The sequence below is a fragment of the Achromobacter sp. Marseille-Q4962 genome (assembly GCF_943737005.1).
Classification (GTDB): domain Bacteria; phylum Pseudomonadota; class Gammaproteobacteria; order Burkholderiales; family Burkholderiaceae_B; genus Achromobacter.
This window is the reverse complement of sequence record NZ_CALSFU010000006.1, coordinates 1-56020: the sequence shown is the minus strand read 5'-3', so window position 1 is coordinate 56020 and position 56020 is coordinate 1. Positions and strand designations below refer to the sequence as shown.

Below are 56020 nucleotides of genomic sequence, written 5' to 3'. Positions count from 1 at the left end.
TGACGGCCAGCAAGTGTTTCTCGTCCGCGGGCGCGGCGCCCGCCTTCCATGGGAGATTCCGGTATGACAGAAGCCTCTTCTTCCGCCCCGCCCGTCCGGCCATTGCAGATCGACGACATCACCGTCATCGACAACACCAAGCTCAAGAAGGCCGTCACCGCCGCCGCCCTCGGCAACGCCATGGAGTGGTTCGACTTCGGCGTGTACGGCTTCGTCGCCTTCGCGCTGGGCAAGGTGTTCTTTCCCGACGCCGCGCCCGCCGTGCAGACCATCGCGGCGCTGGGCACGTTCTCGGTGCCTTTCCTGGTGCGGCCGCTGGGCGGCGTCTTCTTCGGCGTCATGGGCGACCGCTTCGGGCGGCAGAAGGTGCTGTCGCTCACCATCATCATCATGGCGATCAGCACGTTCTGCATCGGCCTGATCCCCTCGTATGAATCCATCGGCCTTTGGGCGCCCATCCTGCTGCTGGCCTGCAAGCTGGCCCAGGGCTTTTCAGTGGGCGGCGAGTACACGGGCGCCGCCATCTTCGTGGCCGAGTACGCGCCCGACCGGCGGCGCGGCTTCCTGGGAAGCTGGCTGGACTTCGGCTCCATCGCCGGCTTCGTGCTCGGCGCGGGCCTGGTGGTGCTGCTGCAGTCCATCCTCGGCGAACAGACCTTTCTCGACTGGGGCTGGCGCGTGCCCTTCTTCGTGGCCGGACCGCTGGGCCTGCTGGGCCTCTATCTGCGGCACGCCGCCGAGGAAACGCCGGCCTTCGCGCAGCAGCTCGAACTGATGGAACAGGAAGACCGCGACGCCGTGCAGGAACGGCCCAGGATCTCCTTCCGCGAAATCTTTTCCAAGTACCGCAAGGCCTTGCTCATCTGCATCGGCATGGTGCTGGTGACCAACATCACCTACTACATGCTGCTCACCTATATGCCGACCTATCTCTCGGGCAGCCTGGGCTACTCCGAGCAGCACGGCGTGCTCATCATCGTCGTGGTCATGATCGGCATGCTGTTCGTGCAGCCCGTGGTGGGCTTCTTCAGCGACAAGGTGGGCCGCAAGCCGTTCCTGTTCGTGGGCAGCCTGGGCCTGCTGGCGCTGTCCGTGCCGGCCTTCCATTTCATCGGCAGCGACAACACCGGCCTCATCTTCCTGGGGCTGCTCTTTATCGCCGTGCTGCTCAACTGCCTGACCGGCGTCATGGCCTCCACCCTGCCCGCGCTGTTTCCGACGCGCATCCGCTACAGCGCCCTGGCCAGCTCCTTCAACGTGGCCATCATCGTGGCCGGCCTCACGCCCACGGTGGCCGCGTGGCTGGTGGAAGAAACCGAGAACCTGATGATGCCCGCCTTCTACCTGATGGTGGCGGCCGTCATCGGCATCGTCACGTCGTTCTTCCTTCCCGAAACCGCCAACCGCCCCCTGCGCGGCGACACCCCCAACGCCGCCAGCGCGCGCGAGGCCAAGGCGCTGCTGCGCCAGGCCTATGAGCATATCGAGCAGAACGTGCAGGACGTGGACGCCGAGATCGCAAAGCTGGAGGAAGAACTCGAAGCGCTGCGCCAGCGGCGTCAGCGTCTGACGGACCGGCATCCGCATCTGGAGTGAGGGCGCGCGCCCATTGCGGCGGCGCCCTCGGATGATGCGCCGAGGCCGCCCCCGCCCAGGCGGCGCCGGCCAATACGGCTTTTTCGCCGACGGAGGAAGAAGTGGCCTGTGCACGGCGGCCAGTGCAAGCCTGTGACGATGCGCTGACGCGCGGCATCGGCGCGATCGACTTCGAAGGCAAGATAGTGGACGGGCCGTTGCTGAAGCATTCGCAAGCCATTCTCACGGCGGCGCAACAGCCATGATCAGAACCGAGTCTCTGGACAGGCTGGACCTGTCCGGCCAGGCGAATGCCGAGGCCATCGGCTCGCAGCACATCGGCGCGGTGGGAGGCCAGGTGAATACGTGCGTGCGGCCGTGTACTCCGGCGGCGTGTCGATCATCGTCCTGGCCGCAACCGGGCGCCATCGAGAAAGCAATACCGTCTCTCTCCTGTCGGGACCCGTCACGACAGCGCGCAGCGACGTCGATCTCATCGCCACCGAGCATGGCGTGGCGCAACTGCGCGGGCTCAGCCTGCGGCAGCGCATCCGGGCCATGATCGCCATCGCGGCTCCGGAACACCGCGTTACCCTGCTGCGCGCGGCACGCCAGATCTGGAGCGACTTGTGAACCTGACCGACGCAGTGGTCTTCGAAACCGCCGATGACGGCATCGCCATCAGATGAGGCGAAGTCGTGAAATTCTCCGGGGCAAAGGTGGATTGACGTGGTGTCGAGCCGCTGGCGTGCGCGGATGCCGTGTCACGCCAGCAGCGTCTCCACCACCCCGCTCACGGCGTCCGCCAGCGCCAGATGCTGATCCAGGTCGAGGTGCACGCCGTCCACCTTGCTGGAGGTAATCACGCCGCCCGCGTCGAAGAAGTGGCAGCCCGCTTCTTCGCATGCCTGGCGATAGGCTGCGGCCAACCCTGCGCATTTGCGGTCGCCGCCTTCGAACTTGGGCGCGATCGGGCCCTTGGGAGTCTGGATGGCGGGCGGCGCGATCACCAGTATGGGGGGAACCGGCATGCCCGGCTCGATGGGCGCGGTGCGTATCGCGTGCACCAGCGCCAGGATGCCGTGCGAGGCATGCCAGGCGTTGTGCGCGTGCATGGACTGGAAGTCGTTGGTGCCAAGCATGAGAATGACCAGCGCCAGCGGCGAATGGATTTCGATCCGTTGCGCCAGCCCCGCCAGGCCGTTGCGGCCGGGTTTGAACGGATCGTCCCACACCGTGCGCCGGCCGTTGAGGCAGTCTTCGATGACGCGCACCCGCCGGCCGGCGGCGCACAGGGCCGTCTCCATCGCGCCCGGCCACCGCTGCTCGAACGGCAGGCGCCTGCGGGTAGTGGGCACAATGCCCCAGGACAGGGAATCGGAATAGACGAGAATGTGCTGCATGGCGGCTCCGTGGCGCGCGGCCGCCATGCGTCAATCGAAGCGCCTGGCGGCCTGCGCGATGACCTGCAGTTTCTGTTGCGCGATCCGCGCGGAACAGATCGGATTATCCGCGAACGTAGCGAAGCCGCAATCCGGGTGCAGCAGCAGCCGCTCCCGGCCGAACAGCGCGATGCCCCGCTCGATGCGGGCCGCCACCGCATCCTCGCTCTCGATGGCCTGGTCTTTCTGGTTGACCACGCCGATGCCGATGCGCGCATGCCCGGGCAGCGCCTTCAGCATGGCCACGTCGCCCGCGCGCGGCGTGCACATCTCCAGCAGATAGGCGCCCACGCGCACCTGCGCCAGCGTGGGCAGGAGCGGCGCGTAGTCGCCGGACAGCGCCACGCTTTCGTCCGGCGTCCAGTTGCCGCGGCAGACGTGCAGCGCCGTGCGCTCCTGCGGCATGCCTTCCAGCACGGCGTTCAGCAGGTCGCGCGCGAAAGCGAGTTCCTGCTGCGGCGCCAGCGATTCCGACAGCGCGCCGCACATGAAGCTGCGCTTGTTCTTGGGGCCGGAAAACACGACCTCGGACAGGACCGGCTCGTCGAACTGCACCAGCGCGGCGCCGGCGTCGAGCAATTCGGCCAGCTCTTCGCGCAACACGCGCACGATATCGGCCGCCAAGGCCTCGCGGCTATCGTAGGCGCGGTCGGAGATGCATTCCATCCACATGGTCCGCGTGAGCAGATAGGGGCCGGGCAGCGCCACCTTGACTGGCTTGCCGCTGACCGAGCGCGCAAAATCGACTTCGTGCGCCACCAGGGGGCGCGAGCGCGACAGGCGCCCGAAAACCGCCGGATGGCGCACCTGGCCGGCCGGAATGTCGAGCGCGCGCAGTTCCGCCGCGAACGCCTCGGGGTCGTCGACCAGCGGCAGCAGATCGGTCAGCGGAATGAGCTGGCAGTTGTCCAGGCGCGACGCCACGAAGCTGGCGTAGCTGTCGCGCCGCTGCTCGCCGTCGGTAACCATGTGCACGCCGGCCTTCTCCTGCGCGGCGATGGCCAGCCGTACGGCGTCGTCGGCGGTTTCGTGAAAGGCGGCTTCGGACAGGCGGCCTTCCACGTGCGCGTGCATGGCGTCGATCATCCAGCGCGGGCGGGGCCAGCTTCCCATGCCAGTGACGGCCAGGGGCGGCACGGGCGGGGCCGAGACGGCCTCGCGACGCGCACGCGGCGACGGGCCGCCGGACGGCATGGCCGCCGGAGCGGCCGATGCCAAGGCCGCCACCGGCGCGTCCCGCTCGGACAGCTTGCCCTTGCAGACCAGGAAACTGCGCTGGCCATCGCGCCTGGTCCACGAAACCAGTTCGTTGCCGGTGAGGCGGCACCAGGCGGGCAGGTCTTCGTCCACCGAGATCTCGCGCGACTGGATCTCCAGCAACCCGCCGCGCGGCAACGGATCGATGTGCTTGCGGATCAGCAACAGCAGGCCGTTGCCGCAATCGAGGTCGCCGCCGTCGAAACTGACGTCGGGCGCGTGGCTGTGATGGTTAACGGGTTCCATAGGTGCTCCTGTGTCCGGATCAGCGGCGGCGCCTGCCCCATTCGAAACCGACGCCCAGGCACGCCAGGGCGAGGATGGCGATGAAGACGATCGTCGAAGCCGTCCATTGCGCGCGGGCGGACGGCGCGGCGGGCGCGGCTGCCGGCGCGGGCGGGGGTGCGGACGCCGCGGCGGCGCCCGGGTCGGCGCGTTGTGCGGCGGCGTAGGTGCGGGCCAGCATGGCGCGGCCGAGGTCGAACAGAATGGCCTGGCCGGCCACGCGCCCCTGGCCCAGCACGAGGTCGACGTTGCCCACGTCCGGCCCGCCCAGGTTGATCGAACGCGCGCCGCCGCGGTCCTCCACGTGCCAGCCGGTGACCTTGCCGTCCGCCACGGCATCGACCACGATCTTGAAATAGCCTTCGGGGCCGGCATAGGCTTCTCCGGGCCTGAGACGGATTTCTTCCTTGTTGACCAGCATGAAGCCGAACTGGTGTCCTGTGGGGCAGCCGACCGGGTAGCTGGCGTACCGCGTGTCGCGCGCGTAGTCCTGGCCGTAGCGCAGGCTGTAGACCTTGCCGTAGACCTTCAGGTTGGCCTTGCCGCCCTCGAAGGCGGCGGGCCAGGGCGAGAGGAAAGCCGCCATGTCGCCGTCCTCGAACACCAGCGCCTTGCGCGCGCCGGTATCCTCGATCAGACGTTCAGGCTGAATCGGCCCCAGCGTGCGCGCATGGGTCACCTTGCCGTCCTGCAGCACTTCCAGGCGCACCGTGCCCTGCGCCGCGTCCACCGCGGCCACGCGCACGGCGCGCGCGCCGACCTGCCATTGCGCGCCGGCGGCGGCCGGCCCCGCATGCACTTTTTCTTCCGCGTACAGCAGCCGGTCGGTGCGTACGCCGCTCAGCCAGTCGAACACCATCTTCTGCGGCGTGATCTCGCGCGCCTGCCCCTGGTTATACAACTGGCTGAAGCGGTTGCCCCACCAGCCGGTTTCGCTGGCCGACAGAATGGGATTGCCGAATGCCCATTCCCAATCGGTGCCCGAGATGCTGCGCACATGCAGCGCGTGGTTGGCCATGGTTTCGTGCCCGACCGTGGCGTAGTAGTGATAGACCTGGCCGCCCACGGCGACGCTGCCGCCGGCCGGGATCGCGACGTTCTCCTGCACTTCGATCGACATGTCGTAGTCGATGTAGGTCGTCATGCGCCCCAGCACGGGCACCTGCTCGCCGCGCAGCGCCACCTCGCCGCCCCAGGTGTCCTCCACGTAGTACAGCCCGCCCGGCGGGATGACGACCTCGCCGTTCTCCACCCGGCTCTGGCGGATGACCACGCCGTCGTACTTGGGAATCTTGCGGCCGAAATCGTCGGTGACCATGCGGTATTGCGGCAGGCCGGGCAGGCCCGGCACGTAGGCCGGCTTGACCGGCCGCTCGGCCATCAACGACAGCGGCGGCGGGGCGATGGGCCCGGACGCGATGGGATGCGCCAGCGGCAGGCCGGGCCGCGCCGGCGTCAGGACGGCGGCATGGTCCACGGCGGCAAGAACGGATGCCGCGTGCAGGCAGGCCAGCGCCGCCACGGCGGCGTAACGGGTTTTCATGCGCAGTCCTTTTCCGGAGGATCAAGCCCGGGCGGCGGAGCCGGACGAGCCCGGCTTGCGCGGCGGCGCCGCGCAGGCGCCGGCGCGCCGGGACAGGTACAGCACGCCCCACCCCGTCAGCAGCAGGGTGTTCAGGGCAATGAGCGACTTGGGCACGTCGGCCAGGAGGCCGCCCGCGATGCCCAGCCCGACCAGCGACAGGGCGGGCGCCAGACAGCTCACGCACAAGACGGACACGGCCAGCACCCCGCTGCCGGCAGCCACCCCGGCCGAGGCCGCGCCGCCGCGGCGGCCGACGGCCAGCGCGAACGCCATGAAGGCCAATGCCAGGCCCACCGTGATAGCGGTGAAGTACTCCTGCTTGCGCACGAAGCTGATCGCCCAGGCCTGCGGGCGCTCGTAGGCCAGCGTGCCGCCGGCGGCGAACTCGCCGGGCAGGAAACCGCACGCTTCCGCCGCGGCCGGGGTGGCGGGCACCTCGAACACGGCATAGCTGACGGCCGCATAGCCCAGCGCGGCCAGAAGAAAGACAATGCACATCAGGCGACGGGGAATCATGGGAACCCTCCCGGCGGGTGGCGGGGCGGGACGCGCCCCGAGGGATCAATAGCAGATGCTGGGCGCACCGTCGCTCATGAACTCGACCAGCTTGGCGCCGCCCACGATCTTGGCACCGGCGACCAGCTTGTTCTCGTCCAGCCCGCGTTTCTTGAAGCAGGGCGAGCAGACATAGATCTCGCCGCCGGCGGCCGCGAAGCTGTCCATCAGCTCCTTCAAGGGCGCGAAGCCTTCTTCGTGGATATCGTCGGCGTAGCCCTGCTGCGACAGACGAGTGCCTTCGATGGACAGGAACACCACGGTCTGCTTGTCGGATGCGACGGCGGCATTGGCGACGACGAAGGCCACCGTGGCCTTGTCGGTATCGTTCTTGGAGCAACTCAGGGAAACGACGAATTTTCCAGCCATGGCGATTCTCCTTTGGCGACAATGAAAAGAAGGCGGCGAGAGAAGCGCCGCCGTTCCTACCAATCCGGCCGGGACCGTATCCAGAACGTGTGGGTCTCGGGCTCGTAGCGTTCCAGCTCGTTGCGGGTCATGCGGCAGAACGCCGGAATATCGTGTATCGCCCCGGCGTCATGGGCCACGACGCGCATGACCTTGCCGGGCATTTTCTTCAGATGCTTGCGCAGCTTGAGGATGAGCTCGCCGCAGCCCATGTGGCCAGCATCCCAGAAATCGTCGCCTTCGTTGGGCGTCAGTGCAGGCATGGGGCAGGTCCGGACGAATATCGCCACGCGCTCCGGGGCGACGAGGCCCCGAACGCGCAAAGCCGGGTGCGGCCAGCGGGCATTGCTCCGCCGCGCTCAGGGTCGACGACCTTGAGCCGCGCGCGCGGCAGGCGCATGAGGAAAAACGGGCCGGAAGAAAAAACAGGCAGTCATCATGGCAAGGACCTTGCACAGTAACCAGGGGAAGCAGCCGGGCGGCCGCGGGTTTATGCATATTACCTGTCCGGCGGGAAAGACAAAAGACTTTGCGCCGGAACCCGAGTTCTTGCTCATCAACACGGTGGGCGCCGCGGGCATTGGTGCCCGCCGCACAACAGTGCGCTTCCCGCGGCGGGTCTACCGGGCGCAACACGCCAGACCTGCGATGCCTTCGTCATTTCTCCCGACGCAAGGACTTCCATGAACACGCACGACCCGCGGCGCGCTTCGCCGCCATGCCGGCCGGCTGACCTTCGCCGGCGACGCCATGTCCCCGGTGGGATTCGATCACCCCGAATGGCACAACGGCTTCGAGCACGACCCCGAGGAGTCCGCCCGCGTCCGCATCGCCCTCCTGCGCGAACTGGCGGAAAACCGCGGACTGCTCGTCGCCGCCCACCTGCCGTTTCCGTCCGTGGGCCGGGTCGCAAGCCAATGGCGAGGCGTTTCGCTGGGTGCCGGTGATGTGGGACTACTGACTGCGGCGCAGGCGCCTGCGCCGCCCTGCTGGGCCGGACTAGAAGCGCACGGCCAGCGTGAACAGGCCCGACTGCTGCCGGCTGCCGCCGCCGAACTGCGCGTCGTAGGCGATGCCGGCCGTCGTGTTGCGCGCGATCGTCATTTCCGCGCCCAGCCCGAACACCGCGGCGTCACGCGCGATGGGCACGCCTGCCACCGAGAAGGTGCTGCCGCCGTCGAAGGCCAGCTGCTGCTTCGGCTTCACGTCGCCCATTGCATGGCGCCAGCCCAGCGATGCGGTCAGGCGGCCCGGGGCATGGTCCGCGCCGAACGCCCACGCGCCGCGCAGGCCCAGCGTGGTGCTCGTCACATCGTCGGTGCGGCCCGATCCGTGCAGCGCGGCCGAGCCGCCCGATTCGTCGAAGCCGCGCGTGCGCAGGTGGTTCCACGCCATGCCGGCGTATGGCTCCACGGAATAGGCGTCGCCCACCGGCAGCCTGTAGCCCAGCTCGGTGAACACTTGCGTCGATGAGCCGTGATAGGACGACTCGAGCCGCTGGCTCAGGCTCCCGGCCGCCACGTCGCGTTTCATGTCGATATCGTGCCAGGTGTAGGCCGCGCCGGCCATGAAGCGGAACCGGCCCGGACCGGCCCGGAAACTCCGTCCGCCGAACAAGGTCGCCGTATAGCTGTCGACATCCGTGCGCGACGACGTGTTGGCGATCGAACTATGGCTGCCGATGTAGCCCAGCGCGCCGCCCAAACGCCAGCCGCCGCCCACCGCCCCGTCGCCGCCGACGAAGAGGCCGCCGTCCGATTGGCGCACGCGGGAAGCGTTGCCGTCGCCCGCGAAGGTGCGCCAATTGCCGAATACCTGCGCCCAGACCGGATGCGCGCCGCTTTGCGGCAGGGCCTCGGACGACGGCGCACCCAACTGGGCCGTGGGGCTTCCGGCCAGTGCCGGCGCGTCGAGGTTGCCGCGCAAACGGGCCAGCGGCAGCGTGCGCACGGTATCCCCCAGGCTCTGCAATACGCTGGCGGTGCTCGCATAGGCTTCGCCGGAAAGCATGTTCAAGGCCGAGCGCGCCTGTTCCGGCGTCATGGCAAGAACCGCCGTCGCCACCTGGCTGGCGCCGCTGCCTTCGGCCGCGTTCGCGACCGAACCCGTCAGGGTCTGGTTGCCATCGCTCGCCGACGGGGATGTCGCGCCGGTTGTGCTGCCGGCCGGCGCGCCGCCGTTTCCGGCCGAAACCGATGCGCCTGCCCCCAGGGACGCTTCATGACCGACGCTTGCGGAGGCGTTTTCGCTCGAGGACGATCCGGTCCCGGCCGACGACGCAGCGCTTTCGCCGCCGGACGATCCGTTTCCGGCCGATGGCGAAGCGCCTCCCGCCGCGGGTGGCGCTTCGCCATCCAGCGCGCCGCCCACGGCGCTCTGGTTTCCGGTGTCGCCCACGCTGCCGATCGGCACGTCGTTGCGCGTCAGCGTCATGAACGCATTCTTGGCGTCATAGCTCAGCGTGGGAGTGAGGAACGCATATGCGCTCGATGCGCCTGTGAACCGGCCCTGTATGCCGCCATCCGCCGTCAGGATGTTGTAGGTCGTGCGCGGCGCATAGTTGCCGTCGGGCCCCACATGCGCCACCGTGCCGTCGAGGCGGGCAACGCCCGTGACGTGGATGCGGTCGCTCGCGCTGCCCGCGGGGTCGGCATGCACGCGATAGACGGTATCCTGGCCGAAGGCAAGATCGCCGTTGACGGTGAGCGTGCCGATGGGCGAGCCGTCGTTGCCCGGGGAGACGACCGCCGTGGGATAGAGCGTGGTGCTGCCCACCTGGCCCACGCCCGCCAGCACGACTTCGCGGCCGATATCGATGGGGCCGTTCAGTTTGCCGTCGATCTCCAGCGCGCCATCGGCGATCAGAATGGGGCCGGACAGGCCGCTGCTGTCGGCCCTCAGGATCAGCGAGCCCGGACCGGTCTTGACGAAGCCGCTCGTGCCTTGCAGCGGGTTGTCGATGGTGTCGACGAATTGGCCCGAGGCATAGGTGCCGTCGCCGACGACCAGGGCCGGCGGATTGCCGCCGTTGGCCACCAGGGTAATGGGCGCGCCTTGCACACGGTACCGGTCGGTGGCGAACTGGATGCCCGACACGCGCACGGAACCGGCTCCGCCATCGACAGTCACCGTGCCGGCCGCGCCGGTGAAAATCGCGTATCCGCCATCGGGCAAGGCTCCTGCGGCATTGGTCGGGCTATTCCAGTTCGTGCCCGCCGCAGACCACGTACCGTCGCCGCCGCCCGCTCGCGTGGCCGACGCCGCGCCGTTGCCGTTCCACAAGTTCGTCGTGCTCGGCCCCAGGATGAGATTGATCTGTTTGTCGCCGGTCAGCGACTGGATGGCCGCCGCCGGCACGGAGTCGCCGGTCACCGCGCCCAGCGACAGCCCGTTGCCGCTCAGCGTGCCGCCGTACGACAGGATGCGGTAATAGCCGGCGTTGACGCCCAGCGTATTCACCGAAACATTCAGCGTCGTGTTATTGAGGCTGACGTTGCCGCTCACGGTGATGTTGTCGCCCGTGCCGGGTTGCGTAATGGGCAGCCCCGCATAGCCCGTCTCGAAATCGAACACGGCATTGTTCATCGACAGATTGCCGTTGACCACGAGGTTGCCGTTGGAAACCCCGGTGGGCGTGCCGACGGCATACCCGGGCGCGACGCGCGAATTGCCCGTCACGCTCAGATCGCCATTGATCGAACCGAAACCCGCAATCACGCCATTCGACGCGGCGGAGACGTTCCCGCCGATCGCGACGCCCGCCCCGCCGCCATTGCCGCCGACCACCAGCGTGCCGCCGCTGACATCGACCCCGCCGGGGAAGCTGGCCGAACCGTCGAATACCTGGGTATTGCCCGGCGCAACCGTCAGGTCCGCGGCCGTAACGCTACCGCCATAGGACGCGCTCAGCGCGAACGTCGCGGCCAGCCATTTCTTCGTGCCAGATAACAATGTGGTTCCTCCCTGTCTCGATGTCCCGACTCCATACCCGCGCATTACCAGATCGCTATAAACGTATCCTTACGTAATAAACCAATCCGGACGAATGGGATGAGCCTTCGGAAAAAAAGGAGGCAATGTATACCTATTTTTTTGCGGTACCAACAATTAATGGGGAGACAATGCGTAGATTATCGAGATGGCACGAATGGATACCAACCACGGTCGCTGATTAATAAAAACGGATACCATCCTGCTCATTTTGGATGGCGTTCATGGACACCATCCTTCGGTCAAAACGGCACGCAGCGGATACCATCCGTATCTACGCGCCTGCCCGCTCGCCACGCGCTTTTCGGTCGCGACTTGGAAACAAATGGATACGATCAGGCGATGACGATGGGCGCCCGGCCCACTTGGCCTTCACGGGGCGACAGGCTTCGGAATGCCCGGAATGCAGACGGCCCCGGCGCTCCGGAGGCCGATCTTCTTTGCGCATCAGCACATCGCAGGCAGCCGAAACTCCGCGGCCCTGCGCCAGTTCCATGGTTATTCTCTTGGCGTTGGCGGTTTCCGCTTTCCTTGCCTTTCGCCCAGATACCTGTTTGGCAATTACCGGGGCTGCCGGGACGATCGGCTCCTGCTTCGCAGGTGCGCAGCTCGCGCGCTGATGCATAATACCGAGAAATGCCGTATCAAATATCTCGGCAGCGGAAATCCGGTTATATCAGCAGCGCCCGTCCAGCAAAATCCATTATGAGAACTCAGCCAGATCGCAAGGATTCCAGACGCCCGGCGCATTATCCTTGAAAATCAGGAGAATGAGATTTGAATATAAATTTCCACAGATTCCCGGATAACAGAACAACTGATATTGGCGCGCAGCCCCAGCAATCGCGCGTGCGTCGACCGCCGCGTGCGCGGACAGTCCGCCCCGGCTCCAGGCCGCAACCGGCCCTTTCTCCCCGATCTCCGCACCAGAAACAAAACAGGCCGCATCCGCGGCCTGTCCCATTTCTTTCCTGACAACAGGAAGAACGATCAATCCACAACCACCCTCACTCCACCGTCACACTCTTGGCCAGATTGCGCGGCTTGTCGACGTCGGTGCCGCGCGCGCAGGCGGTGTGGTACGACAGCAGCTGCAGCGGAATGGTGTGGAGGATGGGCGAGAGTTTGCCGTAGTGTTCGGGCATGCGGATGACGTGCATGCCTTCGGCGCTCTGGATCTTGCTGTCGGCGTCGGCGAAGACGTAGAGCTCGCCGCCGCGCGCGCGGACTTCCTGCATATTGGATTTCAGTTTTTCCAGCAGGGCGTCCTTGGGCGCGATGGTGACGACGGGCATGTGCTCGGTGACGAGCGCGAGGGGGCCGTGCTTGAGTTCGCCGGCGGGATAGGCTTCGGCGTGGATGTAGCTGATTTCCTTGAGCTTGAGCGCGCCTTCGAGGGCGATGGGGTAGTGCATGCCGCGGCCGAGGAAGAGCGCATTTTCCTTGGAGGCGAAGCGGTCGGCCCAGGCCATGATCTGGGGCTCGAGCGCGAGCACGGAGCCGATGGCGGCGGGCAGATGGCGCAGGGCCTTGAGGTGTTCGGCTTCCTGTTCGGCGGTGAGGCGGCCGCGCGACTGGGCGAGCGCCAGGGTGAGCAGGAACAGCGCGGTGAGCTGGGTGGTGAAGGCCTTGGTGGAGGCCACGCCGATTTCGACGCCGGCGCGGGTGATGTACGAGAGCTTGCACTCGCGCACCATGGCGCTGGTGGCGACGTTGCAGATGGTGAGGGTGTGCTCCATGCCGAGCGAGCGCGCGTGCTTGAGGGCGGCGAGCGTGTCGGCGGTTTCGCCGGACTGCGAAATGGTGACGACGAGCGAGCGCGGGTTGGGCACGCTGTCGCGGTAGCGATATTCGCTGGCGATCTCGACGTTGACCGGGATCTGGGCGATGGATTCGATCCAGTACTTGGCGGTGAGGCCGGCGTAGTAGCTGGTGCCGCAGGCCAGGATGAGGAGCGAGTCGATCTCCTTGAAGATCTTGTAGGCGTCGTCGCCGAAGAGCTCGGGAGTGATGCTTTCGATGTCCTGCAGGGTGTCGCCCACGGCGCGCGGCTGCTCGAAGATTTCCTTCTGCATGTAGTGGCGGTAGGGGCCGAGTTCGGCAGCGCCGGAGTGCACGTGCACGGTGTGGGCCTGGCGCTCGACGGGACGGCCGTCGGCGTCGACGATCCAGACGCGCGAGAGCTGCAGGTCGGCGACGTCGCCGTCTTCGAGGTAGATGATCTGGTCGGTGGTGCCGGCCAACGCCAGCGCGTCGGAAGCGAGGAAGTTCTCGTCCTTGCCCAGGCCCACCACCAGGGGCGAACCCTGGCGCGCGCCGACGACGCGGTGCGGCTCGTCGCGGCAGAAGACGGCGATGGCGTAAGCGCCCTGCAGGCGGCGCACCGCCTGCTGCACGGCTTCGAAGAGGTCGCCGGCGTAGAGGTGGTTGACCAGGTGGGCGATGACTTCGGTGTCGGTCTGGCTTTCGAAGACGAAGCCGGCGGCCTGGAGTTCGGCGCGCAGCTCGTCGTGGTTCTCGATGATGCCGTTGTGCACCAGCGCGATGCGCGGCTCGTCATTGCCCAGGTGCGAGAAATGCGGGTGGGCGTTGTGGGTGGCGGGCACGCCGTGCGTGGCCCAGCGGGTGTGGGCGATGCCGGTAAAGCCGGACAGGTGATCCTGGGCGACCTGCTCGGCCAGCTCGGCCACGCGCTGGGTGCTGCGGGTGCGGCGCAGGTGTCCGTCGAGGTAGACGGCCACGCCGCAGGAATCGTAGCCGCGGTATTCCAGACGCTTGAGGCCTTCGATGAGAATAGGGGTGATGTCGCGCTGGGCGACGGCGCCAACAATGCCGCACATGGGAAACGACTCCGGAAAGTTCAATATGGACCGCATTGTGCGCGTGAAGACAAGAAATTTGATTTCTTTATCTACTATGTAATGACAGATTATTCCCTTACATATTTGTGATTAAATTATATTTCATTGAATCAATATTATTGAACGAATCATGCAAAATCACGAGCCCGCGCTCCCCGATCTGGACGATCTGGACCTGCGCATCCTGGATCAACTGCAGGAAAACTGCGCGCTGACCAACCAGGATCTGGCCCAGCGCGTGCATGCCTCGCCGCCCACCTGCCTGCGCCGGGTGCGCCGGCTGGTGGAGGAAGGCGTGATTTCGCGGCAGGTGGCGATCCTGGCGCCGGAGAAGCTGGGCAGCACGCTGACGGCCATCGTGGAGGTAACGCTGGACGTACAGGCGGCGGAACGGCTGGCGGAGTTCGAGGCCGCGATGCAAGCCGAGCCGGCGGTGCTGCAGTGCTACCGCGTGTCGACAGGGCCGGATTTCGTGGTGATTGCGCAGGTGCGCGACATGCCGGCGTATCACGCGCTGGTGCACCGGGCCTTTACGGCGGCGGCCAATGTGCGCAACGTGCGCACGTTTTTCTCGGTGCACCGCGCCAAATTCGAAACACGCATCAATGTGCGCGGCTGAGGCGCGCGGCCTTCAGCGGCGCGCGAGCAGGGCCTGGAAACGCGCGAGGTAGCGCTCGCCCATTTTCTGCACGTCGTGCTCGTCGCGCACGTAGGCGTAGGCGCGTTCGGTGACTTCCCGGCGGAATGCGGCATCGTCCAGGCAGCGCGCCATACCGGCGGCCAGCGCCTGGAAGTCTCCCACCCTGCACAGCACGCCGCGCCCGTCGGCCAGGCTTTCCTTGAGGCCGCCGGCGTCGGTGGACACCACGGGCACGCGCTGCAGGAAGGCGTCGAGCACGCTGCTGCCCAGGGCCTCCTCCTCGGAGCTCATGACGAACACGTCGAGGATGCTGTAGAAGTCTTCCACGCCCTTGCGAAAGCCGGCGAAGCGGTAGATGTCTTCGATGCCCAGCAGGCGGGCTTCGTCGCGGGCCTGCCGCTCGCGGTCGCCGCCGGCGCCGAAGTGCAGGAAGACGAAATCGCGCCGGGTCTTGGCCAGCTCGCCCACGGCCCGCACCAGCGTGACGGGATCCTTGTCGCGGATGAGAGCCGCCGAGGTGGCCAGCACTTTCTTGCCCTCGAGGCCGAATTCGCGCACCAGGGCCTGCACGTTGGCGGCGTCGATCTGGTGCGGCTCCACGGCGCTGCGGATGATGACGGGCTCGATGCCCAGCCGCCGCGGTTCGCTGGCCGCCATTTCGCTGATGGCGACGAAGAGGTCGGCGTGGCGCCATTTGAAGCCGGTTTTCCACTCCTCGTTCGGCTTGACCACGAAGGAGGTGCGCCGCGAGAACGCCACGGGCCGGCGGTGCAGCCACTTGGTGAGCACGGCCCAGGTGATGGTGTTGGCCGTCTGGGCGTGGAGGATGTCGTAGCGGCCGGCGCCGGCCAGGAAGCGCAACTGCGCGGGCACGTTGCGCAGCGCATGGACGGTGTAGCCTTCGGCGCGGGCGCGCTCGGCCAGCGGGCCGCCGGCGCGGCACATCAGCTCGACCTCGTGGCCCGCCTTGCGGAAGGCGCGCATGCAATAGAGCGTCTGGCGCTCGCCGCCGCGCCAGCCTTTTTCGAAGTTGAGCTGCAGGATCTTCATGCGCGGCCGATGCCCGAGTAGTCGAAACCCAGGGCGCGCACGTCGGCCGGGTTGTAGAGATTGCGGCCGTCGAGAATGAGCGGCGTCTTGAGCAGCGCCTTCACGCGGTCGAAGTTGGGCGCGCGGAACACCTTCCATTCGGTGACGATCAGGAGCGCGTCGGCGCCGTCCAGTGCGTCGTACATGTCGCGCGCGAAGCTCACGCCGGGCTGTCCCACCAGGACGCGGGCCGCTTCATGCATGGCCACGGGGTCGTAGGCGCGCACTTCGGCGCCGCGCCGCGTGAGCTCGGCGATGACGGTCAGGCTGGGCGCTTCGCGCATGTCGTCGGTGTTGGGCTTGAAGGCCAGGCCCCAGAGCGCGATCTTGCGGCCGCGCAGGTCTTCGCCATAGCGGTCGACGAGCTTTTGCGCCAAGCGGAACTTCTGCGCGCGATTGGCGGCCTCGACGGCCTGGATCACGCGCATGGGCAGCGCATGTTCGGAAGCGGTGTTGACCAGGGCCTGCACGTCCTTGGGGAAGCAGGAGCCGCCGTAGCCCGCGCCGGGGTACAGGAAATGGTAGCCGATGCGCGGGTCGGCGCCGATGCCGCGGCGCACCTGCTCGATGTCGGCGCCCAGCGCCTCGGCGAGGTTGGCCATTTCGTTCATGAACGAGATACGCGTGGCCAGCATGGCGTTGGCGGCGTATTTGGTGAGCTCGGCCGAGCGCACGTCCATGACCATGAGGCGGTCGTGCGTGCGCTGGAACGGTTCGTAGATGCGGCGCATGACGCCGATGGTGAACTCGTCGTCGGCGCCCACGATGACGCGGTCCGGGCTCATGAAATCGTTGATGGCGGCGCCCTCTTTCAGGAACTCCGGGTTGGATGCCACGCTGAACGGGATATCCACGCCGCGCGCGGCCAGTTCGCGCGACACCACGGCCCGCACCTTGTCGGCGGTGCCCACGGGCACGGTGGACTTGTCCACGATGAGCTTGCGCGAGGTCATGTGCCGGGCAATGTTGAGCGCCGCGGCCAGCACGTACTTGAGGTCGGCCGAGCCGTCCTCGCCGGGCGGCGTGCCCACGGCAATGAACTGCACGTCGCCGAAGGCCACGCTCTGCGCCACGTCGTCGGTGAACGACAGGCGGCCGGCCTCCACGTTGCGGCGCACCAGCTCTTCCAGGCCGGGTTCGTAGATGGGGATGCCGCCCTGGCGCAGCAGGTCGATCTTGGCCGAATCCAGGTCCAGGCACATGACTTCGTTGCCCATGTCGGCCAGGCATGCCCCCGACACCAACCCTACGTAACCCGTGCCCACGACGGTGATTTTCATGCCCGAACGCCTTTCAGATAGGTAAGCTTGCGCGCCCGGCCGGTAAAGCCGGGCGTCGGCCGCCATTATAGAAGCCGGCGCCGCCGCGCCGCTCCCGGGCCGCGGTTCACCCTAGGGACGCAGGCGGGTGAAACGCACCGTATTCACCGCCACCGCCATGGCGGCGCAGGCCGTGCCCAGCAACAGGGCCAGGCTGGGGCCGTGCGCCACGCTCAGGCCGAAGGCGATGGCCACGAGCGCGGTGCCGAAGCTCTGCCCGAACACGCGCGTGGTGGCCTGCAGGCCGCCCGCGGCCCCGCTGCGCGCACGCGGGGCCGCCGAAAGCAGTGCGCGGTTGTTGGGCGTCTGGAAGAACCCGAAGCCCACTCCGGCCACGAACATGCCCGCCAGGATGGGCGCGTTGGAAACATCGGTGGGCAGCGCGGCCAGCCAGAGCATGCCGGCCACCATGGTGGCCGCCCCCACGCCGCTGAGGGTGGCGGCGGAATAGCGGTCGGACAGCCGGCCCGCCAGCGGCGCGATGATGGCGGTGCCCACCGGCCAGGCGCCCATCAGCATGCCTACCTCGAGGTAGGGCCGGCCCAGCACCTGCTGGAAGTAAAACGGCAGAGACACGTAAGAGGCCATCTGCGCCGCGAACGTGCAGGCCGATGCGCCCACCGCGTAGGCCAGCGGCCGGATGCGCAGCAGGTCCACCGGCACCAGCGGCGCGGGCTGCCGCGAGGCGCGCCGCACCAGGAACAGGCCGAACACGGTGGCGATGGCCACCATGCCGATGCCGCGCAGCAGATCCTGCCCCATCATGTCCACGCCGGAAATGAACACGCCGAGCGTCACCATGCTGAGCAGCGCGCTGATCCAGTCCAGCCTGACGTTGTTGCGCGGCACTTCGGGCAGATGGCGCAGGCCGAACATGGCCAGCACGCAGATCGGCAGGTTGACCGCGAAGATCCAGGGCCAGGGCGCCACCGACAGGATGGCCGAGCCCACGGTGGGGCCGAGCACCGACATCACCGCCACCGTGGTGGCGTTGATGCTGATGCCCCGTCCAAGCAGCTTCAGGGGATAGATGTTGCGCACCAGCCCGCCGAACAGGCACATGAGGGTGGCCGCCCCCACGCCCTGGAACATGCGCGCGAAGGTGAGCTGCACCAGCGTGCCCGCCAGCGCGCAGCCCAGCGAGGCCAGCGTGAAGAGCACCAGGCCGAAGGTGAACATGCGGCGGAACCCGATGCGCTCGGCCAGCGCCGACATGGGCAGCAGCATGGTGACCACGGCCAGGTTGTAGGCGTTGACGATCCACACCGCCTGCGCGGGCGCGGCATTGAGGTCCACCGCGATGGTGGGCAGCGCCACGTTCGCGATGGTGGTGTCCAGCACCGACAGGCTGATGCCCGTCATGACGGTGGCCGCGGCCCAGTAGCGTCGCGGCGTGGGCAGGCCGTCCGGCGCCGCCCCGGCCCGCCCGGGGCCGGTATGCGCGGCGCCCGTATGCACGGCGCCCGTATGCACGGCGCCCGCATGCACGGCGCCCGCCTTTTCCTGTGGGGCGGTCACGATTTCTTGACCGGGCGCTGCCATCCCTCGACGGTGACCTGCCGCGCGCGCGAGACGGTCAGCTTATCGGCCGGCGCGTCGCGGGTGAGCGTGGTGCCCGCGCCCAGCGTGGCGCCGCGGCCCACGCGCACGGGCGCCACGAGCTGCGTGTCGGAGCCGATGAAGGCATCGTCTTCGATGACGGTGCGGTGCTTGTTCACGCCGTCGTAGTTGCAGGTGATGGTGCCCGCGCCCACGTTGACGCGCTGGCCCACGTCGGCATCGCCGATGTAGGCCAGGTGGTTGGCCTTGCTGTCGGCGCCCAGCACGCTTTTCTTGATTTCGACGAAGTTGCCCACGTGGGTGCGGTCGCCCAGCTCGGCGCCCGGACGCAGGCGCGCATACGGACCGATGCGCGCGTCGCGGCCCACTTCGGCCTGGTGCAGATGGCTGAAGGCCTCGATGTGCGTGCCCGCGTCGACGGACACGTCGCGCAGCACGCAGTGCGGGCCGACGCGCACGCCGTCGCCCAGCGTGACCTGCCCTTCGAACACGCAGCCCACGTCGATGAAGACGTCGCGGCCGCAGACGAGCGAGCCGCGCAGGTCGAAGCGCGCGGGATCGGCCAGCGTAACGCCGGCTTCGAGCAGGCGGCGCGCCTGCTCGCCCTGCCAGCGCCGCTCGAGCTCGGCCTGCTGCACGCGGCTGTTCACGCCCAGCGTTTCCCAGGCGGCGCCCGGCTGGGCGGCGCCCACGGTCACGCCATCGGCCACGGCCAGGCCCACGGTGTCGGTCAGGTAGTACTCGCCCTGCGCATTGTTGTTGCCGATGCGGCCCAGCCAGTCTTTCAGGCAGGCGGTGGGCGCGGCCAGAATGCCGGTGTTCACTTCCTTGATGGCGCGTTCGGCCTCGGTGGCGTCCTTGTGCTCCACGATGCGCGCCACGTGGCCCTGCGCGTCGCGCACGATGCGGCCGTAGCCGGTGGAGTCTTCCAGCACCTCGGTCAGCACCGCCATGCCGTCGCCGCGCGCCTGCAGCAGGCGCTGCAGGGTGGCCGGCTGCACCAGCGGCACGTCGCCGTACAGCACCAGGGTGACATCGTCCTTGCCATCGCCTTCGAGCAGTTGCGGCACGGCCTGCTGCACCGCGTGGCCCGTGCCGTGCTGGGGCTGCTGCAGCGCGAAGTGCAGGTCAGCGTGGCCTTCGAACGCCTGGCGCACGCGCTCGGCGCCGTGGCCCACCACCACGACGATGCGGGCGGGCTCCAGCTGGCGCGCGCTGTCGAGCACGTGGGCCAGCATGGGTTTGCCGGCCAGCGTGTGCAGCACTTTGGGAAGATCGGACTGCATGCGTTTGCCCAGTCCGGCGGCAAGTATCACTACATTGAGCATAGATTCTCGTTGAAACGCGCCGCGCCGGCCCTCGCGGGCCGGTGGCGCCTGGATTGAAAAAATCAGGTCGGGCCGGAAGGCGCGCCGTTCTTCCTGGCGCGCGGCGCGGACTTGCGGGCTGCCTTGGAGGCCGTTTTGGCGGCCGCCTTGGACTGCGTCTTGGACGCGGGCCGGGTTTGCGCGCCGGCCGCCGCGCCTTGCGCCGCCTGCGGCGGCTGTGCGGCCTGGGCCGAGGGCATGGTAGCGGCCGTGGCCGCCGCGATCTGGCTGAACTGCCGCTGCAGGAGATCCCACCACGCCTTGGAGGCCGACTGCGCCGCCTGCCCCATCTGCTCGCTCATGCCGGGGCCGGGCGGCTGCGCCGAAGCGCCGGCCTGCGCGGCGCCGCCCTCCCCGCCCGCCTTGTCCGGCTCGGGCGCGGCGGCCTCGGCCTGGCGCGGCGCGGGCTTGATGCCCAGCACCACTTCCAGCGGCGAGGCCGCGCCGCTGTCGCGCACGGCGCTCATGTCGAGATTGGCCGCGCTGTCGACGAATGCACGCAGCGTGCTGATGGTTGAACGCTGCACTTCCATGCCCTGGATGGTGCTCGAAAGCATGGAGAGGTTCATGCGCAGCCAGTTTTCGACCGACCGCAGCTCGGCGATGCGGCGGTCGAGTTCTTCGAGGTTCATGGGGGGAGCGATGGGCAGGCTGCTGGCCAGCCCGCCTGGGCCGGTGAGGCCGGCCCAGGCCTGGCGCATCATTTCCATGCTCGCCAGCAGCGGGTTTCCGGACAGTTCGGAGCTCTGGCCCAAGCCCGGCAGGACGAACGGGTTGCTGTGTTGATCGCTCATTCCAGGTCTCCCCAAGAATCGAAGACGCCGCGATCCGGGCTCACCATCCGGACAGCAGCTGATTGTTTTCCACGCGCACGTGGTCGCCGGAGGCGAAGGCGAAGGGCTGCGCACTGCGGAACTGGCGCTTGCTGCCGTCGCCCATGCGCACGGTGAGCTCATAGTGCGTCACTGTTTGTTGCTGTCTGATATTACGCTCAACTTCGCGGCCTGCCAAAGCCCCGCCGACCGTGCCCAGCACGGTGAGCGCCGTCTTGCCGTGGCCGCCGCCGAACTGGTTGCCGACCACGCCGCCCGCGACGCCGCCGGCAATGGTGCCGATGAGATGGTCGCCGTTATCTTGCGCGGGCACGCGGACTTCGCGCACGGACTCGACCACGCCGCAGGTGCCGCAAGCCGCCTGCGCCGGCGCGCGCGCGGCCGGGGCGCCCTGAGTCTGGGCCTGAATCTGGGCCTGAGCCTGGGCCGGTGCGGGAGCCCCGGGCGCGGGCGGCGCGGGGGCCAGGTTGGCGGCCTCGGGACCGGACTGCGCCGATTCGGCCTGGGGATTGGCCGAGATCGAGGGCAGCCAGCCCAGCATGGCGGCGACCGCGACGGCGCTCAGGATAATGATGGATACGGCGGCGGACGCCACCAGGGGATGGAGCCCGCGGCGCGGGGAACCGGATTGCGTGGCAGGATTCATGTGGATGCTCCAACGACACTGACGGGCAGTGGTATAGCACTGGCGCGGGGTATCGGCGTGTTGCGATCGTGACGCTTTGCAAGGCCCCGGACGGGGGCTTTCCGCCGCGATCCAAACGTGCACAATAGCCGTATGGACTCCGTGACCCTGCCCCAGCTCGAAGCCGCCATCAATTATTGGCGCCAGCGCTCGCCTTCGGTGGGCGACGAATCACGCCTGTGCGCGGAAGCGGCCGCGCTGGCCACGCCCTACGCGCTGATGATCATCGAGGGGCGCCGCGAAATGGCGCTGGCGGAGTTCGAGGACGCCGCCCGCGCGGCGCTGCAGGCCTGGGCCGCGACGCGGCCCTGACTCGGGCGGGCCATGGGGGTGCGCCTCACTGTGCCTTGAGCAGCGCCTGGATATCGTGCGCCAGGGCATCCGCGCCCAGGGTATTGTTGGCCAGCACCCGCGATTCGCCCTTGCCGTCCAGCAGGTAGAACGCGGCGGTATGGTCCATGGTGTAGCCGCCGTCCTTGGTGGGCGACTTGGCGTAATAGGCCTTGAACGAGGCCGCCGCCTTCTTGATCTGGTCGGCCGTGCCCGTCAGGCCCAGGAAGCGCGGGTCGAAGGCCGTGACGTACTGGCGCAGGATCTCCGGCGTGTCGCGCTCGGGATCCACGGTGATCAGCAGCACCTGCACGCGGTCGGCATCGGGCCCGAGTTTCTGCATGACGTCCGACAGCTCGGCCAGCGACGTGGGGCATACGTCGGGACACTGGGTGAAACCAAAGAACACAACCACGACCTTGCCCGAGAAATCGGACAAATGGCGGGTCTTGCCATTGAAATCGACCAGCTCCAGGCCCTTGCCCAGCTGAGTGCCGCTGATGTCGCTGCCCTTGAACACGGGCTTGCTTTCGCCGCAGGCGGCCAGCGCGGCGGCGACCAGCGTGGCCGCGCCCAGCCGCAAGGCGAGCCTGCGGCCGGCGGAAAACAGGGAATGCATCGACAACCTCCGGTCAGCCCAGCAGGGCGAACCAATGATCCACCAGCAGGGCGCCGAACAGCAGCGCCAGGTAGAGGATGGAAAAACGGAACAGGCCGCGCGCCAGCTCGTCGCTGTAGGCGCGGTACAGCCGCCATGCGCGGGCGACGAACATGCCGCCCAGGACCAGCGCGGCGGCCAGGTAGAGCTCGCCGCTCATGCGGATGGCGTAGGGCAGCAGCGTGGTGGCCAGCAGCGCAATGCTGTAGAGCAGGATGTGCAGGCGCGTGAACTGCTGCCCGTGCGTGACGGGCAGCATGGGCAGCCCGGCCTTGGCGTAGTCGTGGTTGCGGTACAGCGCCAGGGCCCAGAAATGCGGCGGGGTCCAGATGAAGATGATGAGCACCAGCACCCAGGCCTCGGCCGGCACGGAATCGGCGACGGCGGCCCAGCCCAGCGCGGGCGGCATGGCGCCCGACAGCCCGCCGATGACAATGTTCTGCGGGGTGCGCGGCTTGAGGATGATGGTGTAGATAATGGCGTAGCCCACGAAGGTGGCGAAGGTCAGCCACATGGTGAGGGGGTTGACCAGCCGGTACAGCACCAGCATGCCCGCCCCGCCCAGCAGGCCGGACAGCATCAGCACCTGGAAGGCGGAGATCGTGCCGCGCGCGGTGGCGCGGCGCGCCGTGCGCAGCATGCGCGCATCGACTTCCTGCTCGATGAGGCAGTTGATGGCAAAGGCGGCCGCCGCCAGCAGCCAGATGCCCACGGTGCCGAAAAACACCTTGCCCAGGTCCGGCACGCCCGGCACGGCCAGGAACATGCCGATGACCGCGCAGAACACCGCAAGCTGCGTGACGCGCGGCTTGGTGAGGACGAAATACTGGCGGAGCAATCCGGTTTGGGAAGCGGCGAGACTGGACATGATGGGCCCCATTTTAAACGCGCGCCGAATCAGGGACGCTTCCCGCCCCCGCCAGGCGCACCAGCAGCACCACGGCGGCCAGCGTCAACCCGGCCGCTCCGCCATTGTGCAATACGGCGATCAGCAGCGGCCACTGGAAGAAAATGGTGGTCAGGCCCGTGAAGAGCTGGGCCGCCAGCAGCGCCAGCATCAGCGTGGCCGGCCCGCGCAGGCCGGGCTCGGCGCGCAGGCGCCAGGCCAGCACGCCCAGGTATACGAACACCACGAAGGCGAAATTGCGGTGCACCCAATGGATGGCCGTCAGCGCCGGCTGCGAGATCATCTCCCCGGAAGGCAATTCGCCCAGCCCGCGGATCACGGAATACCCGCCATGGAAATCCATTTCCGGGATCCACTGGCCGTGGCACATGGGAAAGTCCATGCAGGCCAGCGCGGCGTAGTTGGTGCTGACCCAGCCGCCCAGCGTCACCTGCGCCAGCAGCAGCGCGAAGCCGCCGATCATCCAGGGCCGGAACCGCCGGGCGGCGGCGGGCACCGGCGCGTGCGGCCGCTCGCGCGCCGAGAGCCAGGTCATGAGCGCGAGCACCGACAGCCCGAACACCAGGTGAGCCGTCACCACGGCCGGCATGAGCCGGTGCGTGACCGTCCAGGCGCCGAACGCGCCCTGCACGCACACCGCCACCAGCGCCACCGTGGCCAGCGCGGGCGAGCGGCCCAGCGCGCGGCGATGGCGCCACGCCATGTACACGATGGCGATGATGAGCATGCCCAGGATGGAGCCCACGTAGCGGTGGATCATCTCGATCCAGGCTTTGGACAGGGTCACGGGGCCGAAGGGCATGGCCTGCGTGGCCTGGTGGATGTCGCCCATGGCGCCCAGCGGGGTGACGCTGCCGTAGCAGCCGGGCCAGTCGGGGCAGCCTAGGCCGGAATCCGTCAGGCGCACGAAGGCGCCGAACATGATGAGGTCCAGGGTCAGGAACCACGTGAAGAAAACCAGCTTGCGGTAGCGCGCCTTGATACGTTCCATATTCATTGTTGCTTCAATACTCCAGGCGCCCCACCGAAACCCGCTGAAAGCGCGATGTGCCAAATCCTGCTCACCCGATCCGCGAGTTGTAGACCAGCCGGCTGATGTCCTTGCGCACCTTCACGCCGTCGGCATCGGCCGGGAACTGCATCATCAGGTTGCCCAGCGGGTCGATCACCCAGATCGGGGCCGCCAGCGCCGCCGCGCCCTCGCCCGCCTGCGCGGGAAGCAGGAAGCGCGCCAGCTCGGCCGGGTCGGCCCGCAGCATCACCGTGCCCTGGTAGGCATCCAGCACCTTCTGCGGCACCGGCGCGTCGTCGGTGATAAACCAGACCCGCGCCAGGCGATCCACGTTCTTGCCCTGGCTGGCATGCGTGTTGCGGGTGATGAACAGCTTGCGCGCGCAGCTTTCCGGGCAGGCCGCGCCGTCGGCGACGACGAGCAGCCATTTGCCCTCGAGGCGACGCAGGTCGTAGGGCTGGCCGTCGAGCGTGCGCAGCCGCAACCCGGCCGGCTCCGGCATGGGACGCTGCGGCTCGATCAAGGTTCCGTAATTGCTGCTTTCCGAAGGCCACCACTGCGGATTCAGGTACACCACGAACGCCGCGACGATGGGCGCGAGCGAGCACAGGAACACCAGCAGCATGGGCGTCAGGGAACGCCTGGGAGCCGCAGCGGAGGAAGTGGGTGAATGAGGCACGGGAATATCCTGGAATCGCGTCGTGACGGGCGGCCGCTCAGGCCGGAGGCGCCTGCCGCCGCCGGGCGCGGCGGATGGCGCCGGCCAGCACCGCCAGCCAGGCGATGGCGGCGATCGCCGCAAAGGCGAACCATTGCACGGCGTAGGAAATGTTCTGGCGGTAGTCCACCGAAGGCTGCGGCCAGTCGCGCACCAAGCCGTCGGCGGCATCGTCCGTCTGGCTCAGCACCGCCGGCAGCAGGGTGAGGCCGGTGGCGCGGGCGTAGTCGTCCAGCGCCAGGTTCTGCACCTGGGGCAACGCGCCGCCGGGCAGCGGCAAGGCGGCGGGCAGGCCGGCGGGCGCGCTGCCCAGCGACCACAGCTCGAACAGCCGGGGCACGCGCGGCTGCAGCTCGCCGGAGACGGTCTGCCCGCCCGAGGGCGCGGGCGGCGCCGCCGGAGCGGCCTGCGCGCCCATGACGCGCGGCAGCCAGCCGCGCAGCACGAGCACGGCGGTGTGCGTGGAGGCGTCCAGCAGCATGGGCGTGGCCAGCCAGTAGCCGGGCCGGCCGTCGTGATTGCGGTTGTCGAGCAGTACACTGAATTGCGGCAGCCACACGCCCGCGGCCCGCGCCGCCCGCCATGCGGCGAGTTCGGCCGGCGGGGTGGCCGGGGTCAGGTCCAGCGGCGGCTGCTTGCGGCCGGCCTCGATCGCCGCCAGAATGGCGCGTCGCTCGTCGCCGCGGCGCAATTGCCACTGCCCCAGCGACGCCAGCGCGGCCACGGCGGCGCCCAGCAACAGCAGGGCGGCGGCGGTGGTGCGGGAAGAGTGCGGTCGGGCCATGTCCATATCAATGCAGAACCACTCGGGGAGACCAATATGCGCGCATTCGTCGTACTGGCCTTTATCGGTATCCTGGCCAGCCTGGCGTCCGCCCTGGTCTATCTGATGCGCGACAAGGGTTCCACCAATCGCACGGTCAACGCGCTCACGGTGCGGATCGGGCTGTCGGTGGCGCTCTTTCTTTTCGTGCTGTTTGCCCATCACATGGGCTGGATAGAGAGCACGGGCCTCAGATGAACGCGCCGGGCGGCGCAGGCGCCGCCCGGCGGTACGCATTGTAGGCCAAGGCGGCGGCCCGCCCCGCCCGGGAAGGTCACATCCAGTAGACGAACAGGTACAGGCCCAGCCAGACCACGTCCACGAAGTGCCAGTACCAGGCCGCGCCCTCGAAGCCGAAATGATGATCGGGCGTGAAATGGCCGCGGATCAGGCGGATGAGGATGACCGTCAGCATGGTGGCGCCCATGATGACGTGAAAGCCGTGAAAGCCCGTCAGCATGTAGAACAGCGAGCCGTATGCGCCCGAGTTGAACTTGAGGTTCAGTTCGGTATAGGCGTGGTGGTATTCGGTGGCCTGGCAGGCCACGAACACGAACCCCAGGATCACGGTGGCGAGCAGCCAGAAGATGGCCTTGCCGCGGTGATTCGCGCGCAGCGCGTGGTGCGCGATGGTGAGCGTGACGCCGGAACTGAGCAGCAGGGCCGTGTTGATGGTGGGCAGCCAGAACGGTCCCACGGTCTGGAAGTGCTCCACCACGCCGGCCGGGCCGAAGTTGGGCCAGGTGGCCTGGAAATCGGGCCACAGCAGCAGCTTGTGGTCCATGTCGCCCAGCCACGGCGTGGTGATGGTGCGCGCATACCAGAGGGCGCCGAAGAAGGCCGCGAAGAACATCACCTCCGAGAAGATGAACCAGCTCATGCCCCAGCGGTAGGAGTTGTCGATGCGCTTGCTGTTGAGCCCCGACTCCGACTCGTGGATGGCGTCGCCGAACCAGAAATACAGCACCGTCACCACGCCGATGAACCCCGCCAGCACCAGCCATTTGCCCCAGCCCACGCCGTTGATCCAGGCGGCTGCGCCCAGCCCCATGCAGAGCAGGGCCAGCGCCGTGCGCACGGGGTGGCCGGAATCGGCGGGCACGTAGTAGTACGGCGCCTCTTTACCTTGAACCGAGTGGCTTGCACTCATGGCTTTCTCCCTGGTACGGATGTTTGATTTGAAGTTGTTCGAATCTCAGCTCAGGCTGGCCACCGCCCAGCGCACGATGAACACCAGCGCCGTCACGAACAGCGCGGCGGCCAGCAGCCCGGCCACGATGACGTAGACCGGGTTGAGCCGCGCGATGTCTTCGCGGTAGCCCGCCCCCTTGCGCACGCCGAAAAAGGCCCAGGCCACCGCCTTGACCGTCTGGACGAAGCTCAGCTTGCGCTGGGCGGTGTCGCGCAGGTCTTCGCTCATGGCGCTACCCCATGGCCGCGCCGCCCAGCAGCGCGGAGCCCCGCAGCAGCGTCCAGACGAACACCGCCGCCACGAAGGCCAGCAGGATCAGGCCCGCGATGCGGTTGCGGCGGCGTTGTTCGGGCGTCATGGCGCGGCGGTCCGGGTCGGTGGTCGGCGGCACGTCACTTCACTTCGGGCGGCGTCTCGAAGGTGTGGAACGGCGCCGGCGACGGCACGGTCCATTCCAGCCCTTCGGCGCCTTCCCACGGCTTGGCGGAGGCGCGCTCGCCCTTGCCCATGTAGCAGCGCAACACCGCCCACAGGAAGATGAGCTGCGACAGCCCGAACCAGAACGCGCCGATGGTGGCGATCTGGTGGAAGGTGGTGAACTGCGCGGCGTAGTCGGCGTAGCGGCGCGGCATGCCGGCCAGGCCCAGGAAGTGCATCGGGAAGAACGTCAGGTTGAAGGAGATCAGCGACGACCAGAAGTGCAGCTTGCCCAGTTTTTCGCTGTACATGCGGCCGGTCCACTTGGGCAGCCAGTAGTAGGTGCCCGCGAACAGGGCGAACAGCGAGCCGGCCACCAGCACGTAGTGGAAATGGGCCACCACGTAATAGGTGTCGTGCACCTGGATGTCGATGGGCGCCACCGAAAGAATCAGGCCCGTGAAGCCGCCCATGGTGAACACGAAGATGAACCCGATGGCGAACAGCATCGGGGTTTCGAAGGTCATGGAGCCGCGCCACATGGTGGCCACCCAGTTGAAGACCTTCACCCCCGTGGGAATGGAGATCAGCATGGTGGCGTACATGAAATAGAGCTGGCCGGTGACGGGCATGCCGGTGGTGAACATGTGGTGCGCCCACACGATGAACGACAGCACCGCGATGGAGGCGGTGGCGTACACCATGGAGGCGTAGCCGAACAGCTTCTTGCGCGCGAAGGCCGGCACGATGGCCGACACGATGCCGAAGGCCGGCAGGATCATGATGTACACCTCGGGGTGCCCGAAGAACCAGAACACGTGCTGGTAGAGCACCGGGTCGCCGCCGGCGGCCGCGTTGAAGAAGCCCGTGCCGAAGTGGCGGTCGGTGAGCACCATGGTGATGGCCGCGGCCAGCACCGGCATCACGGCCAGCAGCAGGAAGGCGGTGATGAGCCAGGTCCAGCAGAAGAGCGGCATCTTCATCAGCGTGAGGCCGGGCGCGCGCATGTTCAGGATGGTCACGATGATGTTGATCGCGCCCATGATGGACGAGGCGCCCATGATGTGCATGGCGAAGATGCCCAGGTCCATGCCCGGGCCCATCTGCAGCGACAGCGGCGCATACAGCGTCCAGCCGGCCGCGGTGGCGCCGCCGGGCACGAAGAACGAGGTGGTCAGCATGATGGCCGCCACCGGCAGCAGCCAGAAGCTGAAGTTGTTCATGCGCGCGAACGCCATGTCCGAGGCGCCGATCTGCATGGGGATCATCCAGTTCGCGAAGCCCACGAAGGCCGGCATGATGGCGCCGAACACCATGATGAGGCCGTGCATGGTGGTGAACTGGTTGAAGAGCTCGGGGCGGAAGAACTGCAGGCCCGGCTCGAACAGCTCGGTGCGCAGCAGCAGGGCCAACGTGCCGCCCTCCAGCAGCATGACGAACGAGAAGATGAGGTACATCGTCCCGATGTCTTTGTGGTTGGTGGCGAACAGCCAGCGGCGCCAGCCCGAGGGCATGGCGTGGTGGTGGTGGTCATGGTGACCCTGGCCCGGCGACACGTGGTCTACAGTGACGCTGCTCATGATGGACTCCTTCCTGCTGAGGGCCGGCCGCGCCTGGCGCGGTCCGGCCAAGTATCTCGACTAAACGGAACCGGTTCCTGCCTGGGGAGGGCGGAGCGCGCGATCAGCGCGCGGCCGCCACGTCCTTCGGAAGAACCGTCGGGTCCTGCCCCTTGCCTGCATTGCTCCAGGCATGGCGCGTATAGCTGATGACCGCCGCGATTTCGACGTCGTTGAGCTGGCCGCCGAACGGCGCCATGGCGGTGCCGGGCCGGCCGTGCAGCACGGTCTTGATCTGCTCCGCCTTGGGGCCGAGCACGATCTTGTCTCCATCGAGCGCGGGGAAGCTGCCCGGCACGCCCTTGCCGTTGGCCTGGTGACAGGCCACGCAATTGGCGCCGAACACTTTCTCGCCCCGGGCAACCAGTTCGGCCTCCGTCCACTCCTTGTTGGGATCGTCGGCGCTGGCCGCCATCTTCTTCTGCTGTTCTCCCACCCACTTATCGTAGTCCGCCTGCGACTTCACTTCCACTACGATGGGCATGAAGGCGTGGTCCTTGCCGCAAAGCTCGGCGCACTGGCCCCGATAGATGCCCGGTTTCTCGGCGCGGAACCAGGCGTCGCGCAGAAAGCCCGGGATCGCGTCCTGCTTGACGCCGAAGTCCGGCACCATCCAGGAATGGATGACGTCGGCGGCGGTGAGCACCACGCGGACCTTCTTGTCCACCGGCACCACCAGCGGGTTGTCCACCTCCATGAGGTAGAACTCGCCCTTGGGCTCGCGGTTTTCGATTTGCGCGCGCGGCGTGGCCAGGGTGGACAGGAACTTGACCCCGGCGGCCGCGCCGTCCAGGTATTCGTAGCCCCATTTCCACTGGTAGCCGGTGACCTTCACGGTGAGGTCGGCGCTGGAAGTGTCTTTCATGGCGACGACCGTCTTGGTGGCCGGCAGCGCCATGGCGATGACGATGATGAAGGGGATGACGGTCCAGGCGACTTCGACGCCCAGGTGCTCGTGGAAGGTGGCGGCCTGGTGGCCGCGCGATTTGCGGTGCGCCCAGATGGAGTAGAACATCACTCCGAAGACACCGATGAAGATCACGATACAGATCGTGAGCAGCATCCAGTGCAACCACATGACATCCCGGGTGATCTGTGTGACGCCTTCGTGCAGGTTAAGCTGATTGACCTTCGGGCCGCCGGGCATGTCTTGCACCTGAGCGCCGGCCACCTGGCCAATCAGCAATGCACAAGCCCCGAGTATCCCTCTCCACTTCTTCATGCTTACCTCGAAACATGGCGCGAAGGCCCTGTCGCCCTGTGGCACGGATGTCACTTGTACAGGACTACGCGCAATTATTAGATGGCAGGGTCAGGCAGGAGTTGAGCGGCCCCCGCGTTCCCACTCGAAATCACAAAGAAACTGGCGGATTATAGCGGACGCGCAAATAGATGTAAGTTCGCGCTCTTGAAATCATGACGCCCGCCCCCATGGGCGCGAACCGCTTTGACGCCGGGGCCGCACGCCGGTCTGCGCTGGCATAAAATCTGCCGGTCGCTCTTCGATGGCCCGATCCATGCTTCATCCCCTGCCCGACCTCTATGCAAGACTGCGCGTGCGCGCCCAGGAGCCCGCGCCCGACGGCGCGCGCATCTTGTATATAGCGGGACGCCGCTGCGGCTGGGCCACGCATGCGGCCTGCGATGCCCTGCGCGGCGTGGCCCATGTCGAATCGGACGGCCAGACGCTGCGCATCGGCGCCGGCCTCGCGCCGGGCGACGCTCTCAACGAGGTGCTCGAGCGATCGGCCCAGGCCCTGCGGCAGGCCAACTGCCTGCGCGGCTGGCGCGATGAATTGCTGGATGTCACCGACGGCGAAACCTGGCTGGGCGTGATCGAGCGTGCCGCCATGCGGCCGCTGGGCCTGCTGACCAAAGCCGTGCATCTCAATGCCTGGACGCCGGACGGCCGGCTCTGGGTGGCGCGGCGCTCGCTCGGCAAAGCCACCGATCCGGGCATGTGGGACACGCTGGTCGGCGGCCTGGCCGGCAGCGGCGAACCGCTGGAAGAGGCGCTGCTGCGCGAATGCGGCGAAGAGGCCGGGCTCGACGCGCCGGACCTGCGCCGCCGGTCCGCCCTGCGCGCCATTCTGCGCATCCACCGCCGCCTGCCCGAGGGCTACCAGGTCGAAGACGTACTGACCAGCACCTGTGTGCTCGAAGCCGGCGCCCGCCCCGCCAACCGCGACGGCGAGGTCATGGAAATCGACGCCATCGAGCCCGGCGCCGCCGTGCAGCGCATCGCCAACGGCGAATTCACGCTGGAAGCCGCGCTGGTCATCGTCGAAGACCTCATGCGGCGCGAAGCCTCGGGCGACAACTTTCCGGCCTGAGGCCGCTCATCGCGACGGCACGCCAGGTCAGGCGCGGTCAGGCCCGGCCAGGTCAGGCCCGGCCAGGTTAGGCCCGGCCAGGTTAGGCCCGGCCAGCCCCGCCGGGCTGGCGTCCGGCAAGGTCGACGGCGCACCGTCGGCCGCCGCGGCCTGCCGCGCGTCGCGCCCGGCCGCATCGTCGGACTCGTCCGCGGCCCGCGCCGCGCCCTCCGTGGCGGTTCCGTCATGCGCGCGCCCGGCCGCCGGGGCGGGCTGGGCCGTTTCCGCCGCTTCCGCGGATTGCGCCGGGCCGGGCACGGCCGGCGCGGGCGGGGGCTGGGTCGTGCCCGTTTGCGAGAACTGCTTCCAGACTTCGATGGCGCGCAGGCGCTGCCTGGCCACGGTCTGGATGCGCTCGCGCAGGTGCTCGTCGCGCGCCAGCAGCGCATGGAAATCGCGCGACGAAAGCATCAACAGCTTGCTGTAACCCAGCGACGTGACCTCCGGCGCGATCTGCTGTTCGCCCAGCAGGCCCAGTTCGCCGAAGAACTCCCCGCTGCCCAGTTCGATCAGGGTGTGGTCGGGCAGGTGCACGGCCACCGCCCCCGAGGCCACGAAGCACATTTCCTCGCCGTGCCGGCCCTTGGTCAGCACGCGCTGGTCGGGCAGCGCCAGACGCGGCTTGAGCAGCTTGGAGATGGCGCGCAGCGAATCGGGCGACAGTCCTTCGAAAAGCGGCACGCGCTTGATGAGGTCCGCCGCGCCCAGTTCCATGTCCAGCGGGGGGTGGGTGTCGATGTGCGCCCAGCGGCTCTTCAGCTGGGCCATCAGGTCGGCATAGACTTCGCCGCTGATGAGGAACTGCTCCAGCATGTCGCGGTAGCGGATGCGCTCGAGCTCGCGCGCCACCCGCCCCAGATAGCTTTCCTGCAGCCATTGGGCATAGGATGGATACTGCAGGTTCAGGGCCTGCAGCGCGTTCTCGATGAGATCGAGCCGGCGCTGGTGCAGGCTGACGATGCGCTGCGTGGCCTCTTCGCCCAGCAGCGGCGTGATCTGCTCGCGCGCGAACACGATGAGCCGCTGCGCCACCGAACGCTTGCTCATGAGGTTGGCGAAGCGCTGGCCCAGTTCGCGCGCCAGCCAGCCCTGGAAACCGAACAGGTAATGTACGCGCAGCGCCAGGCGAAAGCCCGCCGAGTAGCGCACGTCGGCGACGATGGCGTTCTCGAACCCGGCCACGCCGCCGGTCCGGATAGCGTCCTCCAGCCGTTCGGCGCGGGCCAGCAGCGATTCGGCCATGCGCCAGTCGACGATCTGCGCCTTCAGGATGTCGAAGAACATTTCTTCTTCGCGCTGCGCCACGATGGCCAGGCCCACGGACACGCGCTGCTCGTCGCTCATCTGGCCGACCTGGCCGTCGTGCACGCTGGCGAGGCTGGCGTCGAACACGGCGCGGATGCGGTCGCGCACCTCCGTGCCGATGTGCTCGGACTTGGCCACCTCCTCGGTCTTGCCCTGCAGGTCTTCCAGCGCCACGGCCAGCGCCTGGTTGCGGATGGTGCGCTCCACCGGGGAAAGCTGGTTCAGGCCCAGCGTGCGGATCAGCGGCCGCAGGCTGATGCCGTTGACGAACAGGGTGACCAGCACGAAGGCCGTGGTGGCCACGGCGATGAACTGCCGCGCTTCCTCGGGCACCCCGGTCTGCTCGGTCACGGCCAGGGCCAGGGCCAGGGACACCGCGCCCCGCAATCCGCCCCAGAGCATCACGACCTTGTAGGGATTGCTCACCTTGGTGCCCAGCGGCGTCAGGCCCAGGAGGGGCAGCAGGCCGAACACCACAATGGCGCGCGCCACCAGGGTGGCGACGAACAGCACCGCCACCAGCAGCAGCTCCTGCCAGTCGGCGGCCGCCATCAGCTTGGGGATCAGCATGGCGGCGAACAGGAAGATGAGCGAATTGGCCCAGAAGCCGAACTGCTCCCAGGAACTGGACAGGTACTCGAACGTGGTGGGCGACATGCGCGTACGGCCCGCCGATCCCACCACCAGCCCCGCGATGACGGTGGCCACCACGCCGGAAACGTGCAGATAGTGCTCGGAAATGAAGAACGACAAATAGGCCAGCGTCAGCGTCAGGGTGATCTCGGCCGTGGGAAAACCGCGCAGCCAGGCGAACAGGAAGCAGGCCAGCCGGCCCATGGCGAAGCCCGCCAGGCCGCCGCCCAGGAAGTGCACCACGAAGTCGTTGAACACCCCGCCCACGCTCAGCACGCCATGCCCGCTCAGCACCGCCAGCAGCACGGAGTACAGCGCGATGGACGCGGCGTCGTTGAACAGGCTCTCGCCCTCGACCAGGGTGGTGAGCCGCTTGGGCGCCCCCACCTCGCGGAAGATGCCCACCACCGCCACGGGGTCGGTGGTGGCCACGATGGCGCCCAGCAGCAGGCACACCACCAACCCGTAGGACGAAACCATGTCGAGCGTGAAGCCCACGACCACGGTGCAGACCACCACGGCCACGATGGCCATCATGAGAATGGGGCCGATATCGTCCATCAGCCGCCGCACGTTCATGGACAAGGCCGTCTCGAACAGCAGCACCGGCAGGAACACCATGAGAAAGGTTTCGGACGAAATCTCGAAGCGTTCCAGCGAATCCAGGAAATCGCCGATCCAGCGCGGGGCCCAGCCGTGCACGTGGACGACAATGCCCAGCAGACAGCCCACGATGGCCAGCAGCACCGAGTAAGGCAGCTTCACCCGCCCGGCCAGCGGCGGCATGAAGCAGACCAGCGTCAGCAGGCCGGCCAGACCGAATACGAGAAATCCAACATCCATGTAAGTAAGACGCCCCAACAATCCTGTGGAAATTTTCACAAGAATAGCGGGTTTTGCCGCGCCGCCCGGCGCGGACAGGCACGGCCCGCACGTTTCGTTACCCGTGAGACCGGATGCGAAACCCGCAATGCGCGGTTTTTTGGGTAAGGTAGCGCGAGGAAATTTCCGAGGAGGATTCCTTGGTCCGCATACATACCCTCGGCCGGCGCGACGACGCGCCCGCCATGCTTGTGCAATTGACCGATTGCCATCTGTTCGGACAGCCCGACACGGCAATGCTGGGCGTGAACACCGACGCCAGCCTGCGCGCCGTGCTGCGGCAGGTCCAGGCCGACGGCAAGCGGCCCGACCTGCTGCTGGCCACGGGCGATCTTTCGCAGGACGGCGAGGCGGCCTCTTATCGGCGCTTTGCCGGCATCCTGCGCGAGGCCGAACCGCTGCAGAATACCGTCATCCGCTGCCTGCCCGGCAACCACGACCTGCCCGCGGTGCTGCGGCAGGAGCTGCCCGAATGGAGCCAGCCCGTGACCGACGTAGGCGCATGGCGCGTGGTGTGCCTGGACACCACGGTGCCCGGCTCCACCGCCGGCCACCTGCCCGCCGGCCAGCTCGACCTGCTGGAAGAAGCGCTGGCCCAGGCGCCGCACCGCCATACCCTGGTGGCCATGCACCACAACCCCATGCAGATCGACAGCCACTGGCACGACTCGATGATGATCGACAACCCGGAGGCGCTCTTCAAGCTGCTGGCGCGCTGGCCGCAAGCGCGGGTGGTGCTCTGGGGCCACGTGCATCACGAATTCGACCGCCGGCGGCACAACCTGCGCCTGCTGGCCACGCCGTCGACCTGTTTCCAGTTCTCGATCCGCGACGGCCGCCACGTGGTGGACAATCTCGCGCCCGGCTACCGCTGGATCAAGCTGTACCAGGACGGCTCCATGGCCACGGGCGTGCGACGCGTGCAGGACGCCCTGCTGCGCGGGGCGCTGGCCGCCCCGGACAACGCCCGGGCCGCCTGAACGCCAGGCGCGCCCAGCCCCGGAAGCCGCGCTTGCGCGGCTTTTTTGTTGGCGGCAGGGAAGAGAGAGGGGCGCACGCGCGGCGAGCGCGCATAAAAAACGGGGCGCCGATATGCGGGCGCCCCGTAAGCATCCGTCTCATAGGGGAGGGGAAAGAGGAGAAGCCGAGACGGATGACAAGACGGCAAACCGAAGTTCGCGGTCTACATGGAGTTAGGCGGCGCGGGCACGATTAAGTTTCGGGCGCGCCTGGTTTTTTTGACCCGAATTTGTATCCATATATTTGAAGGCGGCGCAGACCGCGGAAGACCCGCCGTGCGCCGCAAAAAACGAGGGCCGCGCGAGCGGCCCTGGGCGGATCCGGAACCCCGGGGATCAGGCGCTCAGGCTGCCGCGCATTTTCTTGAGGGCGGCGGCCTCGATCTGGCGGATGCGCTCGGCCGACACGCCGAATTCCTCGGCCAGTTCGTGCAGCGTGGCGCCGCCGTCGTCCTGCAGCCAGCGCGCTTCCACGATGCGGCGCGAACGCGGGTCCAGGGCTTCCAGGGCGCTGCTCAGGCCCGCCGTCTGCAGGCGGTCGCGCGCGGCGCGCTCCAGCACCCGGGTGGGCTCCTGGCGGCCGTCGTCGGAAAGATAGGCGATGGGGGCGTAGCTGTCCTCGTCGTCGTCCTGCCCTTCGAGCGACATGTCGCGTCCGGACATGCGGACTTCCATTTCGCTCACGTCTTCGCGGCGCACGTTCAGTTCGCGGGCGATGTTGTCGACCTGTTCGGAATCCAGCGTCTGGCCGTCCGGGCGCATGCTGCGCAGGTTGAAGAACAGCTTGCGCTGCGCCTTGGTGGTGGCCACCTTGACCAGGCGCCAGTTGCGGATGATGTATTCGTGGATTTCCGCCTTGATCCAGTGAACGGCGAACGACACCAGGCGCACGCCCCGCTCGGGATCGAAGCGCTTGACGGCTTTCATCAGCCCGACGTTGCCTTCCTGGATGAGGTCGGCGTGCGGCAGGCCGTAGCCCAGGTACTGGCGCGCCACCGAAACCACCAGGCGCAGGTGCGACAGCACCAGCTCGCGCGCGGCGTCGAGGTCGTCGTGGTCGCGCAGGCGGCGGCCGAGTTCGGTTTCGCGTTCAGCCGTCAGCACGGGCAGGCGATTGACCGCCGAGATGTAGGCGTCGATCGTGCCCAGCGCGCCCGGATTGGCGATGGCCAACGCCAGAGCGTTGCCGGGCGCGGCCAACGAGGTACTGGGTTGCTTCATGGCGGGAGTCTCCGGAAGGCTTGGGGATAACGACATGGATTCGATGTTAGCACTCTGATTATGGGAGTGCTAATTCGACTGTTGCGGCGCGTCAAAGTTTCCGCTTTCGTTATGCGACCCCAATTTTAACGGCCTGGGGCAAGGGCCGCCCGGCCCGGACCCGGCGAGCGGGCGCGCAGCGGGATCAGAGGGTCACCAGCCCAGCCGCTTCAGGCCCTCGGCCGTGGCTTGGCCATCGGGACGGACGAACAGCGCGCCGCGCGGGTCGAGCAGGACCTGGTAGCGCGCGCCATCGAACAGCGGCATGTAGGCGGCGCTGCCGAACTGTACGTCCACGAAGGGAAACCAGTTGGGAAACGACTGCTTGAGGGCGGCCAGGTCCGGCGCCGGCCAGTCGTCCAGCGGATGCACCGACCGGGTGGCCGAGGCCTCGCGGGCGGCATCGCTGTAGCGGCCCGACAGGCGCTCCAGCCGGTAGAGCGGCGGCACGCCGGCCAGCAGGGCGGGCAGGCGCCAGCGCACCACGCGCGCGTCGATCTGCCACTGGTCGCCGTAGAGCACGTATTGCTTGTTGCCCACGCCTTGGGCGCTGGCATGGACGAGGAACTGCCCTTCCGCCTGCTGGCGCACCTCGATGAGAGCCACGGGGGTGTCGGCGGTCAGCCGGAAGAACTGGACCAGCGACAGCGCCAGCAGGCCGGACACGCAGCCCAGCGCCACCAGCAGCAGCCCGAAGAGCCGGCGCACCGGACGGAACTGGAACATGCGGCGGCCGCGCTCGTCGCGCGGCCCGCCCCGCCCCAGCAGCATGAACAGCCCCGGCAGCAGCACGATCACCGCGCCCGCCAGTATCCAGACAAAAGGAGCAATACCGCTTATCAACTCGGGCTTCCCCATGAAAAGAACGCCGCGGCCCGGCCCGGCGCGGCGCTGCCCGCGGGCCTGCCGCGGCAGGCAGACCAGTATAGAAGCCCGCTCTCAGGCGGCCGGTTTTCCAAGCCGCTCGACGTGAAACCGGATGTGATCCTCGATGAAACTGGAGATGAAGTAGTAGCCATGATCGTAGCCCTCGTGCCGGCGCAGCGTGAGGGGCTGGCCCGCCTGCGCGCAGGCGGCCTCGAACACCTCGGGATACAACTGTTCGGCCAGGAACTGGTCGGCGGTGCCCTGGTCGATCAGGATGCCGTCCGGGAAGGGCTGGCGCAGGCCGCGCATGAGCGCCGAAGCGTCGTAGGCTTCCCATTGAGCGGCATCGTCGCCGAGATAGGCGCCGAAGGCCTTCTTGCCCCAAGGGCACAGGCTGGGCGCGGCCATGGGCGCGAAAGCCGACACCGAGCGGAAAAGGCCGGGGTTGCGCAGCGCCAGCACCAGTGCGCCGTGCCCGCCCATGGAATGGCCGAAAATGCCGGCGCGCGCGGCGTCGCCCGGCAGGGCGCCGCCGGTGGCGATGCGGTACAGCTCGCGCGTGACGTAGCTATACATGCGGTAATGGCCGCGCCAGGGGGCGCGGGCGGCGTCCAGGTAGAAGCCCGCGCCGGTGCCCAGGTCCCAGCTTTCGTCTTCGCCCGGCACGTTGGCCCCGCGCGGGCTGGTGTCGGGCGCCACGAGCATGACGCCCAGCTCGGCGGCCAGGCGCTGCGCGCCCGCCTTGATCATGAAGGTTTCCTCGGTGCAGGTCAGGCCCGCGAGGTAGAACAGCACCGGCACCGGGCCGGCGGCGGCCTGCGGCGGCAGGTAGGCCGAAAAGCGCATGGGCAGGCCGATCTCCTCCGACGCGTGACGGTAAAAGCGCTGCGAACCGCCGAAACAGCGGTGCTCGGAAATGAGTTCCAGGGCCGTGGCCATAGGAAGAGTCTCCTGATGGGAAAATGGGGCGGGCGAAGCCGGGGATTAGGGTATATCCACGGTGCGAGGTTCCGTCGCCAAATGTTAACCTGCGCGTCTAGAGGTCCTGTACGGCGCGAATCCGCGATCCGGATTCGGTTTCGCGGCTGAAAGGCTTGACCGCGGCCTATCGTGGCACTATTTATATACCCATAGCGAAGACACCCCGTTCTTCCATGCGCAAGCCCTGACACTATGGCTCGTCTGCCCCGTCTGTACGCCCCCGGGCTGCCCCAACTGGTGCAGGCCAACTTCATTCAGCCGCTGGCGGCGCCGTCGCAGCCCGCTCCGGCCGACATCCTCAACCAGCTTGCCGCCTGGCTGGGCGAATCCGCCCTGCGCCATCGTGTTTCCGTGCATGGATGGGTGCTCGCCAACGACCGCATCCTGCTGCTGGCCACGCCGGCCGACGAAGAAGGACTGCCGCGCCTGATGCAGACACTGGGCCGCAATCTCGCCGCGCGCCTGCGCGGCGGGCGCGTGTTCGCGGGGCGCTACCGCTCGGCCCTGCTCGAGCCCGGCGCCTGGGTCCTGCCCGCGCTGGTCTGGCTCGAAACCTACCCGGTGCGCAGCGGCGCATCGCAGGACGCCGACTCGTGGCCGTGGTCGTCCGCCGCCAGCCACACGGGCAACACCAGCGCGCCGCCGGCCGCCTGGCAGTCCGACCACGCCGACTACTGGGCCTGCGGCAACACGCCGTTCGACCGCCAGGCCAACTACCGCAAGCGCCTGCACGACGGCCTGACCCGCGAAGAATCGCAGCGCATCGACCAGGCCGTGTCGGGGCAATGGGCGCTGGGCGGCCCGGGCTTCATCGCCAGCCTGGCGCATACGGCCAGCCGCCGGGTCGCCCCCGGCCAGCGCGGCCGCCCGCGCAAGAAACCCGCCCCGCCGGCTCCAGCCGCCGAAGGCGGCGAGACGCCGCCGCCTCCGCCTCCCGCCCCCGATTCCCACCGCTGAGGGCCGTTCCGGCCCCGCGCCGCCGCCGAGCCGCCTCGCGCGTCCGCCCGGACGGCGGTTTTTCGCATCGGCTTCCCCTGCATGCCAGCCCCGCTCCCGCGGCGCGCCGGGCGCTCCCGCCGCCCGGCGCGGGCTGCTCCAGATTGCGACAAACCCACAAATTATTGGGGACGTAATATAAGAAAAACAGCCATTCCGCACCCCAATACAGTGCGCATTTTTTGACCATACCCCTGTAACCCTTGTCTGGCGCGCCTCTTGATGCGTACCCTATTTATTGCACAGAAACGGTGCAAACATATAAATAGGGTCGCTCCCTTTTTATTTCTGTTGCGCCCTACCTCCCGCAGGGTTATTGTCCCACCCTGCACTGCAACATAACGACGCAGGCCCACTGCGGAGCGCGCCATGTCCCAAATTACCCCGAACGATTCCTGTCGCCCCCTCAAGGCGGTTCCCATCGATGCGAGCCGCATCGGCTTGCCCGCCGCCCAGGGGCTGTACAGCCCGGCCAATGAGCACGACGCCTGCGGCGTCGGCTTCGTCGCCCACATCAAGGGCAAGAAAAGCCACGCCATCATCCAGCAGGGCCTGAAGATCCTCGAAAACCTGGACCACCGCGGCGCGGTGGGCGCCGACAAGCTCATGGGCGACGGCGCCGGCATCCTGATCCAGATTCCCGACACGCTGTACCGCGAGGAAATGGGCCAGCGCGGCATCGTGCTGCCGCCCCCGGGCGAGTACGGCGTGGCCATGGTGTTCCTGCCCAAGGAAACCGCCTCGCGCCTGGCCTGTGAGCAGGAGCTCGAGCGCTCGGTGCGCGCCGAAGGCCAGGTCGTGCTGGGCTGGCGCGACGTGCCGGTGGACGTGGACATGCCCATGTCGCCCGCCGTGCGCGACTGCGAGCCCGTGATCCGCCAGCTCTTCATCGGCCGCGGCGCCGACGTCATGGTGCCCGACGCGCTGGAGCGCAAGCTGTACGTCATCCGCAAGACCGCCAGCCACGCCATCCAGAACATGCGCCTGGCCCACGGCAAGGAATACTTCGTGCCCTCGGCCTCGGTGCGCACCGTGGTCTACAAGGGCCTGCTGCTGGCCGACCAGGTCGGCCGCTACTACCGCGACCTGGCCGATCCGCGCACGGTGTCGGCCCTGGCGCTGGTGCACCAGCGCTTCTCGACCAACACCTTCCCGGCCTGGCCGCTGGCCCACCCCTACCGCATGATCGCCCACAACGGCGAGATCAACACGGTCAAGGGCAACTTCAACTGGCTGCGCGCCCGCGAAGGCATGATGCAGTCGGCCGTGCTGGGCGACGACCTGAAAAAGCTCTATCCCATCGTTTACGAAGGCCAGTCCGATACGGCCACGTTCGATAACTGCCTCGAACTGCTGGTGAACTCCGGCTACTCGCTCGCCCACGCGATGATGATGATGATCCCGGAGGCGTGGGAGCAGCACACGCAGATGGACGAGAGCCGCCGCGCGTTCTACGAGTACCACGCCGCCATGATGGAGCCCTGGGACGGTCCGGCCGCCGTGGCCTTCACCGACGGCCGCCAGATCGGCGCCACGCTGGACCGCAACGGCCTGCGCCCCGCCCGCTACCTGGTCACCGACGACGACATGGTCATCCTGGCCTCCGAGGCCGGCACGCTGTCCATCCCCGAAAACCGCATCGTCAAGAAGTGGCGCCTGCAGCCCGGCAAGATGTTTCTCATCGACCTGGAACAGGGCCGCATCATCGACGACGCCGAGATCAAGATGCAGCTGGCCAACAGCCGCCCCTACCGCCAGTGGATCGAGCGCCTGCAGATCAAGCTGGAATCGCTGCCCGCGCCGCGCCAGGCCGGCGTGCCCACGCAGTCGTCCGTGCCGCTGCTCGACCGCCAGCAGGCCTTCGGCTGGACCCAGGAAGACTACAAGTTCATCCTGGAGCCCATGGCCGCCAACGGCGAGGAAGTGATCGGCTCCATGGGCAACGACGCCCCGCTGGCCGTGCTGTCGAACCGCTCCAAGCCGTTCTACAACTACTTCCGCCAGCTTTTCGCCCAGGTCACGAACCCGCCCATCGACCCCATCCGCGAACAGCTCGTGATGTCGCTGGTGTCGTTCATCGGCCCCAAGCCCAACCTGCTGGACATCAATAACGTGAACCCGCCGCTGCGCCTGGAAGTCTCGCAGCCGGTGCTGGATTTCGCCGCCATGGCGCAGATCCGCGACATCGAACAGGTGACAGGCAAGAAGTTCCGCAGCTACGAACTGGACATCACCTATCCGGCCGCCTGGGGTCCGGAAGGCATCGAGGCCCGCGTGGCCGCGCTGTGCGCGCGCGCCGTGGACGCGGTGCAAAGCGGCTACAACATCCTCATCGTGTCCGACCGCCTGGTCGACAGCGAGCGCGTGGCCATTCCCGCGCTGCTGGCCACCTCGGCCGTGCACCAGCACCTGATCCGCGCCGGCCTGCGCACCAGCACCGGCCTGGTGGTGGAAACCGGCTCGGCCCGCGAAGTCCACCACTTCGCCCTGCTGGGCGGCTACGGCGCCGAAGCCATCCACCCCTACCTGGCGCTGGAATCGCTGGGCAAGATGAGCGACCCCGAAAAGGCCGTCAAGAACTACATCAAGGCGATCGGCAAGGGCCTGAACAAGGTGATGTCCAAGATGGGCATCTCCACGTACATGTCGTACACCGGCGCCCAGATCTTCGAGGCCGTGGGCCTGCAGAGCGCGCTGGTGGACAAGTACTTCACCGGCACCGCCTCCACCATCGAAGGCATCGGCATCTTCGAGGTGGCCGAGGAAGCCCTGCGCCTGCACCGCGCGGCCTTCGGCAACGATCCGGTATTGGCCAACGACCTGGACGCGGGCGGCGAATACGCCTTCCGCATCCGCGGCGAAGAGCACATGTGGACGCCGGATTCGGTGGCCAAGCTGCAGCACGCCTCGCGCTCGAACAATTACCGCACCTACAAGGAATACGCGCAGATCATCAACGACCAGAGCCGCCGCCACATGACGCTGCGCGGCCTGTTCGAGTTCCGCTTCGATCCCTCGCGCGCCATTCCGCTGGACGACGTGGAGCCGGCCAAGGAAATCGTCAAGCGCTTCGCCACGGGCGCCATGTCGCTGGGTTCGATCTCCACCGAGGCGCACTCGGTGCTGGCCGTGGCCATGAACCGCATCGGCGGCAAGTCGAACACGGGCGAGGGCGGCGAAGACGAGCTGCGCTACCGCGCCGAGATGCGCAACGGCAAGAGCGGCATCAAGGACGGCGACACGCTGGCCTCGGTGCTGGGCGCCGAGCGCATCGAAGCCGACGTGGCCCTCAAGAAGGGCGACTCGCTGCGCTCCAAGATCAAGCAGGTGGCCTCGGGCCGCTTCGGCGTCACCGCCGAATACCTGGCCTCGGCCGACCAGATCCAGATCAAGATGGCGCAGGGCGCCAAGCCCGGCGAAGGCGGCCAGCTTCCCGGCCACAAGGTGTCGGAATACATCGCCAAGCTGCGCTACTCGGTGCCCGGCGTGGGCCTGATCTCGCCCCCGCCGCACCACGACATCTATTCCATCGAAGACCTGGCGCAGCTCATCCACGACCTGAAGAACGTCAACCCCAAGGCGTCGATCTCGGTGAAGCTGGTGTCCGAAGTGGGCGTGGGCACGGTGGCGGCCGGCGTGGCCAAGGCCAAGGCCGACCACGTCGTGATCGCCGGCCATGACGGCGGCACGGGCGCCTCGCCGGTGTCGTCCATCAAGCACGTGGGCACGCCCTGGGAGCTGGGCCTGGCCGAAACGCAGCAGACGCTGGTGCTCAACCGCCTGCGCAGCCGCATCCGCGTGCAGGCCGATGGCCAGATGAAGACGGGCCGCGACGTGGTCATCGGCGCGCTGCTGGGCGCCGACGAATTCGGCTTCGCCACCGCGCCGCTGGTCGTCGAAGGCTGCATCATGATGCGCAAGTGCCACCTGAACACCTGCCCGGTGGGCGTGGCCACGCAAGACCCCGAACTGCGCAAGAAATTCCAGGGCAAGCCCGAGCACGTGGTGAACTTCTTCTTCTTCATTGCCGAAGAAGTCCGCGAAATCATGGCCCAGCTCGGCATCCGCAAGTTCGACGACCTGATCGGCCGCGCCGACCTGCTCGACATGCGCGCCGGCGTGGAACACTGGAAGGCCCGCGGCCTGGACTTCTCCCGCGTGTTCCACCAGGTGCAGGCCGACACGCCCGTGCGCCAGACCGAAGAACAGGACCACGGCCTGGCCAATGCGCTGGACCACCAGCTCATCGAGCGCAGCAAGCCCGCGCTGGAGCGCGGCGAGAAAGTCTCGTTCATCACCCCGGTGCGCAACCGCAACCGCACCATCGGCGCCATGCTGTCGGGCGCCGTGGCGGCGCGCTACGGCCACGAGGGGCTGCCCGACGACACCATCCACATCCAGTGCAACGGCACCGCCGGCCAGAGCTTCGGCGCATTCCTGGCGCACGGCATCACGCTGGACCTGGTGGGCGAAGGCAACGACTACGTGGGCAAGGGCCTGTCGGGCGGCCGCATCATCGTGCGCTCGCCCAACGACTTCCGCGGCTTCGGCCCCGACCACATCATCGTGGGCAACACCGTGCTCTACGGCGCGCTGGCCGGCGAAGCCTTCTTCAACGGCGTGGCCGGCGAACGCTTCGCCGTGCGCAACTCGGGCGCGGCCACGGTGGTGGAAGGCACGGGCGACCACGGCTGCGAATACATGACCGGCGGCACCGTCGTCGTGCTGGGCGCCACGGGCCGCAACTTCGCGGCCGGCATGTCCGGCGGCGTGGCCTACGTCTGGGATCCGGACCGCACGCTCAAGCAGCGCGCCAACCTCGCCATGGTGGAACTCGAGCCCGTCGTCTCGCACGCCGAGCAGCTGGCCCAGAACCAGATGGACATCTGGCACAGCGCGCAGCGCGGCGGCGAGCGCGAAACGGACGAAGCCATCCTGCGCCGCCTAGTGGAAGACCACTTCCGCTACACCGGCAGCTTCCGCGCCCGCGAGATCCTGGGCGACTGGGAAGCCTCGCGCGGCAAATTCGTGAAAGTCATGCCGACGGACTACCGCCGCGCATTGGGTGAAATGTGGCGTGCAGCCAACCCGCAACAACTGGCTGCGTGAGGGATACCATGGGAAAGATTACCGGCTTTATGGAGTACCAGCGTCTGCAGGAGGCCAGCGAGGCCCCGCAGAAGCGGGTGAAGAACTGGCGCGAATTCGTGCTGCACCTGACCGACGAGCAAGCCCGGCAGCAAGCGGCGCGCTGCATGGACTGCGGCATCCCGTTCTGCAACAACGGCTGCCCGGTCAACAACATCATCCCCGACTGGAATGACCTGGTCTACCGCCAGGACTGGAAGCGCGCGCTCGACGTGCTGCACTCCACCAACAATTTCCCGGAGTTCACCGGCCGCATCTGCCCGGCGCCATGCGAGGCCGCCTGTACCTTGAACATCAACAGCGACGCCGTGGGCATCAAGTCCATCGAGCACGCCATCATCGACAAGGGCTGGGAAGAAGGCTGGGTGGTGCCGCAGGTGCCGGCGCGCAAGACCGGCAAGAAGGTTGCCGTGGTGGGCTCCGGGCCCGCCGGCCTGGCCTGCGCCCAGCAGTTGGCCCGCGCGGGCCACGCGGTGACGCTCTTCGAGAAAAGCGACCGCATCGGCGGCCTGCTGCGCTACGGCATTCCCGACTTCAAGCTCGAAAAGCACCAGATCGACCGCCGCATTTCCCAGATGGAAGCCGAAGGCGTGGAGTTCGCCCCCTCGACCTACGTGGGCAAGCCGACCGACGCGGCCGCCGACGGCCTGACGGTGCGCACGCCGGAATCGCTGATGGAGGAATTCGACGCCGTGGTCATGACCGGCGGCTCGGAAACCCCGCGCGACCTGCCGGTGCCGGGCCGCGAGCTGTCGGGCGTGTACTTCGCCATGGACTTCCTGCGCCAGCAGAACAAGGCCGTGGCGGGCGACCGCCTCGTCAACCAGACGCTGGCCAAGGGCAAGCACGTGGTGGTGATCGGCGGCGGCGACACGGGCTCGGACTGCGTGGGCACCAGCAACCGCCATGGCGCGGCCTCGGTGACGCAGTTCGAACTGATGCCCCAGCCGCCCGAGTCGGAAAACAAGTCCATGACCTGGCCCTACTGGCCGCTGAAGCTGCGCACCTCGTCCTCGCACGAGGAAGGCTGCGAACGCGACTGGTCGGTGACCACCAAGCAGCTCAAGGGCAGCAACGGCAAGGTCGAGAAACTGGTGGCCGCCCGTGTGGAATGGTTCAAGGACGAAGCCACCGGCCAGATGAAGATGCGCGAGGTCGAAGGCTCTGAATTCGAAATCAAGGCCGACCTGGTGCTGCTGGCCATGGGCTTCGTCTCGCCGGTGCAGACCGTGCTGGACGCCTTCGGCGTGGAGCGCGACGCGCGCGGCAACGTGCGCGCCAATACCGACGACTACCGCACCAGCGTGGAAAAGGTGTTCGCCGCCGGCGACATGCGCCGCGGCCAGTCCCTGGTGGTGTGGGCCATCCGCGAAGGCCGCCAATGCGCCCGCGCGGTCGACGCCTACCTGATGGGCAGCTCCGACCTGCCGCGCTGAACGCGCCCGCCGCAAGCGCCGGACCGGCCTCCCAAGGGAGGCCGGTTTTGTTTTTGCGCGCCCGCTGTTGCCCTATAGCCACAATTGGAATGTGGTCTTTTCACGTTTTGATACGCATCAATCGGCGCGGTCCTCCGCTCTGCGAATCTACAGGCTCGTATCCACGGAAAGATCGGAGAAAAAAATGTTTTTCTTGAACGGGCGCCTGCGCGCCGCCGCCATCGCAGGACTGACCGCCGCCGCCTTTGCCGCCCCCGCGCACGCCCACGAGGCGGGCGACGTGCTGCTCAAGGTGGGCGTGACGCAGGTGCGCCCCGACTCCAACAACGGCAGCGTACTCGACGGCGGCGTCAAGCTCGACGTGAACAACAACGTGCGCCCCAGCTTCACGCTGACCTACATGGCCACGCGCAACATCGGCATCGAACTGCTGGGCGCCTGGCCCTTCGAGCACGACATCCGCGGCAGCGGCCTGGGCAAGATCGGCACCACCAAGCACCTGCCGCCCACGCTCAGCCTGCAATGGCACATCCTGCCCGACAGCATGATCCAGCCGTACATCGGCGTGGGCATCAATTACACCCACTTCTTCGACACCCAGACCAAGGGCGCGCTGTCGGGCTCGGACCTCAAGCTCAAGGACTCGTGGGGCGTGGCCGCGCAACTGGGCGCCGACATCAAGATCAACGACCGCTGGTTCATGAACGCCGACATCCGCTACATCGACATCTCGTCCACGGTGAAGCTCGACGGCCAGCGCATCGGCACGGCCCGCATCAATCCGTGGGTGGCGACCCTGGGCGTGGGCTACCGCTTCTGAGTTCCCCGATCTGGCGCCGCAGGGCCTGCAGGGCGGGGGTTTCGTCCCCGGGCCGCCAGACGAGCTGGGTGAGGGCGCTGCCATGCGGCCCCGCCAGCGGCGTGGCCCGCACGCTCCGCTGCGCGCCCAGCACCGCCAGCACCGAGCGCGGCACCACGGCCACGCCGGAGCCCGCCGCCACGCAGGCCACGATGGCGTGGTACGAGGCGAACTCCATGACCTTGGCCGGGGCCACGCCGGCCTGGCTGAGCCAGGATTCCAGGATGCGCCGGTACGAACAGCCCGCCGCGAAGGCGATGACGGTGCGCTCCGCGAGGTCTTGCGGGCCGCTCGGCCCGGGCCAGGCCAGCGGCGAGATCAGGGCCAGTTCTTCCTGGAAAGCGTCCTGCGCCTGCAGCCCCTGGCCCGGATAGGGCTGGGCCACGAACGCGGCCTCGATCTCGAAATTGCGCACCTTGGCCGCCAGCGCGCCCGACGTGCCCGTGACCAGTTCGATGCGCACCTGCGGCCAGTCCGCGTGGTAGCCGGCGAGAATGGGCGGCAGCCGCGCCGCCGCCGTGCTTTCCATGGTGCCGATGCGCAGCACGCCCTGGGGCGCGCCGCTGCGCACCGCCGCCTGCGCTTCCTGCGACAAGCGCAGCAGGCGGTCCGCGTAGCCCAGCAGCACGCGGCCCTGGTCGGACAGCACCAGCCGGCGGTTCTGGCGGCGGAACAGCGGCGCTTCCAGCGACGCCTCCAGCTGCTTGAGGCGGGTGGAAACGTTGGACTGCACGCGGTGCAGGTGGGCCGCGGCGCGCGCCACCCCGCCATGGTCGGCCACGGCCTTGAAAATCTGCAGTGCGTCGAGGTCGATATTTCTCATTTCAAGAACTAGAGTTCTGAATAATTCACTATTAAAGATATTAGTACAGACGTAGATTAGGCGGCATGTCTACGCCTCCCGCCTCCGTTTCCGCATCTGTCCCGTCCGCCGGCGCGGCCCGCCTGGCCTGGCCCGCCGCCCTGGCCCTGGCCGCCGCCATGGGCATCGGCCGCTTTGCCTTCACGCCGGTCTGGCCCCAGATGGCGCAGGAGGCCGGCCTGTCTCTGGCGCAGGGCAGCCTGCTCGCCTCGGCCAACTATGCCGGCTACCTGCTGGGCGCGCTCGCGGCCGTTGCCTGGCCGATCCGCCGCCTGCGCGCGGTGCTGGCGGCCAGCCTGGCCGCGGTGGCCGCGCTCACGCTGGCGATGGCCGGCGCGCAAGGCGTCGCGGTCTGGGCCCTGCTGCGGCTGGCCGCGGGCTACGCCAGCGCCAGCGCGTTCATCTGCGTGGCGGCCTGGCGGCCGGTGCCGGCCGGCGACCCGCGCGAGCCGGGAGCCGCGGCGCTGGCGTTTGCGGGCGTGGGCGCGGGCATCGCCCTGACCGGCCTGGCCTGCCTGGCGCTCATGGCCCGCCACGCCAGCGCCCAGGCGAGCTGGATCGCGCTGGGCGCGCTGGCCCTGGGGCTGTCGGCCGCCGCCCTGCCCCGCCTGCTGCGCGGCATGAGCGGCGCACCCGCCGGGCCGCAGGCGCTGCCGCCGCGCGCGCCGCTGCCGCCGCGGGTACGGCGGATGGCCCTGCACTACGGCATTTTCGGCGCGGGATACATCGTGCCCGCAACGTTCCTGCCGGCCATGGCCAAGGACATCGTGCCGGATCCCGCGGTCTTCGGGTGGGCCTGGCCCGCGTTCGGCCTGGCCGCCATGCTGTCCTGCCTGGCCGCGCCCCGCCTGGCGCGGCGGGCGGACGAAATCGGGCTGTGGCGGGCGGCGCAGTGGCTGATGGCGCTGGGCATGCTGGCCGCGGCGGGGTGGCACAGCCTGGCGGCCGTGGTGCTGGCGGCGCTGCTGGTGGGCGGCACTTTCATGGTCATTACGCAGGCGGGCATCCTGGCCGCCAGGCGCGCGGCCGGGGCCCAGGCGCCGCGCGCGGCCGCGCTGCTGACCTCGGCATTCGCCGCCGGCCAGATGCTGGGACCGCTGGCCGCGTCCTGGGCGCAACGGCTGGGCGCGGACCTGCCTCAGGCGCTGGCCGGCGCGGCGCTGCTGTTGGCGGCGTCGGCCTGGCGCCTGGGGACATGCCGCGAAAAGGCATAATGCAACGGGCCGGACAACCGGCCCGTTCATAGAAATAGCGAGACAGAAAGAGGAGTCCCATGATGAAACCCCTGCGCCCCCTGATCGCGGCACTGGCCGCCACCGCAGCCCTTTGCGGAGCCGCGCAAGCGCAGACCGCCGACTGGCCGACCAAGCCCATCACCATGATCGTGCCCTACGCGCCCGGCGGCTTTGCCGACACGCGCGTGCGCCTGCTGGCGCGCAAGCTGGGCGAATCGCTGGGCCAGCCCGTGGTGGTCGAGAACAAGGCCGGCGCCGGCGGCGTGGTGGGAACCAACCTGATCGCCAAGGCCGCCCCCGACGGCTACACCATCGGCACCGGCAACCTGGCGCCCATGGCGGTGAACCCGTCGCTGATGAAGGAGCTGCCCTACGATCCGCAGAAAGACCTGGCGCCGATCATCCTGATCGAGAACAGCCCGCTGGTGCTGAGCGTCAACAACGAACTGCCCGTCAAGAACCTGCAGGACCTGATCGCCCTGGCCCGGAAAGAACCGGGCAAGCTGTCGTTCGGCTCGTCGGGCGTGGGCGGCGCGCACCACCTGTCGGGAGAAATGTTCCGCGAACAGGCCAGGATCGACATCGTGCACGTGCCCTACAAGGGCGGCAGCCTCGCCGCCACCGACCTGATGGGCGGCCATATCGCGATGATGTTCGAAATGGGCTATTCGGCGCTGCCCGCCATCCAGGGCAAGAAAATCCACCCCATTGCCGTCACCTCGGCCAAGCGCCTGGCCGTGCTGCCCGACGTGCCGACCATGGCCGAATCCGGCCTGCCCGGCTTCGAATCGTACAACTGGCAGGGCATCGTCGCCCCGGCCGGCACCCCGGCGCCCATCATCGCCAAGCTCAATGCGGAGTTCAACCGCATCCTGAAGGAGCCCGACGTCCAGAAGGCCATCGCCGACACCGGCAGCCAGGCCGGCGGCGGCACGCCCGAGGAATTCGGCGACTTCATCAAGCGCGAAACCGAGAAGTGGGCGCACGTCATCAAGGCTGGAAACATCCAGCTCCAATAAGCCCTTCCAGGAGCAATCCCATGGCCACTCCCCTGCAAGACCTGCTGCCACTCGAACATCCCATCATCCAGGCGCCCATGGCGGGCGGCGCGACCACGGTGGAACTGGTGTCCGAAGCGTCCAGGGCGGGATGCCTGGGATCGCTGGGCGCCGCCTACCTCGGCGCCGCGCAGATCGAGGCCGCCGCGGCCGCGATCCGCGAACGCACGCCGCGGCCTTTCGCCATCAACCTGTTCGCCGCGGTTCCCGAGCAGCCCATGCGCGGAGACGGCGGAAACATGCTGGCGCTGCTGGCCCGCTTCCATGCGCGGCTGGGTCTGCCGGCGCCCGAGGCGCCCGGCCCCCAGGCCGACCTGCTGCCCGGGCAGATCGAGGCCGTGCTGCGGGTGCGGCCGGCGGTGTTCAGCTTCACGTTCGGCCGCATGCCCCGCGAGGCGCTGGCGCGCTGCCGCGAGCTGGGCATTCTCACCGTGGGCACCGCCACCACGGTGCGCGAGGCCCTGGCGCTGCAGGAAGACGGCGTGGACGCGGTGGTGGCCCAGGGCGCGGAAGCCGGCGGGCACCGCGGCACCTTCCTGGACGATTTCGACAGCGCCCTGATTGGCACCATGGCATTGGTGCCGCAGGTCGCCGACGCGCTGCGCATTCCGGTGATCGCCTCGGGCGGCATCATGGACGGCCGCGGCATTGCGGCGGCGCTGGCCCTGGGCGCGCAGGCCGCGCAGATGGGCACGGCCTTCCTGTGCGCCGACGAAAGCGGCATTCCCGAAGCCTACAAGGCCGCGCTGCCAGCGTCGCAGGCCGAGCAGTCGCGCATCACCCGGGCCTACTCCGGCCGGCCCGCGCGCGGGCTGGTCAACGATTTCATGCGCGAAACCGACGCCATCTCCGCCGATATTTATCCTTACCCGCAGCAAAATGCGCTGACCCGGCCCATGCGCACGGCCGGCGCCAGGCTGGGCGACATCTCGGTGCTTTCGCTCTGGGCCGGCCAGGGCGCGCCCCTGGCGCGCCGCGAATCCACGGCGGCCCTGGTGGCCCGCCTGGCGGCCGAGCTGGCCGACGCCCGGCGCCGCGCGGGCGGCTGACCGCTTGCGCCGCGGCGGGCCGTGCCGGCAAGCGCATTGTTCCCGGCTGCGAAAACACTGTTCCAATCGTGACGCCTCGGATTGTGGCATCGGGGCGACCGGCTACAATGGCGCCTCGCCGCCGGGAAGCAGGGAATTCCCCACCCCGGCATCCGAATAACCGGGCGCTTGCCGGCGCGGCCCGCCGCGCAAGCGCCGGCCCCGCCCGAGGCCGAGCGCATTCGGGGCCGCGGGGCTTGCTCCGTCCCCGGAACTGGAACCCCTATCGTTGTCCATGCCCGCTCACTCCCGCAGCACTTCGGAATTCGCCCTGCGCCTGCACGACGTCGCGCTCGGCTACGGTGATTTCACCGTGCTGCGCGGCATCTCCATGGATGTCCGGGCCGGACAGGTGGTGGCCATCATGGGCGGATCCGGCTCCGGCAAGACGACGCTGCTGCGCGCGGCCACGGGCCAGATCCAGGCGCAGCGCGGCAAGGTCGTGGTCTTCGGCCAGGACATCGGCCAGGCCGGCGCCGCCGAACTGCAGGCCCTGCGCCAGCGCATGGGCGTGCTGTTCCAGCAGGGCGCGCTGTTCACCGATCTCAACGTCTTCGAAAACGTGGCCTTCCCGCTGCGCGAGCACACGCGCGCCAGCGACGCGGAAGTCGTCGAGCGCGTGCTCGACAAGCTCGACGCCGTGGGCCTGCGGGCGGCCGCTCACCTGAAAGTGTCCGAGATATCGGGCGGCATGGCGCGCCGCGTGGCGCTGGCCCGCGCGGTGGTGCTGGAGCCCGAGCTCATTCTCTATGACGAGCCCTTCGCGGGGCTGGACCCGATCTCGCTGGGCGTCACCGCCCGCCTCATCCGCGACCTGGCGGACCGGCTGGGCTGTGCCTCGGTGCTGATCACCCACGACGTGCACGAGTCTTTCGCCATCGCCGACCAGGTGTATCTGGTGGGCCAGGGCGAGCTCAAGGCCGCCGGCACGCCCGACGTGCTCTCGGCCTCGGGCGACCCCTACGTGCAGCAGTTCCTGCGCGGCGAGCCGGACGGCCCGGTGGCGTTCCACTACCCCGAGACGCCGGCTTTCCGGAAATGGCTGTCGCAACAAGGAGGCAAGGCATGAGCGGCCCCCTCAAGGCCATCGGCGCGCTGGGCGGCTGGGCCCGCGCCCAGGTAAGCGGCGTGGGCTACTTCACCCGCTTCTTCGGCGCCATGCTGGCGCGCAGCGGCATTGCGCTGTCGCGGCCCCGCCTGGTGTCGCAGCAGATCCACTTCATCGGCAACTATTCGCTGCTCATCATTGCCGTGTCCGGCATGTTCGTGGGCTTCGTGCTGGGCCTGCAGGGCTATTACACGCTGAACCGCTACGGCTCCGAGGAGGCCCTGGGCCTGCTGGTGGCGCTGTCCCTGGTGCGCGAACTGGGCCCCGTGGTGACGGCGCTGCTCTTCGCGGGCCGGGCGGGCACCTCGCTGACGGCCGAAATCGGCCTGATGAAGGCCGGCGAGCAGCTCGCCGCCATGGAGGTCATGGCCGTGGACCCCATGCGCCGCGTGCTGGTGCCCCGGCTATGGGGCGGCATCGTCGCCATGCCCATCCTGGCCTCGGTGTTCTCCATGGTGGGCATCCTGGGCGGCTGGGTCGTGGGCGTGGCGCTCATCGGCGTGGACGCCGGGGCGTTCTGGTCGCAGATGCAGAATGGCGTGGACGTCTGGAGCGACGTGGCCAACGGCGTCATCAAGAGCCTGGTGTTCGGCGTCACCGTCACGCTGGTGGCGCTCTACGAGGGCTGGCAGGCGCGCCCCACCCCCGAGGGCGTGGCCCGCGCCACCACGCGCACCGTGGTGGTGGGCTCGCTGGCGGTGCTGGGCCTGGACTTCCTGCTCACGGCCCTGATGTTTGGAAACTGAAACGGATAACGAATCATGTCACGCGAAAAAACCGATTTCTGGGTGGGCCTGTTCGTGCTGCTGGGCGCGGCCGCCTTGGTGTTCCTGGCTTTGCGCGCCGGCAACCTGAGCAGCTTTTCCTTCGCCCCCACCTACACGCTGACCGCCAACTTCGACAACGTGGGCGGCCTGAAGGTGCGCGCGCCCGTGAAAAGCGCGGGCGTGGTGGTGGGCCGGGTGTCCGGCATCTCCTTCGACGACAAGACCTTCCAGGCCGTGGTGTCGGTCGACCTCGAAAAGGCGTACCAGTTTCCGAAGGACACCTCGGCCGCCATCCTGACCTCCGGCCTGCTGGGCGAGCAATACCTGGGCCTGACCGCCGGCAGCGACGAGGAGAACTTTACCGACGGCGGAAAAATCCGCTATACACAAAGCGCCGTGGTGCTGGAGCAGCTCATCAGCCAGTTCCTGTACGGGTCGGCGGAAAAGTCGGGCACCAGCCAGGGCGGCGGCGCCGATGCCGCGCCCAAGGCCCCCTGAACAACAAGGCCGGACCGCGCCGGCGCGCAGCGACACGAATAAGAAATTACCGATAGGGATCCCCACATCATGAAAATGCAAGCTCTTTCCCGCGTTGCCACTGTCGCCGCAGCCGGCGCGCTGCTGGCCGGCTGCGCCGCGTCCTCGAATCCGGACCCGCGCGATCCCTGGGAAGGCTTCAACCGGGGCGTGTACAAGTTCAACGACACCGTGGACCGTGCGCTGTTCAAGCCCGTGGCCCAGGCCTACACCTACGTCACGCCGCAGCCGGTGCGCACCTGCGTGCACAATATCTTCAACAACGTGGACGACCTCTGGTCGGGCACCAACAGCTTCCTGCAGGGCCGCGGCCACGACTTCATCAACACGCTGGGCCGCTTCCTGTTCAACACCACGATGGGCGTGGGCGGCTGCTTCGACGTGGCCTCGGCCAACGGCGCCCGCAAGATCCCCAACGATTTCGGCACCACGCTGGGCGTCTGGGGCTTCGGCCAGGGCCCCTATCTGGTGCTGCCCTTCTTCGGCGCCTCCACGGTGCGCGACGGCGTGGGCCTGGTGGGCGACTGGCAGGGCCGCGCACACGGCTACATGGGCGTGAGCGCCATCGACAACGTGCCGCTGCGCAACTCGCTGTGGGGCCTCGAGGTGGTGGACACGCGCGCCAGCCTGCTGGACGCGACCGACACGGTGGACCGCGTGGCGCTCGATCCGTACAGCTTCGTGCGCGATGCCTACCTGCAGCGCCGCGCCTCCATGGTGCTGGGCCACAAGACGGACAGCGAATCCACGCTGCCCAACTACGAAGACGACGAGGACGACGCCGCGCCCGCCCCGGGAACCGGCGCCCCGAAGACGGATTCCCCGGAAGCGGGCCTCCCGGAAGCGGGCCTCCCGGAAGCGGCCCCCCCGGTTTCGGCGCCGCGGTAAGCCGGACCGCCGTCCCCCTACGTGAGCAAGGAGCATACCTACATGCGGTTTTCCCCTCTTTCCCTGTTGCAACGGCTGTTCGTCGCCGGCCTGCTGGGCCTGGCCGCCGCCGCGGCCGCCCATGCCAAACCCGACCCCAACGGCCCGCCCGACAAGTTCGTGCAGGCCGCCGCCGACGAGGCCCTGAACGTGCTCAAGGCCGACGGCGCCGTCAAGGCGGGCAACACCGCCCGCATCAACCAGGTGGTCGATCAGCACATCCTGCCCTACGTCGATTTCATGAAGACCACCCGCCTGGCGGCGGGCCGCTACTGGCGCCAGGCCACCGACCAGCAGAAGCAGGCCCTGGCGACAGCCTTCCGCGGCACCCTGGTGCGCACCTACAGCGGCGCGCTCACGCGCGTGACGGCCGGCACGCAGGTCAAGATGCTGCCGCTGCGCGGCGACCCCAACGCCGACGACGTGGTGGTGCGCACCCTCATCACCCAGGACAACGGCCAGCCGGTGGGCGTGGACTACCGCCTGGAGAAGACCGCCCACGGCTGGAAGATCTACGACATGAACGTCGAAGGCATCTGGCTCATCGAGAACTACCGCAACCAGTTCGCGCAACAGATCAACCAGAACGGCATCGACGGCCTGATCAACGCGCTCAACCAGCGCAACCAGTAAGCACGGGCGCGGCGCGGGAGCCCGCGGCTCCCGCGCCGGCGTTCCGTCCCTGTCCGCGCCGGGGCCATCGGACGGCGAGCCGTACGGCGCTTATATAATGAGCGATTCGCTCTTTTCCGGGCCCTCACTGCCGTCATGTCCGCCGTCAGTCTCGAACACGTCTCCAAGATCTACGCGCCGCGCCGAAGCGGGTGGCAGAAGCTGCTCGGCCGCGCCCCCGGCCCCGGCTTCCAGGCCCTGGACAACGTCAGCCTCGAAATCGGCCACGGCGAATTCTTCGGCCTGCTGGGCCCCAACGGCGCCGGCAAGACCACGCTGATTTCCATCCTGGCCGGGCTGGCGCGCGCCACCTCGGGCCGGGCCAGCGTCTGTGGCTACGACGTCGTGGCCGACTACAAGTCGGCCCGGCGCGCCCTGGGCGTGGTGCCGCAGGAGCTGGTGTACGACCCCTTCTTCACGGTGCGCGAGACGCTGCGCATCCAGTCGGGCTATTTCGGGCTGCGCAAGAACGACGACTGGATCGACGAGATCCTCCACAACCTGGGGCTGGCCGACAAGGCCGACAACAACATGCGCGCACTGTCCGGCGGCATGAAGCGGCGCGTGCTGGTGGCGCAGGCGCTGGTGCACCGCCCGCCGGTCATCGTGCTGGACGAGCCCACGGCGGGCGTGGACGTGGACCTGCGCCGCACGTTGTGGGAGTTCATCTCGCGGCTGAACAAGGCCGGCCACACCATCATGCTCACCACCCACTACCTCGAAGAGGCCGAGGCCCTGTGCGGGCGCATCGCCATGCTCAAGGGCGGCCGCATCGTGGCGCTGGACACCACGCAGGCGCTGCTCGCCCGCGTGGGCGGGGTGGACCTCGAAGACGCCTTCGTCCGCATCATGCACCAGGACGACCTCCCGCCCACCCCCAC

51 protein-coding genes and 1 pseudogene (1 of these 52 cut by a window edge) are annotated in these 56020 nt (G+C 68.2%); 22 read left to right on the top strand and 30 right to left on the bottom strand.

The genetic code is table 11. The features are described from left to right. The 3 genes from NGJ44_RS06640 to NGJ44_RS06630 all read left to right on the top strand — a co-directional run. Positions 1-3, top strand: the 3' portion of a protein-coding gene (locus NGJ44_RS06640; protein ID WP_251863471.1) for an NAD(P)-binding domain-containing protein. The gene continues 555 nt to the left of window position 1, outside the view; 3 of the gene's 558 nt are visible here — the last part of the coding sequence; the start codon falls outside the window, past its left edge; its stop codon occupies positions 1-3. Positions 4-63: 60 nt separating this feature from the next. Then, on the top strand, positions 64-1596 hold the full coding sequence (gene proP / locus NGJ44_RS06635; protein ID WP_053246492.1) for a glycine betaine/L-proline transporter ProP: 1533 nt from the start codon (positions 64-66) through the stop codon (positions 1594-1596). A gap of 345 nt (positions 1597-1941) precedes the next feature. Continuing rightward, positions 1942-2208: an acetyl-CoA hydrolase/transferase C-terminal domain-containing protein gene (locus tag NGJ44_RS06630; RefSeq protein WP_160318614.1), complete on the top strand. Its 267-nt coding sequence runs from the start codon at positions 1942-1944 to the stop codon at positions 2206-2208. 131 nt (positions 2209-2339) lie between these two features. Here NGJ44_RS06630 and NGJ44_RS06625 read toward each other — a convergent pair whose 3' ends face one another. From NGJ44_RS06625 to NGJ44_RS06600, 6 genes are read right to left on the bottom strand one after another with little or no spacing between them, the layout of a single operon-like run. Then, complete coding sequence (locus NGJ44_RS06625) at positions 2340-2978, bottom strand: SGNH/GDSL hydrolase family protein (protein WP_053246495.1); 639 nt, start codon at positions 2976-2978, stop codon at positions 2340-2342. A 30-nt stretch (positions 2979-3008) separates the two neighbouring features. Further along, positions 3009-4520, bottom strand: a complete 1512-nt coding sequence (locus NGJ44_RS06620; RefSeq protein ID WP_251863470.1) for a 5-methyltetrahydropteroyltriglutamate--homocysteine methyltransferase — start codon at positions 4518-4520, stop codon at positions 3009-3011. A gap of 19 nt (positions 4521-4539) precedes the next feature. Continuing rightward, positions 4540-6102 carry a hypothetical protein gene (locus NGJ44_RS06615; RefSeq protein WP_251863469.1) on the bottom strand — a complete coding sequence of 521 codons (1563 nt, stop codon included), beginning with the start codon at positions 6100-6102 and terminating at the stop codon, positions 4540-4542. 21 nt (positions 6103-6123) lie between these two features. Continuing rightward, a complete protein-coding gene (locus tag NGJ44_RS06610; protein WP_251863468.1) occupies positions 6124-6660 on the bottom strand; it encodes a hypothetical protein in 537 nt (178 codons plus the stop codon). 45 nt (positions 6661-6705) lie between these two features. Then, a complete protein-coding gene (locus NGJ44_RS06605) occupies positions 6706-7068 on the bottom strand; it encodes a DsrE family protein (RefSeq protein ID WP_053245124.1) in 363 nt (120 codons plus the stop codon). A 56-nt stretch (positions 7069-7124) separates the two neighbouring features. Then, positions 7125-7370 carry a sulfurtransferase TusA family protein gene (locus NGJ44_RS06600; protein WP_053245125.1) on the bottom strand — a complete coding sequence of 82 codons (246 nt, stop codon included), beginning with the start codon at positions 7368-7370 and terminating at the stop codon, positions 7125-7127. Between the two features lie 463 nt (positions 7371-7833). Between NGJ44_RS06600 and NGJ44_RS06595 the strand changes: the two are divergent. Beyond that, positions 7834-8068 (top strand): annotated as a pseudogene (locus NGJ44_RS06595) (MBL fold metallo-hydrolase); the annotation flags it as partial. Between the two features lie 38 nt (positions 8069-8106). On the opposite strand, the gene NGJ44_RS06590 reads toward NGJ44_RS06595, so the two are convergent. The 3 genes from NGJ44_RS06590 to glmS all read right to left on the bottom strand — a co-directional run bounded on the left by NGJ44_RS06590 (position 8107) and on the right by glmS (position 13937). Continuing rightward, a complete protein-coding gene (locus tag NGJ44_RS06590) occupies positions 8107-11058 on the bottom strand; it encodes an autotransporter outer membrane beta-barrel domain-containing protein (protein WP_251863467.1) in 2952 nt (983 codons plus the stop codon). Positions 11059-11800: 742 nt separating this feature from the next. Continuing rightward, entirely contained in the window at positions 11801-12091 is a 291-nt protein-coding gene (locus NGJ44_RS06585; protein WP_251863466.1) for a hypothetical protein, read from the bottom strand. A 13-nt stretch (positions 12092-12104) separates the two neighbouring features. Beyond that, on the bottom strand, positions 12105-13937 hold the full coding sequence (gene glmS, locus NGJ44_RS06580) for a glutamine--fructose-6-phosphate transaminase (isomerizing) (RefSeq protein ID WP_053245129.1): 1833 nt from the start codon (positions 13935-13937) through the stop codon (positions 12105-12107). Between the two features lie 151 nt (positions 13938-14088). Between glmS and NGJ44_RS06575 the strand changes: the two genes are divergently transcribed. Then, positions 14089-14577: an Lrp/AsnC family transcriptional regulator gene (locus NGJ44_RS06575; protein ID WP_053245130.1), complete on the top strand. Its 489-nt coding sequence runs from the start codon at positions 14089-14091 to the stop codon at positions 14575-14577. A gap of 12 nt (positions 14578-14589) precedes the next feature. Here NGJ44_RS06575 and NGJ44_RS06570 read toward each other — a convergent pair whose 3' ends face one another. The 6 genes from NGJ44_RS06570 to NGJ44_RS06545 form a co-directional block, all read right to left on the bottom strand. Continuing rightward, a complete protein-coding gene (locus NGJ44_RS06570) occupies positions 14590-15648 on the bottom strand; it encodes a glycosyltransferase family 4 protein (protein WP_053245131.1) in 1059 nt (352 codons plus the stop codon). Beyond that, the gene (locus NGJ44_RS06565) at positions 15645-16967 is read right to left on the bottom strand and encodes a UDP-glucose dehydrogenase family protein (protein ID WP_251863465.1); all 1323 of its coding nucleotides are present in this window, start codon (positions 16965-16967) and stop codon (positions 15645-15647) included. The genes NGJ44_RS06570 and NGJ44_RS06565 overlap by 4 nt, the downstream gene beginning before the upstream one ends. A gap of 111 nt (positions 16968-17078) precedes the next feature. Further along, a complete protein-coding gene (locus NGJ44_RS06560) occupies positions 17079-18464 on the bottom strand; it encodes an MFS transporter (protein ID WP_053245139.1) in 1386 nt (461 codons plus the stop codon). Positions 18465-18520: 56 nt separating this feature from the next. Next, positions 18521-19894, bottom strand: a complete 1374-nt coding sequence (gene glmU, locus NGJ44_RS06555; RefSeq protein WP_251863464.1) for a bifunctional UDP-N-acetylglucosamine diphosphorylase/glucosamine-1-phosphate N-acetyltransferase GlmU — start codon at positions 19892-19894, stop codon at positions 18521-18523. A 62-nt stretch (positions 19895-19956) separates the two neighbouring features. Beyond that, positions 19957-20727: a PhaM family polyhydroxyalkanoate granule multifunctional regulatory protein gene (locus tag NGJ44_RS06550; protein ID WP_251863463.1), complete on the bottom strand. Its 771-nt coding sequence runs from the start codon at positions 20725-20727 to the stop codon at positions 19957-19959. 40 nt (positions 20728-20767) lie between these two features. Continuing rightward, positions 20768-21412: a glycine zipper 2TM domain-containing protein gene (locus NGJ44_RS06545; protein WP_251863462.1), complete on the bottom strand. Its 645-nt coding sequence runs from the start codon at positions 21410-21412 to the stop codon at positions 20768-20770. 132 nt (positions 21413-21544) lie between these two features. Here NGJ44_RS06545 and NGJ44_RS06540 point away from each other — a divergent pair, with 132 nt between their 5' ends. Continuing rightward, positions 21545-21763 (top strand): DUF3717 domain-containing protein, encoded by a 219-nt coding sequence (locus tag NGJ44_RS06540; protein ID WP_053245137.1) that lies wholly within the window; start codon positions 21545-21547, stop codon positions 21761-21763. A gap of 25 nt (positions 21764-21788) precedes the next feature. Here NGJ44_RS06540 and NGJ44_RS06535 read toward each other — a convergent pair whose 3' ends face one another. The 5 genes from NGJ44_RS06535 to NGJ44_RS06515 form a co-directional block, all read right to left on the bottom strand. Further along, positions 21789-22400, bottom strand: a complete 612-nt coding sequence (locus tag NGJ44_RS06535; protein ID WP_053245136.1) for an SCO family protein — start codon at positions 22398-22400, stop codon at positions 21789-21791. Positions 22401-22413: 13 nt separating this feature from the next. Beyond that, positions 22414-23307 carry a heme o synthase gene (cyoE, locus tag NGJ44_RS06530; RefSeq protein WP_053245140.1) on the bottom strand — a complete coding sequence of 298 codons (894 nt, stop codon included), beginning with the start codon at positions 23305-23307 and terminating at the stop codon, positions 22414-22416. Between the two features lie 13 nt (positions 23308-23320). Next, positions 23321-24337, bottom strand: coding sequence for a COX15/CtaA family protein (locus tag NGJ44_RS06525; protein WP_251863461.1), 1017 nt, complete (start codon positions 24335-24337; stop codon positions 23321-23323). A gap of 70 nt (positions 24338-24407) precedes the next feature. Then, positions 24408-24983, bottom strand: a complete 576-nt coding sequence (locus NGJ44_RS06520) for an SCO family protein (RefSeq protein WP_251863564.1) — start codon at positions 24981-24983, stop codon at positions 24408-24410. A gap of 91 nt (positions 24984-25074) precedes the next feature. Beyond that, positions 25075-25860, bottom strand: a complete 786-nt coding sequence (locus NGJ44_RS06515) for an SURF1 family protein (protein ID WP_251863460.1) — start codon at positions 25858-25860, stop codon at positions 25075-25077. A 36-nt stretch (positions 25861-25896) separates the two neighbouring features. Between NGJ44_RS06515 and NGJ44_RS06510 the strand changes: the two genes are divergently transcribed. Beyond that, positions 25897-26097, top strand: a complete 201-nt coding sequence (locus tag NGJ44_RS06510; RefSeq protein WP_082308510.1) for a twin transmembrane helix small protein — start codon at positions 25897-25899, stop codon at positions 26095-26097. Positions 26098-26173: 76 nt separating this feature from the next. Here NGJ44_RS06510 and NGJ44_RS06505 read toward each other — a convergent pair whose 3' ends face one another. The 5 genes from NGJ44_RS06505 to coxB form a co-directional block, all read right to left on the bottom strand. Continuing rightward, positions 26174-27049 carry a cytochrome c oxidase subunit 3 gene (locus tag NGJ44_RS06505; RefSeq protein ID WP_053246296.1) on the bottom strand — a complete coding sequence of 292 codons (876 nt, stop codon included), beginning with the start codon at positions 27047-27049 and terminating at the stop codon, positions 26174-26176. 45 nt (positions 27050-27094) lie between these two features. After that, positions 27095-27319 (bottom strand): DUF2970 domain-containing protein, encoded by a 225-nt coding sequence (locus NGJ44_RS06500; protein ID WP_053246310.1) that lies wholly within the window; start codon positions 27317-27319, stop codon positions 27095-27097. A gap of 4 nt (positions 27320-27323) precedes the next feature. Further along, positions 27324-27449, bottom strand: coding sequence for a cytochrome oxidase small assembly protein (locus tag NGJ44_RS06495; protein WP_152968154.1), 126 nt, complete (start codon positions 27447-27449; stop codon positions 27324-27326). A gap of 34 nt (positions 27450-27483) precedes the next feature. Further along, positions 27484-29088, bottom strand: coding sequence for a cytochrome c oxidase subunit I (gene ctaD / locus NGJ44_RS06490; RefSeq protein ID WP_251863459.1), 1605 nt, complete (start codon positions 29086-29088; stop codon positions 27484-27486). Between the two features lie 103 nt (positions 29089-29191). After that, complete coding sequence (gene coxB, locus NGJ44_RS06485; RefSeq protein WP_053246308.1) at positions 29192-30349, bottom strand: cytochrome c oxidase subunit II; 1158 nt, start codon at positions 30347-30349, stop codon at positions 29192-29194. Positions 30350-30644: 295 nt separating this feature from the next. On the opposite strand from coxB, the gene NGJ44_RS06480 reads away from it, so the two are divergent. Further along, complete coding sequence (locus tag NGJ44_RS06480; RefSeq protein ID WP_053246307.1) at positions 30645-31460, top strand: NUDIX hydrolase; 816 nt, start codon at positions 30645-30647, stop codon at positions 31458-31460. A gap of 27 nt (positions 31461-31487) precedes the next feature. Here the strand turns inward: NGJ44_RS06480 and NGJ44_RS06475 are convergent, their stop codons facing one another. Further along, complete coding sequence (locus NGJ44_RS06475) at positions 31488-34280, bottom strand: cation:proton antiporter (RefSeq protein WP_251863458.1); 2793 nt, start codon at positions 34278-34280, stop codon at positions 31488-31490. Between the two features lie 224 nt (positions 34281-34504). On the opposite strand from NGJ44_RS06475, the gene NGJ44_RS06470 reads away from it, so the two are divergent. Further along, positions 34505-35299 carry a phosphodiesterase gene (locus NGJ44_RS06470; protein ID WP_200908071.1) on the top strand — a complete coding sequence of 265 codons (795 nt, stop codon included), beginning with the start codon at positions 34505-34507 and terminating at the stop codon, positions 35297-35299. A gap of 375 nt (positions 35300-35674) precedes the next feature. Here the strand turns inward: NGJ44_RS06470 and rpoH are convergent, their stop codons facing one another. The 3 genes from rpoH to fghA form a co-directional block, all read right to left on the bottom strand. Beyond that, the gene (gene rpoH, locus NGJ44_RS06465) at positions 35675-36595 is read right to left on the bottom strand and encodes an RNA polymerase sigma factor RpoH (protein ID WP_200908070.1); all 921 of its coding nucleotides are present in this window, start codon (positions 36593-36595) and stop codon (positions 35675-35677) included. A gap of 156 nt (positions 36596-36751) precedes the next feature. Next, positions 36752-37441, bottom strand: a complete 690-nt coding sequence (locus NGJ44_RS06460; protein WP_053246315.1) for a hypothetical protein — start codon at positions 37439-37441, stop codon at positions 36752-36754. Between the two features lie 96 nt (positions 37442-37537). Beyond that, complete coding sequence (gene fghA / locus NGJ44_RS06455) at positions 37538-38404, bottom strand: S-formylglutathione hydrolase (protein WP_053246313.1); 867 nt, start codon at positions 38402-38404, stop codon at positions 37538-37540. A gap of 234 nt (positions 38405-38638) precedes the next feature. On the opposite strand from fghA, the gene NGJ44_RS06450 reads away from it, so the two are divergent. The 4 genes from NGJ44_RS06450 (at position 38639) to NGJ44_RS06435 (ending at position 46846) form a co-directional block, all read left to right on the top strand. Beyond that, a complete protein-coding gene (locus NGJ44_RS06450; protein ID WP_251863457.1) occupies positions 38639-39403 on the top strand; it encodes a hypothetical protein in 765 nt (254 codons plus the stop codon). A 408-nt stretch (positions 39404-39811) separates the two neighbouring features. Continuing rightward, complete coding sequence (locus tag NGJ44_RS06445; RefSeq protein WP_251863456.1) at positions 39812-44551, top strand: glutamate synthase-related protein; 4740 nt, start codon at positions 39812-39814, stop codon at positions 44549-44551. A gap of 8 nt (positions 44552-44559) precedes the next feature. Continuing rightward, positions 44560-46026: a glutamate synthase subunit beta gene (locus NGJ44_RS06440; protein ID WP_053245267.1), complete on the top strand. Its 1467-nt coding sequence runs from the start codon at positions 44560-44562 to the stop codon at positions 46024-46026. A gap of 184 nt (positions 46027-46210) precedes the next feature. Further along, positions 46211-46846: an OmpW/AlkL family protein gene (locus NGJ44_RS06435; RefSeq protein WP_053245268.1), complete on the top strand. Its 636-nt coding sequence runs from the start codon at positions 46211-46213 to the stop codon at positions 46844-46846. Here NGJ44_RS06435 and NGJ44_RS06430 read toward each other — a convergent pair. Beyond that, entirely contained in the window at positions 46803-47708 is a 906-nt protein-coding gene (locus NGJ44_RS06430; RefSeq protein ID WP_251863455.1) for a LysR family transcriptional regulator, read from the bottom strand. The two genes, NGJ44_RS06435 and NGJ44_RS06430, sit on opposite strands and share 44 nt — an antisense overlap. 65 nt (positions 47709-47773) lie before the next feature. Between NGJ44_RS06430 and NGJ44_RS06425 the strand changes: the two genes are divergently transcribed. From NGJ44_RS06425 to NGJ44_RS06385, 9 genes are all read left to right on the top strand, one after another. Then, positions 47774-48961, top strand: coding sequence for a YbfB/YjiJ family MFS transporter (locus tag NGJ44_RS06425; RefSeq protein WP_251863454.1), 1188 nt, complete (start codon positions 47774-47776; stop codon positions 48959-48961). A 62-nt stretch (positions 48962-49023) separates the two neighbouring features. Continuing rightward, entirely contained in the window at positions 49024-50001 is a 978-nt protein-coding gene (locus NGJ44_RS06420) for a Bug family tripartite tricarboxylate transporter substrate binding protein (protein WP_053245270.1), read from the top strand. A 20-nt stretch (positions 50002-50021) separates the two neighbouring features. After that, complete coding sequence (locus tag NGJ44_RS06415; protein ID WP_251863453.1) at positions 50022-51089, top strand: NAD(P)H-dependent flavin oxidoreductase; 1068 nt, start codon at positions 50022-50024, stop codon at positions 51087-51089. 274 nt (positions 51090-51363) lie between these two features. Next, positions 51364-52197 carry an ABC transporter ATP-binding protein gene (locus NGJ44_RS06410; protein WP_053245854.1) on the top strand — a complete coding sequence of 278 codons (834 nt, stop codon included), beginning with the start codon at positions 51364-51366 and terminating at the stop codon, positions 52195-52197. Then, a complete protein-coding gene (gene mlaE, locus NGJ44_RS06405; protein ID WP_251863452.1) occupies positions 52194-52982 on the top strand; it encodes a lipid asymmetry maintenance ABC transporter permease subunit MlaE in 789 nt (262 codons plus the stop codon). The genes NGJ44_RS06410 and mlaE overlap by 4 nt, the downstream gene beginning before the upstream one ends. Positions 52983-52997: 15 nt before the next feature. Further along, positions 52998-53501 carry an outer membrane lipid asymmetry maintenance protein MlaD gene (gene mlaD, locus NGJ44_RS06400; RefSeq protein WP_053245848.1) on the top strand — a complete coding sequence of 168 codons (504 nt, stop codon included), beginning with the start codon at positions 52998-53000 and terminating at the stop codon, positions 53499-53501. A gap of 69 nt (positions 53502-53570) precedes the next feature. After that, complete coding sequence (locus NGJ44_RS06395) at positions 53571-54428, top strand: MlaA family lipoprotein (RefSeq protein ID WP_251863451.1); 858 nt, start codon at positions 53571-53573, stop codon at positions 54426-54428. 42 nt (positions 54429-54470) lie between these two features. Then, positions 54471-55100, top strand: coding sequence for an MlaC/ttg2D family ABC transporter substrate-binding protein (locus tag NGJ44_RS06390; protein WP_053245847.1), 630 nt, complete (start codon positions 54471-54473; stop codon positions 55098-55100). A gap of 135 nt (positions 55101-55235) precedes the next feature. Continuing rightward, positions 55236-56020 (top strand): ABC transporter ATP-binding protein (locus NGJ44_RS06385; RefSeq protein WP_251863450.1); only part of this gene is annotated, 785 nt, incomplete at its 3' end.

Coding starts and splice junctions, on each gene's coding strand:
- proP (WP_053246492.1), top strand. CDS start 64: ATGACAGAAGCCTCTTCTTCCGCCCCGCCCGTCCGGCCATTGCAGATC.
- NGJ44_RS06625 (WP_053246495.1), bottom strand. CDS start 2,978: ATGCAGCACATTCTCGTCTATTCCGATTCCCTGTCCTGGGGCATTGTG.
- NGJ44_RS06620 (WP_251863470.1), bottom strand. CDS start 4,520: ATGGAACCCGTTAACCATCACAGCCACGCGCCCGACGTCAGTTTCGAC.
- NGJ44_RS06615 (WP_251863469.1), bottom strand. CDS start 6,102: ATGAAAACCCGTTACGCCGCCGTGGCGGCGCTGGCCTGCCTGCACGCG.
- NGJ44_RS06610 (WP_251863468.1), bottom strand. CDS start 6,660: ATGATTCCCCGTCGCCTGATGTGCATTGTCTTTCTTCTGGCCGCGCTG.
- NGJ44_RS06605 (WP_053245124.1), bottom strand. CDS start 7,068: ATGGCTGGAAAATTCGTCGTTTCCCTGAGTTGCTCCAAGAACGATACC.
- NGJ44_RS06600 (WP_053245125.1), bottom strand. CDS start 7,370: ATGCCTGCACTGACGCCCAACGAAGGCGACGATTTCTGGGATGCTGGC.
- glmS (WP_053245129.1), bottom strand. CDS start 13,937: ATGTGCGGCATTGTTGGCGCCGTCGCCCAGCGCGACATCACCCCTATT.
- NGJ44_RS06575 (WP_053245130.1), top strand. CDS start 14,089: ATGCAAAATCACGAGCCCGCGCTCCCCGATCTGGACGATCTGGACCTG.
- NGJ44_RS06570 (WP_053245131.1), bottom strand. CDS start 15,648: ATGAAGATCCTGCAGCTCAACTTCGAAAAAGGCTGGCGCGGCGGCGAG.
- NGJ44_RS06565 (WP_251863465.1), bottom strand. CDS start 16,967: ATGAAAATCACCGTCGTGGGCACGGGTTACGTAGGGTTGGTGTCGGGG.
- glmU (WP_251863464.1), bottom strand. CDS start 19,894: ATGCTCAATGTAGTGATACTTGCCGCCGGACTGGGCAAACGCATGCAG.
- NGJ44_RS06550 (WP_251863463.1), bottom strand. CDS start 20,727: ATGAGCGATCAACACAGCAACCCGTTCGTCCTGCCGGGCTTGGGCCAG.
- NGJ44_RS06545 (WP_251863462.1), bottom strand. CDS start 21,412: ATGAATCCTGCCACGCAATCCGGTTCCCCGCGCCGCGGGCTCCATCCC.
- NGJ44_RS06540 (WP_053245137.1), top strand. CDS start 21,545: ATGGACTCCGTGACCCTGCCCCAGCTCGAAGCCGCCATCAATTATTGG.
- NGJ44_RS06535 (WP_053245136.1), bottom strand. CDS start 22,400: ATGCATTCCCTGTTTTCCGCCGGCCGCAGGCTCGCCTTGCGGCTGGGC.
- cyoE (WP_053245140.1), bottom strand. CDS start 23,307: ATGTCCAGTCTCGCCGCTTCCCAAACCGGATTGCTCCGCCAGTATTTC.
- NGJ44_RS06525 (WP_251863461.1), bottom strand. CDS start 24,337: ATGGAACGTATCAAGGCGCGCTACCGCAAGCTGGTTTTCTTCACGTGG.
- NGJ44_RS06520 (WP_251863564.1), bottom strand. CDS start 24,983: ATGCTGCTGGTGTTCCTGTGCTCGCTCGCGCCCATCGTCGCGGCGTTC.
- NGJ44_RS06515 (WP_251863460.1), bottom strand. CDS start 25,860: ATGGCCCGACCGCACTCTTCCCGCACCACCGCCGCCGCCCTGCTGTTG.
- NGJ44_RS06510 (WP_082308510.1), top strand. CDS start 25,897: ATGCGCGCATTCGTCGTACTGGCCTTTATCGGTATCCTGGCCAGCCTG.
- NGJ44_RS06505 (WP_053246296.1), bottom strand. CDS start 27,049: ATGAGTGCAAGCCACTCGGTTCAAGGTAAAGAGGCGCCGTACTACTAC.
- NGJ44_RS06500 (WP_053246310.1), bottom strand. CDS start 27,319: ATGAGCGAAGACCTGCGCGACACCGCCCAGCGCAAGCTGAGCTTCGTC.
- NGJ44_RS06495 (WP_152968154.1), bottom strand. CDS start 27,449: ATGACGCCCGAACAACGCCGCCGCAACCGCATCGCGGGCCTGATCCTG.
- ctaD (WP_251863459.1), bottom strand. CDS start 29,088: ATGAGCAGCGTCACTGTAGACCACGTGTCGCCGGGCCAGGGTCACCAT.
- coxB (WP_053246308.1), bottom strand. CDS start 30,349: ATGAAGAAGTGGAGAGGGATACTCGGGGCTTGTGCATTGCTGATTGGC.
- NGJ44_RS06480 (WP_053246307.1), top strand. CDS start 30,645: ATGCTTCATCCCCTGCCCGACCTCTATGCAAGACTGCGCGTGCGCGCC.
- NGJ44_RS06475 (WP_251863458.1), bottom strand. CDS start 34,280: ATGGATGTTGGATTTCTCGTATTCGGTCTGGCCGGCCTGCTGACGCTG.
- NGJ44_RS06470 (WP_200908071.1), top strand. CDS start 34,505: ATGCTTGTGCAATTGACCGATTGCCATCTGTTCGGACAGCCCGACACG.
- rpoH (WP_200908070.1), bottom strand. CDS start 36,595: ATGTCGTTATCCCCAAGCCTTCCGGAGACTCCCGCCATGAAGCAACCC.
- fghA (WP_053246313.1), bottom strand. CDS start 38,404: ATGGCCACGGCCCTGGAACTCATTTCCGAGCACCGCTGTTTCGGCGGT.
- NGJ44_RS06450 (WP_251863457.1), top strand. CDS start 38,639: ATGGCTCGTCTGCCCCGTCTGTACGCCCCCGGGCTGCCCCAACTGGTG.
- NGJ44_RS06445 (WP_251863456.1), top strand. CDS start 39,812: ATGTCCCAAATTACCCCGAACGATTCCTGTCGCCCCCTCAAGGCGGTT.
- NGJ44_RS06440 (WP_053245267.1), top strand. CDS start 44,560: ATGGGAAAGATTACCGGCTTTATGGAGTACCAGCGTCTGCAGGAGGCC.
- NGJ44_RS06435 (WP_053245268.1), top strand. CDS start 46,211: ATGTTTTTCTTGAACGGGCGCCTGCGCGCCGCCGCCATCGCAGGACTG.
- NGJ44_RS06430 (WP_251863455.1), bottom strand. CDS start 47,708: ATGAGAAATATCGACCTCGACGCACTGCAGATTTTCAAGGCCGTGGCC.
- NGJ44_RS06425 (WP_251863454.1), top strand. CDS start 47,774: ATGTCTACGCCTCCCGCCTCCGTTTCCGCATCTGTCCCGTCCGCCGGC.
- NGJ44_RS06420 (WP_053245270.1), top strand. CDS start 49,024: ATGAAACCCCTGCGCCCCCTGATCGCGGCACTGGCCGCCACCGCAGCC.
- NGJ44_RS06415 (WP_251863453.1), top strand. CDS start 50,022: ATGGCCACTCCCCTGCAAGACCTGCTGCCACTCGAACATCCCATCATC.
- NGJ44_RS06410 (WP_053245854.1), top strand. CDS start 51,364: ATGCCCGCTCACTCCCGCAGCACTTCGGAATTCGCCCTGCGCCTGCAC.
- mlaE (WP_251863452.1), top strand. CDS start 52,194: ATGAGCGGCCCCCTCAAGGCCATCGGCGCGCTGGGCGGCTGGGCCCGC.
- mlaD (WP_053245848.1), top strand. CDS start 52,998: ATGTCACGCGAAAAAACCGATTTCTGGGTGGGCCTGTTCGTGCTGCTG.
- NGJ44_RS06395 (WP_251863451.1), top strand. CDS start 53,571: ATGAAAATGCAAGCTCTTTCCCGCGTTGCCACTGTCGCCGCAGCCGGC.
- NGJ44_RS06390 (WP_053245847.1), top strand. CDS start 54,471: ATGCGGTTTTCCCCTCTTTCCCTGTTGCAACGGCTGTTCGTCGCCGGC.